Origin of the sequence: Priestia megaterium, assembly GCF_041941685.1 — a bacterium.
GTDB classification, from domain to species: domain Bacteria; phylum Bacillota; class Bacilli; order Bacillales; family Bacillaceae_H; genus Priestia; species Priestia megaterium_C.
This window is the reverse complement of record NZ_CP130958.1, coordinates 4,544,869-4,602,539: the sequence shown is the minus strand read 5'-3', so window position 1 is coordinate 4,602,539 and position 57,671 is coordinate 4,544,869. Positions and strand designations below refer to the sequence as shown.

The window sequence follows — 57,671 nt, the reverse complement described above, 5'->3', positions numbered from 1 at the left end:
TTGATGAATTAAAAGATTTAATTAAGAAGGAACGACTGTAAAAGAGCTATTGAAGTATTCTTTAGGCTCTTTTTTTGTCATTTCTATTACTTTAAAAGTAGGTAGGGAACGACATGAAAGAACAACATTGGAAAGAAATGATACCGGTCGATCGTTATGTTGTTCGTTCGAACGGCATACTGCAGGAATATGACCGAAAGATTTTAACCATGCTCTATCAGCCGTTGGTGGGTACAACGTGCTTTGGTCTGTATATGACGCTATGGAGCGAGCTGGAACAAGATCGTTTATGGGGGAAAGAATCTACGCATCATCATCTAATGTCAATGATGCAAATTAATTTGAAAGTTATTTACCATGAGCGGTTAAAATTAGAAGGCATTGGTTTGTTAAAAACATATATTAAGGAAGAAGATGATGTTCGTGTGTTCATTTATGAGCTCATTCCTCCTCTTACGCCCCATCAGTTTTTTAACGATGGCGTGTTAAATGTATATTTATATAACCGACTTGGAAAATCCATCTTTCAAAAAGTGAAAAATTATTTTTCTGATTCACTCGTCGATGACCAATCGTTCAAGGATGTGACGCATTCATTTAACGATGTATTTAAATCAGTTAAAGCAACAGAGCTGGCTCCAAGTTTTCAGTCTGAAAGCAAGGATGTATTTTCTCCTGATGCTCAAACCGACTTTGTGGATTCCTCCAAACGTGCTTCTATTGAGATGAGCCCGGATTCCTTTGATTTTGATTTATTTTTAGCAGGTCTAACAGATTCAATGATTTCGAAAAGGTCCATTACATCTAAAGTAAAACAAGCGATTGAAAAGCTAGCCTTTTTATACGGTATCGATCCTCTTCAAATGAAAAATGTGGTGCTCGATTCGTTAAATGAGAACGATCAAGTTGATATTGAATTGCTTAGAAAAGCAGCACAGTCCTTTTACCAATTTGAAAATGGAGAAGCACTTCCAAATCTAAGCGAACAAATTCAGCCGCCTATGCTTCGTACCATGCAGGAAAAGCAGCCGCAGACAAAAGAAGAGCAGCTCATTCAACAGCTTGAAGTGACTTCTCCTCGACAGCTTTTGATCGAGTTTTCCGGGGGAGCAGAGCCCTCAAAAGCAGATTTGCAAATGATTGAAGAAGTGATGTTTAACCAAAAGCTTTCACCAGGGGTAGTAAATGTTCTGATTTACTATGTTATGCTAAGATCCGATATGAAATTATCTAAGAGCTATGTAGAGAAAATTGCTGGACACTGGGCGCGCAAAAAGGTACAAACTGTTCAAGATGCCATGAATTTAGCTAAAAATGAACAGAAAGAATATCAGAACTGGACCGAAGCAAAGCAAAATAAAAAAACAGCTGGACGAAAGATTGTGCGTAAAGAAATGGTGCCAGAGTGGCTGAGCGATGAAGAAAAAGAAGAGAAAAAGCAGCCTTCAAAAGAAGTGGACGGATTTGAAGAAGAAAAACGAAAGCTACAAGAAGAGCTCAAGCAGTTAGATCAAGAGCTAAAACAAAAGCATAAAGAATAAAAAGCAGGTATGATAGAGATGAGGTGAAAAAGATGAAGCCTATCAATGATTCACTAAATCAGTTAGTGAATAAAAAAGATTTTAAAGCACGCTTAGAAGCATTAAGAAACAGTATCCTGTCTAATCCTGAAGTTAAAACATTTTTGCAAGAGCATCGCCGTGAGTTAGATGAGCAAATGGTCGACCGAGGTCTGATGAAGATGCATGAATTTATCGACCAAAGCAAATGCTGTGACAAGTGTCCTTCTCTGCAAAGCTGTGTCAACATGGTGAAAGGATACCACCCTCAGCTGGTTGTAAAAGGCCGTAACATTGATTTACAGTATGAACGCTGTCCTAGAAAAGTACAAGAAGATGAGCGAAAAGAACAAGAATCTTTTATTCAGTGTATGTACGTGCCGAAAGAAATTTTACAGGCAACAATGTCTGATATCGAAATTGAGCAGGGAAGATTTGAAGCCATTAAACTAGTAAGAGATTTTGTGCGAGAATATGAGCCAAATAAGAAAATGAAAGCTTTATATTTACACGGTTCGTTTGGTGTGGGGAAAACGTATTTTCTTGGAGCAATTGCCAATGCGTTAGCCGAAAAGAAAGTGAAATCTACCATCCTGTATGTTCCGGAGTTTTTGCGTGAGTTAAAAGGTTCGTTTCAAGATCAAAGTTTCAATGAGAAAATAGAGTATGTCAAAAAAGTACCGGTTCTTATGCTTGATGATCTCGGAGCAGAATCCGTAACAAGCTGGATGCGAGACGATGTGCTCGGAACCATTTTACAATTCCGTATGCTCGAAAATTTGCCGACATTTTTCAGCTCGAATTTAAATTTTAAAGAGCTTCAACATCATTTGACTTATACCCAAAGAGGCGAGAAGGAAGAGCTCAAAGCCGCTCGTGTCATGGAACGAATTAAGTCTCTAGCCATTCCTGTTGAAATGAATGGAGAGAATAAACGAAATAGATGAGCAGGTCGTTTTACATTTCTTGTAACGACTTGCTCATTTTTTTGCATGTTGCCCCATATACATTAATAAAGCGTGTCCAAAGGGGGGCTATGAGGAATGAAAATATTCTTTAAATATGTAGAAGACGCAGTCGTTGTATATGAGTCTTTATGCGCGAAGCGAAGCGCTTTATCATATGGTTCACAGTGCTTGAAGCTGGTGAATAATCAGCTTTTAGTCATTGATGAGACATACAATAGAGAGGCCATTTTACAAGACATGGTGATACCGGTATTAACCCACGTAATTTTAAAAAAGAAAGAAAAAAAGATGATGGTAAACATATTAAAAGAACAATTTTTCTATTCAGAAGAGGAAGAGCAAGATTTGCTGCTTCAAATTATGGGGGGATTATGGAAGGAGAGAGAGGCGAAATTCCGCAAAAAACATTTTTTCTTCCAAGAGAATTACTTATCCGCCAGGCTCTTCAAGACTTCTTCATTCATAATGTAACATTCACCTTTGAGTCTTTTCTCCAATTCCGTTTAAAAGAATATCAAGAGCGGCTGCGCTATTATGCCGAGCTGGCGATTGATGAATATAAGCTTGAACAAGACTATCAAATTCTTATTCATCAGCTGCGTCAAGCAGCTAATGAAAGACAGTCATCTACAGGCGATGTTTATGTAATGCACTTGAATAAAAACAAATTTGTATTGTACGACCACAGCAGTAGATATGTTCCTGAACGTGAATGTGCAGCTCTAGCAGAGGCCTTTTTATCTGAACAAGAATCATTATACATAGACTCAACTATTATCGCGCCTTTGCTAAGTTTATCTCCAGCTGCTATTCATCTGTATAGCGACCAGCATGATCATGATTTTGTTTATACCATTCAAAATATCTTCCAAGAAAAAGTTATGTTATACGAAAAAAATGAATTTCCGTTTGATCAAAAGCAAAATATAACGTGAAAGGTTGATTTCTATTTTGAAAATGAATATAATAAATGCATATTGAAAAACAGCTATATGTTACAAGTTATGATGAGGACATGAGTGTATATTTACGGTTTGTAGAGAGGGAGATCTAGGCTGAAAATCTCCTAACACGGAATATATTCTTACCACCTCTAAACTTCAGTAGTAAACGAGCAGAGCCTCTAGTAATTACTGACGGAATTTCCGTTATAAAACCTCGAGCCGCTTCGGGTTCTTTGGGTTATCCAAGATACGAAGAGGAAACAAGGGTGGTACCGCGTGTATACACAACTCGTCCCTTTTGATAAGGGACGAGTTTTTTGTTTTTACAAAAAGTTTATTCAGTTATGTTAAAGGAGTGGAAAGTTGTGTCAGAAGTAATCAAAATGACATTTCCTGATGGAGCTGTTAAAGAGTATCCAAAAGGATCATCAACAGAAGATATTGCGGCTTCTATTAGCCCGGGATTAAAGAAGAAAGCATTAGCAGGCAAAGTAAACGGCGAGCTGCAGGATTTACGTACGCCAATCGAACAAGATGGCAGTCTTGAAATCATTACGCAAGATGCTCCTGAAGCGCTTGAAATTACGCGTCACAGTACAGCGCATTTAATGGCTCAAGCAATCAAACGTTTATACAAAGATACAAAAGTACAGCTAGGTGTAGGGCCGGTTATCGAAAACGGTTTTTACTATGACATCGATATGGAAGAATCAATTACTCCTGAAGATTTAGGTAAAATTGAAAAAGAAATGAAAAAAATCGTTAATTCAAATATTGAAATTGAACGAAAAGAAGTTTCTCGTGAAGAAGCCACTCAACTTTTTAAAGAAGTTGGCGATGAACTAAAGCTTGAATTGATCGATGCGATTCCAGCAGGTGAAAAGGTTACGATTTACCAACAAGGCGAATTCTTTGACCTTTGCCGAGGCGTGCACGTGCCGTCAACAGGCAAAATTAAAGAATTTAAACTATTAAGCGTGGCGGGTGCTTATTGGCGCGGAGACAGCGATAATCAAATGCTGCAGCGTATTTACGGTACAGCATTCTTTACAAAAGCAGATTTAGACGAGCATCTTCGTCTTCTTGAAGAAGCAAAAGAACGTGATCACCGTAAACTTGGTAAAGAGCTAAACTTATTTACAAATTCTCAAAAAGTAGGACAAGGTCTGCCTTTATGGCTTCCAAAAGGTGCGACGATCCGCCGTATTATCGAGCGTTATATCGTAGATAAAGAAGTAAGCCTTGGTTATCAGCACGTTTACACTCCAGTGCTCGGAAGTGTAGAACTTTACAAAACGTCTGGTCACTGGGAGCACTACCAAGATGACATGTTCCCTGCAATGGAAATGGATAACGAAGACCTGGTTCTTCGTCCGATGAACTGTCCTCATCACATGATGGTTTACAAACAAGGTATTCACAGCTATCGTGAGCTTCCAATCCGTATTGCTGAGCTTGGAACGATGCACCGCTACGAAATGTCAGGAGCATTATCAGGACTTCAGCGTGTTCGAGGCATGACGCTAAATGATGCGCATATCTTTGTACGTCCCGACCAAATCAAAGCAGAATTTATTCGTGTAGTTCGCTTAGTTGAAGCGGTTTATAAAGATTTTGGATTTGAAAATTATTCATTCCGTCTATCTTACCGTGACCCTGCAGATACAGAAAAATACTTTGATGATGATGCAATGTGGGAAAAAGCACAAAGCATGTTAAAAGACGCAATGGATGAGCTTGACCTTGATTATTATGAAGCTGAAGGCGAAGCGGCATTCTACGGTCCAAAACTAGACGTTCAAGTTAAAACAGCTCTTGGTAAAGAAGAGACGCTATCTACGGTTCAATTGGATTTCTTACTTCCTGAACGATTTGATTTAACGTATGTAGGAGAAGACGGAAAACAACATCGACCGGTTGTTATTCACCGCGGCGTGGTGTCAACAATGGAACGTTTTGTAGCTTTCTTAATCGAAGAATACAAAGGAGCTTTCCCAACGTGGTTAGCACCTGTACAAGTTCAAGTGATTCCGGTATCACCTACGGTTCACCTTGAGTATGCAAAAGAAGTGCAAGAACAGCTTCAGCTGGCGGGTATTCGAGTGGAACTTGATTCTCGCGATGAGAAAATCGGCTATAAAATCCGTGAGGCTCAAATGCAAAAAATTCCTTATATGCTTGTTGTAGGGGATAAAGAAGTAGAGGATAAAGCAGTAAACGTACGTAAATACGGTGAGCAGAATTCAGAAACAGTGGACTTCCAAGCCTTTTTACAAAATGTAAAAGCAGAAGCATCTCGCTAATGAAAAAAGCAGAGAATTGAAATTCTCTGCTTTTTTATGCAACATTTATAAAAAACTGTTGCATAAATGTTTTTCCTTTGATACAATAATTTTTGTTGTGAAAAAAGAACGAAATCATTGACTTTTGTCTTTGTTGATATTATAATAGCTTAAGTAATTGAATACTTGTTTATACAGAAGAAGAAGCACCCGCTTCTCACCTGAGTGACGCATAGAGCAGTTAGCAGGTACATCGTATCTTAATTAAAACGATAGAAGTGTGGGTGCAGTATGTACTCACACTTTTTTGTGTGAGTTAATAATCGGTCTAAGCAAGCGTATTCGCTCATTAAACCTTGGAGGTGGCTACTTATTAGCAAGGACATGATGGTAAACGAGGGCATTCGAGCTCGCGAAGTTCGTCTAATTGATCAAAACGGTGAACAATTAGGAATTAAATCAAAAAATGAAGCATTAGAAATTGCTTCACGAGTAAATCTTGACTTAGTAATGGTTGCTGCAAATGCGAAACCGCCGGTATGTCGTATTATGGACTACGGTAAATTCCGCTATGAGCAACAACGTAAAGAAAGAGAAGCTCGTAAAAACCAAAAAGTTGTAAACTTAAAAGAAGTTCGTTTAAGTCCAACAATTGATGAACATGATTTTAACACTAAACTTCGTAACGCACGCAAGTTCCTTGAAAAAGGTGACAAAGTGAAAGCGTCTATTCGCTTTAAAGGTCGTGCCATTACTCATAAAGGGATTGGCCAAAAAGTACTTGAACGTTTTTCACAAGCTTGCGAAGATGTAAGTTCAGTTGAATCGGCTCCTAAAATGGAAGGCCGCAGCATGTTCTTAGTCTTGGCACCTAAAAACGAAAAGTAATAGAACGAGGAGGAACACCCCATGCCAAAAATGAAAACACATCGTGGCGCTGCAAAGCGTTTCAAAAAGACTGGAAGCGGTAAATTAAAACGTGCTCGTGCTTACACAAGCCATTTATTCGCTAACAAATCTACAAAACAAAAGCGTAAATTACGTAAAGGTTCTTTAGTAAGCAAAGGTGACTTCAAACGTATCCGTCACTTATTAGATAACATTAAGTAATTTGGGTTGAGATAGAAACAATACAGGAGGTAAACAATTATGCCACGCGTAAAAGGCGGTACAGTAACACGCAAACGTCGTAAAAAAGTTTTAAAATTAGCTAAAGGTTTCTTCGGTTCGAAGCATAGATTATATAAAGTTGCTAATCAGCAAGTTATGAAATCTCATATGTATGCTTATCGTGACCGTCGTCAGAAAAAACGTGACTTCCGTAAATTATGGATCACACGTATTAATGCAGCTGCTCGTATGAACGGTCTTTCTTACAGCCGTTTAATGCACGGTTTAAAATTAGCAGGTATTGAAGTTAACCGCAAAATGCTTGCTGACTTAGCTGTAGCTGATGAAAAAGCATTTGCTGAATTAGCAACTGCTGCTAAAAAAGGCTTAGATAAGTAATGAATATAAAGTCTCGTCATCTTTAGATGATGAGGCTTTTTTTGCTATCGGAGGACATATCATGAATGAACTGCTGCTTACCTATTTTATTGTTATTAATATAGTAGGGGTAGGAATGATGTATAGAGATAAACAAAAAGCGAAAAGACATGAGTGGAGAATTGCCGAAAGCACATTGTGGACGGTAGCTGCTATCGGAGGAGCTCTTGGAGGACTGATTGGTATGTATTGCTATCGTCATAAAACGAAGCACACATCGTTTACAGTAGGTTTTCCTATTCTTGCTGCTCTTGATTTACTTTTCTTTTTTGTTATCAGCTGAGCACAAATGATTTTGTGCTCAGTGTAAAAATTCTCGAACGGGGCTTTTCCAGCGAATAGGAGCATTTGGATACATGTCGTGTACGTGGCTTTCCATCAGCTTGAAATCTTGTTTTTGCAGTTCATGTAATCGAGATGGATCTGTTAACACCATTGTAATTGACAAAGATTCTGGTTCATTGGGATTGCTGTATTTTTCTCCTTCAAATAAAATACCTTTATACGTTAGTAGAAAATTTTTGCGGATATTCGTTTTTTCGTCAACGACAAAAAATTGCTGATGTTCCTGAGCTGCTACAAGCTTCCGCTTTGGACTGCGAAAATGCTGAACCAGCTTTAATAGTGTGTAAGCAACAAGCGCGAAAATGAACACGCGAACGATAACAATAACAAACATAACGCTCCCTCCTTTACAAGGCACAGTTTTCTTACTTTACGTTCGAGTTTCTAAAAAGTTTCATGATTTTTGATATAATTTCTTTATTGGTTTAAAAAGAAGAAGATATACATAATTACAGGAGTGATTACATTGAATTTACAACAGCTATTTACCATGCAGCGCCAGCTGGATCAGCATATAGAGGATAAGCATGAGCTTCATAAGGAAGATTTGATTCCGAGAAAGCTTTTAGCACTGCTTGTCGAAATGGGAGAACTGGCAAACGAAACGCGATGCTTCAAATTTTGGAGCGTCAAACCTCCGGCTGAAGACGCTGTTATTTTAGAAGAATTTGTGGACGGCGTACATTTTATCCTTTCTTTAGGGATTGAAAAAGGATACGATGATTTAACTGAGTTACCAAATGCAAAAGCAAGTGATTCAAAAACAGCACAATTTTTACAGGTATTTGCACAAGTTGCTGCTTTCGAGCAGGATCAGTCGAAAGAAAACTATGTGGACATGTTTGTATCTTACATGACGCTTGGCGATATGTTTGGTTTTTCCGCTGAACATATTGAAAAGGCGTACATCTCAAAAAATGAAGTGAATTTTAAACGCCAAGAACAAGGATACTAGAAATAAAGGGATGGGAAATTTTACTTCAACCTCTTTTTAGCTATAATAGAGGTATACATATGAAAGGGGTAATCCATATGACAAAGTTAGATGAAACATTGATGATGCTTAAAGCACTAACAGATGCAAAAGGAATTCCTGGCAATGAGCGTGAACCGCGTGAGGTTATGAAGAAATATATTGCACCTTATGCAGATGAAGTAACGACCGATGGGCTAGGCAGTTTGATTGCAAAAAAAGTGGGCAACGAACAAGGGCCTAAAATTATGGTAGCCGGTCACTTAGATGAAGTAGGCTTTATGGTGACTCAAATTGATGAACGCGGCTTTATTCGTTTTCAAACGGTAGGCGGATGGTGGTCTCAAGTTATGCTTGCTCAACGCGTAACCATCGTTACATCTAAAGGAGAGGTAACGGGGATTATTGGCTCAAAGCCTCCTCATATCCTGCCTCCAGAAGTTCGTAAAAAGCCAGTTGACATTAAAGATATGTTCATCGATATTGGTGCCTCTAGCAGAGAAGAAGTAGCGGAGTGGGGAGTGAAACCTGGTGATCAGGTTGTGCCTTATTTCGAATTTACGGTTATGAACAACGAAAAGATGCTGCTAGCGAAAGCATGGGATAACCGTATTGGCTGTGCAATCGCTATCGATGTATTAAAAGCTTTAAAAAATGAAACACATGAAAATGTTGTGTATGGTGTAGGAACGGTGCAAGAAGAAGTTGGACTTAGAGGTGCAAAAACATCCGCTAACTTTATTGAACCGGATATTGCATTTGCTGTTGATGTCGGTATCGCTGGAGATACACCTGGTGTTTCTGATAAAGAAGCATCTTCTAAAATGGGAGATGGTCCGCAAATCATTTTATATGATGCTTCCATGGTTTCTCATAAAGGACTTCGAGATACAGTGGTAGATGTGGCAGATGAATTAAATATTCCATATCAATTTGATGCAATCGCTGGAGGCGGTACGGACTCAGGTTCTATCCATATTTCAGCTAACGGGGTGCCAGCACTTTCGATTACGATCGCAACTCGTTATATCCATTCTCATGCAGCGATGCTTCATCGTGATGATTATGAAAATGCAGTTAAATTAATTGCCGAAGTAATTAAACGCTTAGACCGAAATACGGTGAACGCAATTACGTATAGTTAAAAAAAGCTCATTCTCCTAGGAGAATGAGCTTTTTGTTGTACATAGGAAAAGGCTATTTATTTTAAACCGTTTTCAAGTGTTGTCAGAATTTCTTCTTTTTCTGATTCTGGAGACTTTTCCCAAAGCACTTCAAATAAAACACCAAGTCCAGGGAGCATTTTTTCTTCACCGCTTTGAATAGCGTCAGAAATTGTAGCTTCAAGTTCTTCTTTTGAGTTTCCTGAAACGTTTGCAATAACAGCATTTCGTAAATTAAGATCCATCATTTTCACCTCAGCTATCGTAAAGTTACCAATAGTTTTTGTTTTCTTTGCGATTTCTATGTACAATAAAGTGAAACTTATCTAATGATTATTGAGCAAAATGTAATCGAACTATTTATTTTTGTATAGATAAAGGAGTTATGTTTGTGAAACAAATTGATTCAGTTAAAAATCCGCAGGTAAAAGCGTGGAAAAAGCTGCATAATAAAAAAGACCGTGATAAGCAGGGCCTTTTTATGGTAGAAGGCTTTCATTTAGTCGAAGAAGCTATCAAAAATAAGGATTGCGTAAAGGAACTAATTATACGCGAATCGATCGAAGTGCCAGCACAGTGGAACATAGATGGTATCGAAATAACCGTTGTAAACGAAGCAATAATCAAATTATTATCTGACACAGAAACACCTCAAGGAATTATCGCTGTGTGTTTTCAAACGAAGCATGCAGAAATCATTCATACAGCACAGAAAGTATTGCTTTTAGATGCGGTGCAAGATCCAGGTAACCTAGGTACGATTATTCGAACCGCTGATGCTGCCGGAGTGGAGGCTATTATCGTTGGAGAGGGCAGCGTGGATGTGTACAACCCAAAAGTCGTGCGTTCAACGCAAGGAGCTATTTTTCACCTTCCAATTGTAAAAGGTGATTTACTCGAAATGATTTCACTGTTAAAAGAAAGAGGAATAGCAGTTTACGGCACGTCGCTACAAAATGGAAAGGTCTACACATGCGTAAAACCTTCAAACGAATTTGCGCTGATTGTAGGGAATGAAGGAAACGGCATAAGCGAGAAAGTGCTGGAACAAACGGATCAGAATCTGTACATTCCCATCTATGGAAAGAGCGAGTCGCTAAATGTTGCCATCGCTTCTGGAATCTTACTTTATTATTTACGCGGAATGTAGTTGCATCGAGAACGTGTTTTCACTATAATAATACAATAGTTACATATGTAAAAAACGATGAAAGAGAGCAGTAGCTTATGTCCGTTTATGCAGGGAGAAAATGCCTCGACTGAAAGCATTTTTATAAATGTAATAAGTGAATTCACCTCTTGAGTTGACACTTAGACCATCTTATATAGATGTAAAGGTGTTCCGGAGATTCCGTTAACTTGAATGAAGTGAACTGTATACGTCTGTGTATATAGTTAACAAGGGTGGTAACGCGACTAATCCTCGTCCCTTTTTTGGGAGGAGGTTTTTTTATTTGTCATTTTTTATGTTAAAAGGAGGAATAAGTGATGAAAGAACGTTTACAAGAACTTCAACAAGAAGCAATTGCAAAAGTCGAAGCAGCAAGTGCTTTGAAAGAATTAAACGACGTGCGCGTAGCTTATTTAGGAAAGAAAGGCCCTATCACAGAAGTACTTCGCGGTATGGGAAAACTTTCAGCTGAAGAGCGTCCTGTAATGGGAGCACTTGCAAATGAAGTGCGTGAAGCTATTGCATCCAAAATTGAAGAAAAACAAACGGCGTTAGAAGCAGCTGAGGTAGAGCGTAAACTTGCTTCAGAAACAATCGACGTAACGCTGCCAGGACGCCCTGTTAAAGCAGGTACGCATCACCCGCTAACAAGCGTGGTTGAAGAAGTAGAAGATTTATTCTTAGGAATGGGCTATGAAGTAGCAGAAGGACCGGAAGTAGAGCAGGACTACTATAATTTCGAAGCGCTGAACTTGCCAAAAGGTCACCCCGCGCGTGATATGCAAGATACGTTCTATATTACGGAAGAAACGCTTCTTCGTACGCATACATCAACTGTTCAAGCTCGTGTTATGAACAAGAATGAAGGCAAAGGACCTGTTAAAATTATTTGCCCAGGTAAAGTGTACCGCCGCGATGACGATGATGCTACGCATTCTCATCAATTCATGCAAATTGAAGGTCTTGTAGTAGACGAAAACATTCGTATGAGCGATTTAAAAGGCACGCTTGAAGTATTTGTGAAAAAGATGTTCGGTGCAGACCGTGAAATTCGTCTTCGTCCAAGTTTCTTCCCATTCACTGAGCCGTCTGTAGAAGTAGACGTATCATGTGCAAAATGTGGAGGTAAAGGCTGTAATGTATGTAAACAAACAGGCTGGATTGAAATTTTAGGAGCAGGCATGGTTCATCCAAATGTCCTTGAAATGGCTGGATACGATTCAACTAAATATCGTGGGTTTGCTTTTGGAATCGGTGTAGAGCGTATTGCTATGTTAAAACACGGCGTGGATGATATTCGTCATTTCTATACAAATGATGTTCGTTTCTTAGATCAATTTAAACAAGTATAAAGGAGGGACTACGATGTTTGTATCTTATCGTTGGTTACAAGAGTATGTTGACTTATCAGGCGTAACGGCAGAAGAGTTAGCAGATAAAATCACAAAAAGTGGAATTGAAGTTGAAGGTGTAGAAAGCTTAAATAAAGGCATCAGCGGAGTGGTAATTGGTCACGTTGTAGAACGTGAACAGCATCCAAATGCTGATAAATTAAGCCGCTGTCAAGTAGATCTTGGCGGAGGAGAAATCGTTCAAATCGTGTGCGGAGCACTGAACGTGGCACAAGGTCAAAAAGTAGCGGTTGCAAAAGTGGGAGCTGTACTTCCAGGTAACTTTAAAATCAAGCGTGCTAAGCTTCGCGGTGAAGAATCGAACGGTATGATTTGTTCTCTTCAAGAGCTTGGCATTGAAAGCAAGCTTGTGGCAAAAGATTATCAAGAAGGCATCTTCGTGTTCCCAAGCGATGCTGAAGTAGGAGCGGATGCACTAGATGCATTAAACTTAAACGATGAAGTATTAGAACTAGGGCTAACACCAAACCGTTCAGACTGCTTAAGTATGTTAGGTGTAGCACATGAAGTGGCTGCTATTTTACGTCGTGAAGTGAAGTATCCGTCAGTAAACGTGCAAACGTCTGATGAGCAAGCAGCTGATTATATTTCCGTTAAAGTAGAGGCAAAAGAAGACAATCCGCTTTACGTAGCGCGCGTTGTGAAAAACGTAAAAATTGCTCCGTCACCATTATGGATGCAAACGCGTTTAATGGCAGCTGGTATTCGACCTCATAACAACGTTGTTGATATTACCAACTATATTTTGCTTGAATACGGCCAGCCGCTGCATGCTTTTGACTATGATCGTCTTGGTTCAAAAGAAATTGTTGTACGTCACGCGTCAGAAGGCGAGAAGTTTGTAACACTTGATGACCAAGAGCGCGTATTAAAAGGCAATCAGCTTGTCATTACAAACGGAAGTGAGCCGGTAGCTCTTGCAGGTGTAATGGGCGGAGCGAACTCCGAAGTAAAAGACGATACGGTAAATGTTCTCATTGAATCAGCTTACTTCAAAGGTTTAACGGTTCGCCAAGCTTCAAAAGACCACGGTCTTCGCAGTGAGGCAAGCGCTCGTTTTGAAAAAGGAATTGATCCTAACCGTACGCGTGTAGCTGCTGACCGCGCAGCAGAATTAATGGCTGAATACGCTTCAGGTGAAGTGGTAAGCGGTACTGTAGAAGTAGATACACTAACTGTGGAACCTGCTGTTGTAGCTGTGTCACTTGGACGTATTAACGACGTGCTTGGTACAGAGCTATCAATGGAAGAAGTACAAGACATTATGAACCGTCTTCAATTTGAAAACAAAGTGGAAGACGAAACCATTGTTGTAACAGTGCCAACTCGTAGAGGCGATATTACAATTGAAGAAGATATCGTCGAGGAAATAGCGCGTATGTATGGCTATGACAACCTTCCTACAACGCTTCCTGTAACAGTGGCAACTCCAGGAAAACTAACAGAGTATCAGCTTGGACGCCGTAAAGTTCGCCGTTTCTTAGAAGGTGCGGGACTAGCACAAACAACAACATATTCGTTAACGAGCGCTGAAAAAGCTACTCAGTTTGCACTAAATGCAACAAGTACGATTGGTTTAGCAATGCCGATGAGTGAAGATCGCAGCATCCTTCGTCAAAGCTTAGTGCCTCATTTGCTAGAAGCAGTGAAGCATAATAATGCTCGTCAGTCGGATTCTATTGCGCTATACGAAACAGGCTCAGTGTTCTTATCTAAAGGTGAAGGAGAATTACCGGATGAGCAGGAGCGCGCAGCTGGTGCAATCACGGGTCTATGGCATGCTCACGGCTGGCAAGGTGAAAAGAAAGTCGTTGATTTCTATGTGATTAAAGGTGTACTAGAAGGGTTATTTGCACAGCTTGGTTTAGAGAAACGAATCTCATATGCTCCCGTTAAAAAAGACGGTATGCACCCTGGACGTACAGCGGCTGTATGGTTAGATGAAAAAGAAATTGGATACGTAGGTCAAGTTCATCCTGTTGCTCAGAAACAGTATGGTCTTCGTGAAACATACGTATTTGAATTACACCTTCAAGAGCTATTAGCTGCAGATGTCGAAGAAGTTCGTTATTCAGCCATTCCAAGATTCCCATCTATTACACGTGATATTGCACTTGTTGTAGATAAAAATGTTCTTGCAGGAGAAGTTCAGCGCGTCATCTATGCGGCGGGCGGAGAACTTTTAAAAGACGTGACGATATTTGATCTATATGAAGGAGAGCGTATGGAAGAAGGCAAGAAATCTGTAGCTTTCTCTTTACGTTACTTAGATCCTGAACGTACATTAACTGATGAAGAAGTAGCAAAAGCACATGGTGCAGTGTTAGAGACTGTAGAAAAAGAATTTGGTGCAACGCTTCGTTCATAAGAATAAGAAAAGAGATGTGGATTTCCGCATCTCTTATTTTTTAGCTAATTTTAAAGCTTTTTCTGTATTAGCAAAATGAATTTTAGCTAAAGAGTTCAGCGCATTCACGCCATGTTTCTTAATGATTTTAGCAGCGGCGATATCAACTTGTGCGCCAGCTCCGCGAGGAATAACCATCCCGGTCTTTTCCGTCAGCAAATCCATTTGTTTTAAAAATGCGTATCTGGCAATAATGGAAGCAGCAGCTACAGATAAATGAACGCTTTCTCCTTTTGTGCTGAAAAAGACATTTTCTTTGATAATTTCTTTTTCCTTTACCACGTGTTTATAATAGGTGTTTTTTTCGACAAACTGGTCAATTAAAATGGCATCGGGTTTTTCAGGATCCAATTTTTTTAACACGTTGGATAAAGCTTTGTTGTGTAACAGAGCTTTCATTTTACCTTGTGACATGCCTTTTTCTTGAAATGCATTATACTTTTCATTATGTAAAACAAGCAAACTATAGGGAATAAACGAAACAAGCTGCTTGGCAATTTCAATAATTTTAGCATCCGTTAACTCTTTTGAATCTCGTACTCCTAATTCTTTTAACAAAGGAAGCTGCTCTTTTTGAACATAGGCAGCAACTACGGTCATAGGACCAAAATAATCTCCCGTCCCTACTTCGTCAGAACCGATGACCGATAGTGAGCTGAAGTTTGATGGGAGGTGTGAGACAGGAGACTTTTTCGCAGCATCTAAAGAGCCTCCCCACTTAGCCGCTTCTGTTTCAGCTTCTTTTCCTTGAAAAAGTACTTTTCCAGAGCGGTACGCAGTGATAGAACAGCCGGGAGTTTTAGCCGAAAAAATACTTCCCTGCGGCAGTTTGGGCTGTAGATAGGATGTGTAATGAAGCTTCATTTTAGCTATTTGATTAGCTGATACCTTAATAACAGCATGTGACATAATCCTTCACTCCTTTCGGGGTATTTTAGTTTACTTTATAAGCACTATCCCTTATGATAGCTTAAATATAGATATGTTTCCATTGAAGTCTTCTTCGTGGTATGATAGGGATTAGGATTTTTCGTGGAACGGAGGATTTTCTCGTGTCAAGACAAGATAAAACACGTGCGACAGTTGACATCTTTGGTCAGCAGTACAGCATCGTCGGTAGCGAAAGTACAAGCCATATTCGACTTGTCGCCTCTATAGTGGATGAAAAAATGCGTGAAATCAGTACTAAAAACCCTTCTTTAGATATCAATAAATTAGCAGTATTAACAGCTGTGAATGCTGTACACGAATATATAAAACTGAAAGAAGATTATGAGAGACTTGAACAAAAACTTTATGGAAAAGAGGAATGACTGAGTCAATGCTTAATATCATTTTAATTATATTGCTTCTTTTAGGCTTTGTAACAGGTCTTAAAAGAGGATTTATTTTGCAGCTCATTCATATTGTCAGTTTTGCGGTTTCGTTTATCGTCGCTTATATGTTTAGTGGAGATTTGGCAAGCCGACTTCGCTTGTTGATCCCGTTTCCGGACAATATTCAGCAGCAAAGTGTCGCATCGTTTGTATTTGATTCTGGAACGATAGAAGACGCTTTTTATCGAATGATTGCATTTGCGATTTTATTTTTTGCTACTCACATTGTACTTCGCCTTGCAGGCTCTGTTTTAACGGCTTTAACCGAACTGCCAATTCTGCGCCAGTTAAATAAATGGGGCGGAGGTGCACTTGGATTCGTTGAAGTGTATATCATCGTTTTTATTTTGTTATACATTGGAGCCGTGATTCCTGTAAGTGAAATTCAAACGCCAATTCAACAGTCTTCAATTGCAATCAATATCGTACAAAATACTCCATACTTATCGTCTGCGATTCAAGATTTGTGGACTCAGTATGGTGTAATGTAATGAAATTACAATAGCTTGTTGAGAGGGTGTGTCGAAAGTGTCATAATACTTTTGAGATACCCTCTTTTTTTATCGCAGTCTGACCTGCGGTTTTCACGAGGATAAAAGTATGTCTAGATGAAAATTTGAGAGAGTACATATGTCACTCATCATGTTTTTGAAAGTTTCGTTATTATGATAATAGGCTGGTGAAAAGAGATGAATAAAAAGGATATTATTAAATTGTTAGAAACAATTGCTACATATATGGAATTAAAAGGAGATAACCCTTTTAAAATTTCTGCTTTTCGAAAAGCAGCTGCAGCGCTAGAAACGGACGAAAGAACGCTGACAGAGCTTGAGGATTTTACAAAGCTCCAAGGGATTGGAAAAGGAACGGCTGCAGTCATTACAGAGTATATGGAAACAAATGAGTCAAGCGTATTAGAAGAACTAAAGCAAGAAGTTCCTGAAGGACTTATTCCTTTGCTTAAGCTGCCGGGGCTTGGAGGTAAAAAAATCGCTAAATTATATAAAGAGCTAGATATTCGAGATATGGAATCACTGCATCAGGCCTGTATGGAAAATCGAGTGCAGGGACTAAGCGGTTTTGGTAAAAAGACAGAAGAAAAAATTATCGCTGCTATTGAAGAGTTTGGGAAGCGTCCTGATCGTTTGCCTCTTGCTTTTATGCTTCCAATAGCCGAAGAAATTTTAGAAGCTCTTAAACAGATGCATAGCATTGAGCGTTTTTCTCAAGCAGGGAGCATTCGCCGCATGAGGGAAACCGTAAAAGATCTTGATTTTATTATTTCAACAGCTGAGCCTCATGCTGTCCGTGAACAGCTAGTATCGCTGCCAAATGTGAAGGATATTATTGCAAATGGAGATACAAAAGTATCGGTAACGTTAGCCTATGAGTACGATGTGTCTGTGGATTTTCGTCTTGTAGAAGATAAAGCGTTTGCCACAACGCTGCACCATTTTACAGGATCAAAAGACCATAATGTGCGTATGCGTCAATTAGCAAAAGAACGCGGTGAAAAAATTAGCGAGTATGGCGTTGAAAATGCGGAGACAGGCGAAGTCATGACTTTTGAGTCTGAACAAGCATTCTATGAACATTTTGGGCTGTCTTTTATTCCGCCGGAACTTCGTGAAGATGGAACGGAAGTAGATGTATTTATAAAGCCTCAAACGCTTGTGACCTACGGTGCCGTAAAAGGTGATTTGCATATGCACTCCGCGTGGAGCGACGGGGCGTATTCGATTGAAGAAATGGCGGAAGCATGTCGCGCGCGAGGCTATGAGTACATGGCGATTACAGACCATTCTCAGTATTTAAAAGTAGCTAACGGTCTAACGCCTGAACGCATTCGTAAACAGCGTGAAGAAATTAATCGTTTAAACGCACAGTTCGATGATTTTACAATACTAGCAGGAATTGAAATGGATATTTTGCCTGATGCAACACTTGATTATAATGATGAAATGCTAGCTGAGCTAGATTTTGTTATTGCGTCCATTCACTCTAGTTTTTCGCAATCACGCGAAGAAATTATGAATCGCTTAAAACAAGCGTTAAACAATGTTCATGTGGATTTAATCGCTCATCCGACGGGTCGTTTGATTGGTCGCCGCAACGGATATGATGTAGATATTGATATGCTGATTGAATTAGCTAAAGAAACAAAAACGGCTCTTGAACTAAACGCGAATCCAAACCGTTTAGATTTAGCCGCTGAGCACATAAAAAAAGCCCAAGAGGCAGGAGTTAAAATTGCTATTAATACAGATGCTCACAATCTAGACATGCTAGAGCATATGGAAATTGGAATATCTACGGGAATTAAAGGCTGGCTTAAACCAGAAACGGTATTAAATACGTATAGTCTCAAAGAATTAACCGCCTTTTTAAATCGACATAAATAAGCAACAGGAGGAATCAGTTTTGCAATCACGTATTTTTCATGTACTAGAGTTTAATAAAGTTAAGGAACAGCTTCAGAAAAAAGTAGCTTCTTCTTTAGGCCGAGAAAAAGTAGCGAATTTGATTCCCTCGACTCAGTATGAAGAAGTAGTCAAATGGCAGGAAGCAACAGATGAAGCTACAACCGTGCTGCGATTGCGTGGCAACGTACCGCTAGGGGGCATTTTTGACGTTCGACCTAGCGTGAAGCGCGCTGAAATTGGGGGAACGCTAAGCTCTAATGAACTTCTTGATGTAGCAAGCACTATTTATGCTGCAAGACAAGTCAAGCAATTTATCGAGCAAGTAGTGGAAGACGAAGATTTACAGCTTTCAATTATAACTGAACATATCGAAAAACTAATGCCTCTTCCTGAGGTAGAACAAACAATTAAAATGAGTATTGATGAGAATGGTACAGTGCTAGACGGTGCAAGCGACCAGCTAAGAGGCATTCGTCAAAAACTTCGCTCAACGGAGTCTCGTATTCGCGAAAAGCTAGAAAGCCTTATTCGCTCCTCGTCTGCTCAAAAAATGTTGTCAGATGCAATTGTTACCATTCGAAACGAACGTTTTGTTATTCCTGTTAAGCAAGAATATCGCAGTGCGTATGGAGGCATTGTGCACGATCAGTCTTCATCCGGAGCAACTTTATTTATTGAGCCGCAGGCGATTGTGACGTTAAACAATGAGCTTCAAGAAGCAAAAGTAAAAGAAAAACAAGAAATTGAGCGTATTCTCATTGCTTTAACCGTTCAGGTAGCGGAAGTGGCAAATGAACTCCGTCAAAACGTGTATCTGTTAGGTGAGCTGGACTTCATGTTTGCTAAAGGGCGCTATAGCCATGAGCTAAAAGCTTCAAAACCTAAAATGAACGACCGAGGCTATATTAAGTTAGTGAAGGCAAAACATCCTCTTATCGCACAGGAAGACGTCGTTGCTAATGATATTGAGCTAGGTGATCAATATACGTCTATCGTTATTACAGGGCCAAATACCGGCGGTAAAACCGTAACGTTAAAAACACTTGGATTATTTACGTTAATGGCTCAAGCAGGTTTGCAGATTCCTGCGCTGGATGGATCGGAAATGGCTGTGTTTAAGCACGTATTTGCTGATATTGGAGATGAGCAGTCGATTGAACAAAGTTTGAGTACCTTTTCATCTCATATGGTCAACATTGTAGATATTTTACAAAAAGTAGATCACGAAAGTCTGGTTTTGTTCGATGAATTGGGAGCAGGAACGGATCCTCAAGAAGGTGCAGCGCTTGCGATTTCGATTTTAGATCAAGTATATGAAAAAGGCGCTCGCGTAGTTGCGACTACTCACTATCCTGAATTAAAGGCGTACGGCTATAACCGTGAAGGAGTGGTCAATGCTAGCGTAGAGTTCGATATTGAAACATTGAGCCCTACTTACAAGCTGCTGATTGGTGTACCGGGCCGAAGCAATGCTTTTGAGATTTCAAGACGTTTAGGTTTAAGTGCTGAAGTAATTGAACGTGCCAAAGGCTATATTGGCTCAGAAACAAATAAAGTAGAAAATATGATTGCCTCTCTTGAAGATAGCCGCCGTCAGTCTGAACACGAGCTAGAAGAAGCTGAAGAGCTAAGAAAAGAGGCTCAGAAACTTCATAAAGAATTACAGAGTCAGATTATTGAGTTTAATGAAAAACGAGATAAGCTGTACGAAAAAGCTGAAGAAAAAGCTCAAGCCACAGTTAAAGCAGCATCTGAAGAAGCAGAGAAAATCATTAGCAATTTGCGTAAAATGAGTCAAAAAAATCATGCGCTTGTAAAAGAGCATGAATTGATTGAAGCGCGTAAGCGTCTAGAAGATGCAGTTCCAACTCTTGAAAAAAGTAAAAAGAAACCGGCTGCGCCGAAAAAACAAGAGCGCACTCTTCAAGCTGGAGATGAAGTGAAAGTCTTGAGCTGGGGACAAAAAGGAACGCTTGTAGAACGAGTAAGCAATAATGAATGGCAAGTACAAATGGGAATCATGAAAATGAAGGTGAAAGAAAAAGATCTCGAATATATCAGTTCCCCAAAACCTGTAGAAACGAAGCCGCTTGCTACGGTAAAGGGAAAAGATTATCATGTAAATCTAGAACTGGATTTAAGAGGAGAGCGCTATGAAAATGCGCTGATTCGAGTTGAAAAATATATTGATGATGCTTTGTTAGCCAACTATCCGCGCGTTTCGATTATCCACGGTAAAGGAACTGGAGCTCTTCGTAAAGGCGTACAGGAATATTTGAAAAATCATCGTTCTGTTAAAAATATTCGTTTCGGAGAGGCTTCTGAAGGAGGTTCTGGCGTTACGGTTGTGGAATTTAAATAAAAGAACGCTGAAACAAAGGTGTCAGTCGATGGGCTGAACAAGCATATATGAAGATAGAAAATCCGACATGGCTCATGGACTATGCTGGGTTTTCTATCTCTTTTAAGAACGATACAAGTAAAGGAAAGAGACCTGTCAGTTCATTACGTGAAGTGTAATATAAATTAGGAGTGATGCAAAAATGAGGGATTTTTGGAAAGACCCGTATATTGAATCTGCCGCTTATTACAGCGTGGTTGTCTTGAGCATTGTCGTCTTTCTTGTTGTGTTTGAGCTCGTTACTAAGTATAAGAATTGGGAAGAGATTCAAAAAGGAAATATGGCTGTTGCGATGGCAACAGGTGGGAAAATATTTGGATTAGCTAATATTTTTCGCTATTCGATTGAGCATAACGACAATTTGTTAAGAATGCTCGGATGGGGAATATATGGGTTCGTTCTTTTACTAGTCAGCTATTTTATTTTCGAATTTTTGACGCCAAAATTTCGAATCGATGATGAAATTGAACAAGATAACAGAGCCGTTGGGTTTATTTCACTTGTTATTTCAATCGGTATGTCCTATGTAATAGGAGCAGGGATAGGATAGGAGAGAGTGATGGAGAAGTTAGCGAAAATTTTACTCGTTTTATGCGGAGTGTTTATGCTTATTGGTCTTATCTATTTATCTATATAGCTTTTCCTAACATTATGATGACAGCAAAAAAGCTGACCTTAAAGCAGGTCAGCTTTTTTAATGATTACTTCCATACGTCTTCAGCAATTGAAATCACGTGCTTTACTTTATCCCACTGCTGCTCTTTAGTAAGTAAATTTCCTTCTTCTGTAGAAGCAAATCCGCACTGGGGACTTAAACAAATTTGATCAAGAGAAACAAATTCTGCCGCTTCAGCAATTCGTTTTTTCACTGCTTCAGGATCTTCTAAATCTCCAAATTTTGATGTGATAAGACCAAGGACAATCTGAAGATCATCTCGCTTTACATGTCGAAGAGGTTCGAATCCTCCTGAGCGTTCATCATCAAATTCTAAAAATAGTCCATCTACGTTTAACTGACTGAAAATAGCTTTTGACGCATTTTCATAACCGCCGCTTGCTGTATAAGTAGACTGGAAATTCCCTCTGCAAATATGCATTGTAATGACCATATCGTCTGGCTTATGCGCAATGGATTCATTGATAGCATCCGTAAAAAGTTTCAGTAATTCTTGGGGCGTGAAACCTTTTGAAGCGATTTGTTCTTGTCCTTTTTCTGAGAAAAAGACTGCCCACGCAGTATCATCTAACTGTAAATAGCGGCATCCGGCATCATAAAATGCTTGAATGGCTTTTTGATATGTGTTAACTAAATCAGCAAAAAATACATCGGTATCCGAGTAAGCAGACTCTTCAATATGACCTCTGAAAAACAGCATATTAGGACTTGGAATGGTGAACTTAGCTACGTGTTCCTTTCCAGCAGCTTGATGAAGAAATTTATAATCTTCAATCATAGGGTGGTGATTAAAATCTAGTTTTCCAGTCACTTTTATACCGTGAGCTTTTGTTTGGACCCCGTGAAACTGAATTCCCGCCTCTGCTTCGTAAAGTTCTACGCCAACAAGCTCTGACAGAAAATCAAAGTGCCACCACGCACGGCGAAACTCACCGTCTGTGACGGCTTTTAATCCAATTTGCTTTTGCTTTTCTACGAGCTTACGAATTTCTTCATCTTCAATTGCTCGAAGCTGTTTCTTTGTCATTTCCCCGTTTTCCACTTGTAATCGTGCTTGCTTGATACGCTCGGGACGCAAAAAGCTTCCAACGTGATCTGCTTTGAACGGTCCTTTAGTCAATGTTGTTGTCAATTCATACAGCTCCTTAAAAAAATCTAATTTTTATATATACAAAAAATTCGGATAATGTACAGGAGTAAAATCCAATTTTTATTTATTACGCTGCAGGATGAAAGAGTGATTAGGTAGGAAAGAGAACATTCAATAACGATTGCATCTAAAAAAAGAATGAACTATAATTTTAATTAGAAAATTCTAATTTTTTATTTTTTTGAGGGAGAGGATGCGTGTGGAATCCACCGAAAAGATATGGCTTTCTCAATATCCGGATGAAATACCTGCTAGGCTTCATTATGAACAAAAAAATTTAGCACAGCTTTTTGAAGAAGCAGTTCAAAAGGATCCTAAAAAAAGCGCAATCTATTTTCTAGGGAAAAAAATGACGTTTTCCCAGCTGCATCAAGATTCTCTGAAGCTGTCGTCTTACCTTATTGAACTGGGATTAAAAAGAGGGGATAGAGTAGCCATTATGCTTCCAAATTGCCCTCAAGCTGTCATTTCCTTTTATGCTGTTCTTCTTGCCGGAGGAGTAGTCGTTCAAACAAACCCTTTGTATACGGAAAGAGAGTTAGAGTATCAGCTTAATGATTCAGAAGCGACCATGATTATTGCACTCGATTTGCTATATCCGCGTGTAGTAAAAATGAAAGCGTTAACAAGGATAAGGCACGTAGTCATCACCTCTATTCAAGATTATCTCCCATTTCCCAAAAACATAATCTATCCATTTATTCAGCGCAAGCAGCAGAAGATAAACGTGGATGTGAGTCATACGGAGACTACTCATTTATTTAAACGTATTATAAATGAATCCTCTCCCGCAGTATGTAAAGCTGAGCGAATTTCAGACGAAGATATCGCGATTTTACAATACACCGGGGGAACAACAGGTTTTCCAAAAGGAGTCATGCTTACTCATAAAAACTTGGTAGCCAATGCAACGATGTGTTCACATTGGTTATACCGCTGCAGGCATGGAGAAGAAAAAGTGCTTGGAATTATCCCATTTTTTCATGTGTATGGTTTAACAACGGTTCTTGTTCTATCGGTTTTGCAAAACTATGAGATGGTTCTTTTGCCTAAATTTGATGCAAAAACGACGCTCAAAACCATTCATAAGCAGCAGCCTACTTTATTTCCAGGTGCTCCGACAATTTACATTGCATTATTAAACCATCCTGATTTAGCAAAATACAACCTATCTTCTATTGATTCATGTATGAGCGGTTCGGCTCCACTTCCTGTGGAAGTGCAGGAGCAGTTTGAAAAGCTCACCGGAGGTAAACTAGTGGAAGGATATGGATTAACGGAAACCTCTCCTGTTACTCATGCTAATTTTCTTTGGAAAGAGAGAATACCAGGAAGCATTGGAGTGCCTTGGCCAGACACAGATGCCAAAATTCTCTCGTTTGAAACAGGTAAAGAAGCTGCTGTAAGCGAAGTAGGCGAAATTGCGGTTAAAGGTCCTCAGGTAATGAAAGGATATTGGAAGCAGCCTGAAGAAACGGAGGCTGTTATGCGAGACGGATGGTTGCTAACAGGTGATGTTGGCTATATGGATGATAAAGGTTATTTTTATGTAGTAGATCGGAAGAAAGATATTATTATTGCCGGGGGATATAATATCTACCCTCGAGAAGTTGAAGAAGTATTATATGAGCATGAAAAAATTCAAGAAGCTGTAGTGGTGGGTGTTCCTGACCCCTATAGAGGAGAAACGGTGAAGGCTTACATTGTATTAAAAAATGGTGTAAGATGTACTGAAGAAGAGTTAAATGAGTTTTCTAGAAAGTATTTAGCTGCTTATAAAGTTCCGCGCCTTTATGAATTTCGAAATGAGCTTCCCAAAACAGCGGTCGGTAAGATTCTGCGACGAGCGCTGATTGATGAAGAAAATGAAAAGCATAAAAAGGCGACGTAATCGATCGTCGCCTTTGATTTTTTTACTGAAACATAATTGACAGATACTTGCGGTTTCTTTATTATAAAGATATGAATGAATAATCATTCATATTTTAAAGGAGCGTATAAGATTGAGAAGAAATAAGCCAAAGTATAAACAGATTATCGATGCAGCTGTAGTAGTAATAGCAGAAAACGGATACCACAATGCTCAGGTTTCTAAAATTGCTAAGCAGGCTGGAGTTGCAGACGGTACGATATATTTATATTTTAAAAACAAAGAAGATGTCTTGATTTCCTTGTTTCAAGAGAAGATGGGACAATTTGTAGAAAAAATTTATGAAGAACTGGCGGGAATTGAAACCGCGGCAGAAAAACTTCATGTGTTAATTGACAAACATTTTTCGTTTCTAGCGGAGGATCATCATTTAGCTACAGTGACACAGCTCGAACTGCGTCAATCGAACAAAGATTTAAGATTGAAAATTAACGATGTATTAAAAGATTATCTGACTCTCATTGATTCTATTTTGCAGACAGGAATCGAAACGGGTGAGTTTTCTGAAAATATAGATATTCGTCTTGCGCGACAGATGATTTTTGGAACGATTGATGAAACTGTCACAACATGGGTAATGAACGATCATCGATATGGTCTAATAGAATCGGTAGATAAAGTCCATTCCCTGCTGTTAAACGGCTGCAGCGGCTCATAATCGTAAGTGAGCCTGCTGCTCCCCTGCGAGGGGAAAAGCGCAAGGTAATGAAAATAGAAAGAAAGGGTGGCGTAAACAAATGGAGATTATCCAGGTTGAAACTGTTGATGCAATAAGCTTCATTACGTTGAATAGACAACCTGCTAACGCTTTGTCTCAAGATTTATTAAAAGATCTTTCAAGTGTTTTAAAACATTTAGAAGATAGTAAAGAGACAAGGGTTATCGTCATTAAAGGTGAAGGGAAATTCTTTTGTGCCGGGGCTGATATAAAAGAATTCACATCACTTCAGCAGGAAAAAGAATATGAGAAGCTTGCTGTTAACGGTCAAGGGCTCTTTGAGTATATTGAAAATTACCCAAAACCAGTTATTGCAGCTATTCATGGCGCTGCTTTAGGCGGAGGATTGGAGCTTGCTATGAGCTGCCATATCCGTTTGGTAACGGAAAATGCTAAGCTGGGCTTGCCTGAGCTTCAGCTAGGAATTATACCAGGGTTTGGAGGAACTCAGCGATTGCCTCGTTATGTAGGAGTTCATAAGGCTTGTGAGATGATGCTGACAAGTGATCCAATATCCGGAAGCGAGGCAGTGGAGTTAGGATTGGCAAATGCAGCTTTTGAAGAAAGTCAGCTTATCAATGAAACATTTTTACTTGCTAGAAAAATTGCCAAAAAAAGCCCAATCTCTGTTAAAGCTACCTTGCAGCTGCTTCAGCATGTAAAAACAGATGCTTACTACAGCGGCATTAAAAAAGAAGCGCAGTTTTTTGGAAGCGTATTCAAAAGCCGGGATGCTCAAGAAGGCGTAGCCGCTTTTATTGAAAAGCGCCAGCCTAAATTTTTAGGAAAATAAGCTTAGGAGGGGAATTGAATGAATATTTACGTGTTAGTAAAAAGAACATTCGATACAGAGGAGAAACTTTCCTTAAAAAATGGTCAAATTGTTGAAGATGGGGCTGAATTTATTATTAATCCTTACGATGAGTATGCAGTTGAAGAAGCTATTCAGCTAAAGGAAAAGCATGGCGGGGAGATTACGGTCGTGAGTGTAGGAGGGGAAGAGTCAGAAAAAGAACTCCGAACAGCTTTGGCTATGGGAGCAGATAAAGCGGTTTTAATCAATACGGAAGATGACATAGAAGATGGCGATCAGTACACGACTTCTAGGCTGCTGGCACAGTACTTAAAAGAACAATCTCCTGACTTGATTTTGGCAGGAAACGTAGCGATTGACGGAGGTTCGGGCCAAGTGGGACCGCGCGTAGCAGAACAGTTAGAAATCCCTTATATTACGACGATTACAAAATTGGATATCGAAGGTGAAAAAGTGACTGTTGTACGCGATGTGGAAGGCGATTCTGAGGTTATCGAAACGTCGCTTCCTCTTTTAGTAACAGCTCAGCAGGGACTTAACGAACCTCGCTATCCATCTCTTCCAGGGATTATGAAAGCGAAGAAGAAACCGTTGGTTGAAGTGGAATTGGATGATTTAGATTTAGATGAAGATGATGTAGAAGCAAAAACAAAGACAATTGAAATTTATTTGCCTCCGAAAAAAGACGCAGGACGCGTATTACAAGGAGATATAAAAGATCAAGTGACAGAACTGGTCAATTTACTGCATAAAGAAGCAAAAGTCATTTAATAAGTTAAAAGTCAAAACAATGGGGGTATTGCAATGGGACGCAAAGTGTTAGTTCTAGGAGAAGCACGTGATGGGGGATTACGAAACGTATCGTTTGAAGCGATTTCCGCGGCGTCTACTGTAGCTGACGGTGGGGAAATTGTTGCAGCGTTAGTAGGAAAGGACGTAAAAGCTTTAAGTGAAGAGCTTATTGCGTACGGAGCGAATAAAGTTGTTGTGACGGAGCATGAAGATTTAGCTGCTTACACATCGGATGGTTATGCTCAGGCGTTATTAGCCATCATTGAAAGTGAACAGCCTGAAGCTATCGTATTTGGCCATACGGCTCTTGGCAAAGACCTAGCGCCAAAACTGGCAGCTCGCTTAGACAAAGGACTTATCTCCGATGTGACGAATGTAGAAGTTGGAGGCGATCAAGTAGTCTTCACCCGCCCAATTTATTCTGGTAAAGCATTTGAAAAGAAAATCATGACCGATGCTTTTACGTTTGTCACCATTCGTCCAAATAATATTTCACCGCTTGCAAAAGACGAGGGACGTACAGGCGATGTAGAGGAATTAAATGTTGAAATCAAAAACCTGCGTACAGTTGTAAAAGAAGTTGTACGGAAAGCAACGCAAGGGGTTGATTTATCCGAAGCAAAAGTCGTGATTGCAGGTGGTCGAGGTGTAAAAAGCACGGAAGGCTTTGGACCTCTCCAAGAGCTAGCGGACGTGTTAAATGGAGCTGTTGGAGCATCTCGCGGAGCGTGCGATGCAGATTACTGCGACTATTCTCTTCAGATCGGTCAGACGGGCAAAGTAGTCACACCAGATTTATACATTGCCTGCGGAATCTCAGGAGCCATTCAGCATTTGGCTGGCATGTCAAATTCAAAAATTATTGTTGCCATTAACAAAGATCCTGAGGCGAATATTTTTAAAGTAGCTGATTACGGAATCGTTGGAGATTTATTTGAAGTGGTGCCTCTTCTAACAGAAGAATTTAAAAAGCTGAAAGTACAGTCTGCGTAAGAGGCTGGGACAAAAGTATTTTAGACGAAGTGAAAAACGAACCATTGATCAAGATGTTTGATTAGTGGTTCGTTTTTTTGTTGAGGTAAACGTAGGTTTCATGTGTGTGGGTCGTTCTAGCAGTTGATTGGAGGGCAAGGCGAAGACTCGCGCGGAAAGCGAAGTCTTGCACAGAAATCAACTGCGGTGTCACAAGCGGTTCAGCCCTTGTATACTATTTGTTCTTCTTTAGATGGGATTCATTTCGTTATGTCTCAACCTCACGGAAAACGAAATTTTCTACGTATGTTTTTATGTGAATTGTACAAACTAGAGCGGAGAATAAACAGTATAAATGTAAGCAAAAAGTTAGCAAACCTTATTTGAAGGTGATATACTGTGAGTAGAATTTGGATATTGCATATATTTAGGAGGAATTAAAATGGCTATTGCACATGCTACAGATAAAAACTTTACAGATGAAATTAAATCAGGCCTAGTGCTTGTTGACTTTTGGGCCCCATGGTGTGGCCCTTGTAAAATGATTGCTCCAGTTCTTGAAGAAATCGATGGCGAACTTAACGATAAAGTTAAAATCGTGAAAGTAGACGTTGATGAAAACCAAGAAACGGCTGGAAAATTTGGTGTTATGAGTATCCCAACTTTAGTATTATTTAAAGATGGAGAGAAAGTTGACCAAGTAGTTGGTTTCCAACCAAAAGAAGCATTAACAGAATTAATTAATAAACACGCGTAAGTCAAAACCTAGCTCAGGCTAGGTTTTTTCTTTTTCTCCACTTTTTCTCTTTTGGTAATACTTTTATTTAGCGAATATGCGTTCGTTTGTTTTATACTAGATGTAAGGAACACCGCCATAAATCCGGCTTATGTGCATGTATTGTAAGGCAGGAAAGAATGTAGGTTACGCTTCATAAGCGAATGTATAGATGGACAGAGTAAGAGAAGAGGAAGGAGAAAAATATGAACGATTATTTAAAAGAAAAGCTGGCTATTTTACCGGATCAGCCCGGCTGTTACTTGATGAAAGATAAATATGGAACGGTCATTTACGTAGGAAAAGCAAAAGTATTAAAAAATCGAGTGCGCTCCTACTTTACCGGATCTCATGACGGAAAGACGCTGCGACTTGTAAACGACATTGTCGATTTTGAATATATCGTCACATCTTCTAATTTAGAAGCGCTTATTTTAGAAATGAATTTAATTAAAAAGCATGATCCAAAATACAATATCATGCTTAAAGATGATAAGGGCTATCCCTTTATTAAGATTACAGCTGAAAAACAGCCCCGGCTTGTTATTACAAGAAAAATAAAAAAAGATAAAGGGAAATACTTCGGTCCTTATCCTAACGTTCAAGCTGCAAATGAGACAAAGCGGCTTCTTGACCGCATTTATCCACTAAGAAAGTGCTCTACCATGCCAGACAGGCCTTGTTTGTATTACCATATCGGGCAATGTCTAGCTCCTTGCGTAAAAGAAGTAAAAGAAGAGCAAAACAAACAAATTATTGAAAATATCACGCGGTTTTTAAATGGTGGATATGAGCATGTCAAAACAGAGTTAACTGAAAAAATGTTAAAAGCTTCAGAAGAACTTGACTTTGAACGGGCTAAAGAATATCGAGATCAAATTGCTCATATCGAAGCGACAATGGAAAAGCAAAAAGTAACGTTTAATGATTTTGTTAATCGAGATGTGTTTGGCTATTCTTATGATAAAGGCTGGATGTGTGTTCAAGTTTTCTTTATTCGCCAAGGGAAATTAATTGAGCGAGAAGTTTCTATGTTTCCTTTTTATAAAGAGCCAGAAGAAGATTTCTTAACTTTTATCGGTCAGTTTTATGCCAAAAATATTAAGCCAAAAGAAGTGATGGTTCCAGCAACGATTGATGCAGAGTTGGCTGAGAAATTAGTAGAAGTAGAGGTTCAGCATCCAAAGCGAGGCAAAAAGAAAGAATTAGTAGAACTTGCGTGTAAAAATGCAAAAATTGCGCTCGGTGAAAAATTCTATTTAATTGAACGAGATGAAGAGCGCACGGTTGGCGCAGTTGAACGGTTAGGAGAAGAGCTTGGAATTGCCGCTCCTTATCGGATTGAAGCATTTGATAATTCAAATATTCAAGGAACAGACCCAGTTTCTGCGATGATTGTTTTTGTTGATGGGAAACCGGAAAAGAAAGAATATCGCAAATATAAAATTAAGACCGTAAAGGGACCAGATGATTACAGTTCCATGAGAGAAGTAGTTCGCAGACGGTATTCCAGAGCGTTAAAAGAAGGTCTTCCGCTTCCAGATTTAATTGTTGTAGATGGAGGAAAAGGGCATTTAGCTGCAGTACAGGACGTTCTCGAAAATGAATTGGGACTTTTAGTGCCTACAGCAGGTCTTGTCAAAGATGATAAGCACAGAACCTCCAACCTGATGATTGGTGAGCCTCCTCAAATCATACCGCTTGAACGCAATAGTCAAGAATTTTATTTGCTTCAGCGAATTCAAGATGAAGTTCACCGCTTTGCGATTACCTTCCACCGTCAAGTGCGCTCTAAGTCCGCTTTCCAGTCCGTTCTGGACGACATTCCGGGAGTTGGAGAAAAGCGTAAAAAAGCCTTGTTAAAGTATTTTGGTTCGGTGAAAAAATTGAAAGAAGCAACGGTTGAAGATATTCGAAATTCAGGTCTTCCTCAAAACATTGCTGAAAAAATTTATGAAACATTGCAAAAATAGTCTTGAAATAATAGAAAATATTTGATAAGCTATTAACTAATTTCATACGACACTTCATCAAATGAAGTGAAGATAGAGGTGCAAATTTAATCAGTACGTATCAGGAAGGGTATGAGCTCTTATGAATGATGCGGAAAGGGAAATTTGCCGAAGTGAACATTACCTCATAGTAATGATTGCTGGTTCTGCGTTGAATAAACGTAGGATTGTCAAGATGTAGATTCTTGGAGAGCTATCTCACGGCAGTGGACGGTTATGTTTTATAATTTTCGTTCGTTAAGCAATGAGAGCTCATCTCATTGCTTTTTTTATTGTCTGAGTAAAAAAATTTAGCTTCTCATCATCCTGCATATGCAAATTTATTGAAAAGGAATGAACAAAATTATGGCATTAATCGTTCAAAAATTTGGTGGAACATCTGTTGGTTCTGTTGAACGTATCCAACATGTAGCAAACCGTGTTATCCAAGAAGCAGAGTGCGGTAACCAAGTAGTTGTTGTTGTATCGGCAATGGGCAAAACTACAGATGCACTGGTGAAATTAGCAAGTGATATTACGGACAGTCCAAGCAAACGCGAAATGGATATGCTTCTTACAACTGGAGAACAAGTGACGATTTCCCTGTTAACAATGGCTCTTCAATGCAAAGGGCATGAAGCAACTTCGCTAACAGGTTGGCAAGCTGGTATCCAGACGGAAGCAGTTCACAGCAATGCACGAATCCAGCACATTGACACGACTCGTATTCAAAGCCAATTAGATAGAGGTCAAATCGTGGTAGTAGCTGGATTCCAAGGCTGTTCAGAAGATGGAAGCATTACAACATTAGGTCGAGGCGGCTCTGACACGACGGCAGTAGCTCTTGCCGCAGCATTAAAAGCTGCAAAATGTGATATTTATACAGACGTAACAGGAGTGTTTACGACAGATCCGCGCTATGTAGAAGATGCTCGTAAGCTTCACTCTATTTCATATGACGAAATGTTAGAATTAGCCAATTTGGGAGCAGGGGTGCTGCATCCGCGCGCTGTTGAGTTTGCAAAAAATTATCAGGTACCGCTAGAAGTGCGTTCAAGCTTAGAAAACGAGAATGGAACGATTGTTGAGGAGGAAGTTTCAATGGAACAAAACTTAGTCGTAAGAGGAATTGCGTTTGAAGATAATATTTCACGGGTGACAATTGAAGGGTTAAACAACGAGTTGCAAACTCTTTCTACTATTTTTACAGCATTAGCAAAAGAACAGTTAAATGTGGACATTATTATTCAAAACGTAACGGCTAATAATCGTCTCTCTATCTCATTTTCTATTAAAACCGTAGACGTAGACGCCGCTCTTGCCGTCTTAAAAGAGTATAAATCTACTTTAGGATATACGCGTATTGAACATGAAAGCGGTCTAGCTAAAGTATCAATTGTCGGCTCTGGCATGATTTCTAATCCAGGCGTTGCAGCCGAAATGTTTGAAGTGCTGGCAGGAGAGAAAATTGAAGTGAAGATGGTCAGCACGTCTGAAATTAAAGTATCTACAGTTGTACCGCACGCTGATATGGTAAAAGCTGTTGAGACGCTTCACGTAGCATTTGAATTAGAAGAGCAGCAAGCAGTGCAAGTATAAAGAAGAGAAAAAAGACGTGGTATCTCCACGTCTTTTATATATACGTATTTCCTACTTTTTATAACGCTCCGCGCGTGTTTCAGTAGGTAAAATATCTTTTCGGTCCCACTGCACGGAAATCAGCACTTTTCCGTTCTTTTCTTTATGTGTTAAGTAGGCTTCTGTTAGGCAGTTGTTTTGACGCTGAATCTGTTCAGCCACAAATCCTGACTCAAGATGAAACGAACAAGTTTCCTGCTGAAATCTTTTTCTGACCACATCACCTGATAACTCAAGCTCTAGTGAATATTTATCTTTTTTTGCAAGCGTCAGTGTTCCCCAGGAAGCTGCTTTAAAAAAAGCGACGATTTCATCCATTGTATTTAATGGGTATTTCCGCGCAAGGTGTTTTCCTGCCCAGTATGAAATGGTATTCGTTTCGTCTCCAAGAAGCTCTGGAATTAACACGTCACGCAAAAGGCTGTATCCGAAATATGAAACGTGATCAAGAGTTCTCTCTGTTTCAGCTGTGACATTAGGTTCTGATGTTTCCATCGTCTCTTCAAGTTCTTGCTGTGATTCTGTTTGTAAATTGCTCATGCTTTCCCCTCTTTCTTTACTACTATTATATACAAATCTAAAAAACCTCTCACGCATTTTTTTAATAAAATGTAAGAGGATCTTTATTATGGTAAAAAGAGTTAGATATAAAGATAAAAAATCCATAATATACCTCTTAAAAGGGTACTTTTACCTGTGTAAATGTTTTGTGAACTTGTTTACAATAAAAGTATAAAGTAAACGCTTACTTAGTTGTGGCAAGCAATATTATAATAGAAAGAAAAAATCTGTAACATCAATATAGTAAGCGTTAACAAATATAAAATTTTATAAATTTATATTTTATAGAAGATTTAAATATCTTGCCTTGACGCTCTTAATCGATGGGAGTAAAATTAACCTGTCACATACTTTATTAGGAAATGCAAAGGTTTTCATTTCCTATATTCACGATTAATCTATTTGTCTAGTGGGAGTAAGAAAGTTCTTCACAAACTATGTTCATTTAACTAAGGGGGGTCTACGCAGATGGCGGCAAACAGAGAGTTTCAATATCGGAGAATCCATTCATTACTTGGGGTAATACCAATCGGGATTTTCTTAACACAGCATTTAGTTGTGAATCATTTCGCGACAAAGGGAGAAGAATCATTTAATCAAGCAGCTCACTTCATGGAGAGCTTACCTTTCCGCTATGCTCTAGAAATTTTCATTATTTTCTTACCAATCGTTTTTCACGCAATATACGGTCTTTACATCGCATTCACTGCTAAAACAAACGTTAACAACTATGGGTTTTTCCGTAACTGGATGTTTATACTTCAGCGTGTTTCAGGTGTAATCACACTTATCTTCATCACATGGCACGTATGGGAAACCAGAATACAAGCTGCGCTTGGAAAAGAAGTAGATTTTCAAATGATGGAACGAATTTTAAGCAACCCGGCAATGCTTGCATTCTACATAGTTGGTGTTGTATCTACGATCTTCCACTTTGCAAACGGTCTATGGTCATTTGGAGTTAGCTGGGGGTTAACTGTAACGCCACGTTCTCAAAGAATTTCAACTTATGTGACATTAGCAATCTTCTTAGCACTTACATTTGTAGGTGTTCGTACATTATTCGCATTTGCATAAAATTAAGGTTTTGAAGGAGTGGGGTTCCGATGAGTAACGGAAAAATCATCGTAGTCGGTGGCGGTTTAGCTGGCTTGATGGCAACAATAAAAATTGCTGAGTCTGGCAAGCAAGTAGATTTATTTTCACTAGTTCCGGTAAAAAGATCTCACTCAGTTTGCGCGCAAGGTGGAATCAACGGAGCCGTAAATACGAAAGGTGAAGGGGATTCACCATGGGAACACTTTGATGACACAGTGTACGGCGGAGACTTTTTAGCCAACCAGCCACCTGTAAAAGCAATGTGTGAAGCAGCTCCTGGTATTATTCACTTACTTGACCGCATGGGTGTTATGTTTAACCGTACTCCTGAGGGTTTGTTAGACTTCAGACGATTTGGCGGGACGCAGCATCACCGTACGGCTTTTGCTGGAGCAACAACGGGTCAACAATTATTGTACGCATTAGATGAGCAGGTTCGTCGCTATGAAGTTGCCGGACTTGTGACAAAGTACGAAGGATGGGAATTCTTAGGTGCTGTTCTTGACGATGAGCGCAGCTGTCGCGGAATTTCTGCACAGAATTTAAAATCAATGGAAATTAAAACGTTCCCAGCTGACGCGGTTATTATGGCTACAGGTGGACCTGGAATTGTTTTTGGAAAATCGACGAACTCAGTTATTAATACAGGTTCAGCGGCATCTATCGTGTATCAGCAAGGTGCATACTATTCAAACGGAGAGTTTATTCAAATTCATCCAACTGCTATCCCAGGAGATGATAAGCTTCGTCTTATGAGTGAATCTGCTCGTGGAGAAGGCGGACGCGTTTGGACATATAAAGACGGTAAACCTTGGTATTTCTTAGAGGAAAAATATCCTGCATACGGTAACTTAGTACCTCGTGATATTGCAACTCGTGAAATTTTTGACGTCTGCGTAGCGCAGAAGTTAGGAATTAACGGAGAGAACATGGTTTATCTGGACCTTTCACATAAAGATCCAAAAGAGCTAGACATTAAACTTGGAGGTATCATCGAAATCTATGAAAAATTCATGGGCGATGATCCGCGCAAGGTACCAATGAAAATTTTCCCAGCCGTACACTATTCAATGGGCGGTTTATGGGTGGATTACGATCAAATGACAAATATTCCTGGCTTATTCGCAGCTGGTGAGTGTGATTATTCACAGCACGGAGCGAACCGTTTAGGAGCAAACTCATTATTATCAGCTATTTATGGTGGTATGGTTGCCGGTCCTAAAGCGGTTGAATACATCAATGGTTTAGAAAAGAGCGCAGATGCTATTTCTTCAAGCGTATATGATCGTCATGTGAAAGAAGAAGAAGAGAAATGGAACAATATCATGAATCTTCAAGGTACAGAAAATGCATACGTTCTTCATAAAGAGCTAGGGGAATGGATGACTGACAACGTGACAGTCGTACGATACAATGACAAACTGTTAAAAACAGATGAAAAGATTCAAGAATTAATTGAACGCTATGATCGTATTAACATTAATGATACGGCTAAATGGAGTAATCAAGCGGCAACATTTACTCGTCAGCTGCAAAACATGCTTCAGCTTTCACGTGTTGTAACGCTAGGAGCTTACAACCGTAACGAAAGTCGCGGTGCTCATTATAAGCCAGATTTCCCAGATCGTAACGATGAAGAGTTCTTAAAAACAACAATGGCATCTTTTGTGGATAAGAAAACGGCTCCTTCTTTCCATTATGAAGAGGTAGACGTATCGTTAATCAAACCGCGTAAGCGCGACTACACAAAGAAAAAAGATGAAAAACCAAAAAAACAACAAGAGGGGGTTCGTTAATCAATGAGTGAACAACAAACAGTCCAAAAGACAGTGCGCTTCATTATTACACGTCAAGATTCAGCTGAATCTGCTCCTTACAATCAGGAGTTTGAAATTCCGTATCGTCCGAATATGAACGTTATTTCAGCACTGATGGAAATCAGACGTAACCCTGTTGATGCTTCAGGTAAAGAGGTTGCTCCGATAAACTGGGAAATGAACTGTTTAGAGGAAGTATGCGGAGCCTGTTCAATGGTCATCAACGGTAAACCTCGTCAGTCATGTACGGCTCTTGTTGACAAACTAGAACAGCCAATTCGCTTACAGCCAATGAAAACATTTCCTGTGGTTCGTGACTTGCAAGTAGACCGCAGTCGTATGTTTGATTCACTAAAAAAAGTAAAAGCCTGGGTTCCAATCGATGGCACATACGATTTAGGTCCAGGACCGCGTATGCCTGAAAAGAAACGTCAGTGGGCGTATGAGTTATCCAAGTGTATGACATGTGGCGTTTGCTTAGAAGCTTGTCCAAACGTAAACGACAAGTCAAACTTCATCGGTCCAGCACCGCTTTCTCAAGTTCGCTTGTTTAATGCCCATCCAACCGGTGCGTTAAATAAAGGAGAACGTTTAGAGACGATTATGGGTGATGGAGGACTAGCGAACTGCGGGAACTCTCAAAACTGCGTTCAATCATGTCCAAAAGGAATTCCATTGACTACTTCAATCGCAGCTTTGAACCGCGATACAACAATTCAAGCATTCAGAAGTTTCTTTGGTAGCGATCAAGTATAATCACTCAAAACCTCTCCGCGCGGAGAGGTTTTATTTTGTCTATGACGAACGGAGGAAATACAGATGAATAATATTTCATATATTGAAGACATGGATCATTGGAAAGAGTCATTTTCGTTTAAGCAGGAGATCAAGGTAAGATTTTCGGAAACAGATATGTTTGGGCATTTAAATAATACGGTTCCTTTTGTTTATTTTGAACAAATACGTACGGAATTCTTTCACCATATTGGCTTTATGCAAAAGTGGACGAGTGAGCATGAGGGAACGATACCGGTGGTGGCTGATTTGCAGTGCGATTATGTCAAACAAGTGTATTTTGGCAACGTGCTATCTGTTTTTGTAAAAGCTCATAGAATTGGACGTTCGTCGGTTGATTTACACTATATGATTCAAAATAAGCAAAGAGAGGTTGTACTCACCGGGAGAGGAACAATGGTGCAAATTTCTAAAGAAACAGGAAAAAGCGTCCCTTGGAATGAAGAGATGAAAAGGTGTTTATCAAATATATGAAAATGGCTTGAAGGCTCTTTCTTCAGGCTTTTTTTCTTTTTTAAAGGTAAAAAAGAGTTTTTTGCATATTTTTTCTAAAACTAGTAACCGCGTAGGCATACCGCACATAAGATATGTTGACTAAATTTACACCCATCCGATAGTTCAACTCAGGATCAGGCAAGGAGGGTTACATTGAAAGAAAAAGAGTTTCAACCTAAACCGCTACTTACAAAGCGTGAACGAGAAGTATTCGAGCTTTTAGTACAGGACAAAACAACAAAAGAAATCGCGAGTGAACTATTCATTAGCGAAAAAACAGTTCGAAATCATATTTCTAATGCGATGCAAAAGCTTGGAGTCAAGGGGCGTTCTCAAGCAGTCGTAGAACTCCTTCGAATGGGAGAACTTGAACTATAACATGAGCTGGCTTTCTTCTTAGAAAGCCAGCTTTTTGTATATTTTTTAAGTGTCGCATACATATCTAAAAAGAATAACGTTAAGAAAATATTATAAAAAAGGTAAATCTTTATAAAAAAAACTTATTGCTTGAAATTGAATTTCAGAGTACGTATACTTTTAAGTAAGGAGATACTAGTCCAGAAGAAAGAGAGGTGAGATGATGAAAAATGTATGGATGAGCTTATTGTTGTGCATGATATTCTGTTTGCCTTTTGCGAGTTTGCCAGATAAATTTATTGATAACGATTTTGAAAAAGTGAAGGTCACAAAAAGTGCGGTTCAGCATTACACGGATATCGTGCACATGTCTCCAGGAGCTAAGCACAGCGTCAAACAAATAGGATCTCTCATACAAAGTGTGATAGTAACTTTTGCTTTAATATGGATGAGTGCCAAACTCATCATTCCGACGCATCAAATTGCGTATTTTATCCTCAAGAAAACACTTTTTTATCCAAAAATCTTTCAATCAAGTTACCTCAATTAAATAAAAAAGGTTGAAATTTCCACAGCCTTTTCTTCAAACCTAAAATTACCAACTATTCTTAGGCTTATTTGCTATGCGGATTTTCTATGCAAATAACGCGGCAAAATTAAAAAATTCTTTTTAAAAACTTTATAGGAGTGGTCATTCAATGATGATTAAAGAAACGGAGTTACCAGGAATCGGCCGTAAATTTGAAATTGAGACAAGCGGAGGAAACCGCGTAGTCGTTATCATTCATGATGATGGACGACGTGAAATCTACCACTTTGATCAAAAAGATTTAGAAGAAAGCATTTTTGACATTACGTTAACAGATACGGAATCAAGACAGCTAGCTGCAATTTTAGGCGGCATGATTTACAAGCCAAAAGCAATGGAAACCATTGAAGTGGCATTCAATGACTTAGTTATTGAATGGTACAAAGTTGAAAAACAGGCGAAAGCTCACAGCAAAACAATTGGTGAAATTGACGTTCGCAGCAACTATGATGTCACTATCATCGCCGTCATTAAAAACACGCAAAAAAAATTATCCACCCCAGGACCAGATACGTTAATTGAAGAAGGAGATACGCTTGTCATCTCTGGTGAAAGAGGAAATTTAAAAACGCTCATTAAAGAATTGCTTTCACAAGGAGGTAGTTCATAATTGGATCATTTAGTATTTGAAGTTGGGACAGCTTTGTTACTAGTCGCTTTAGCGGCTATACTAGCACATAAATTTAAATTTACGATTATTCCATTCCTCATTCTGCTGGGCATGGCGGTCGGTCCCCATGCTCCTGAGTTTGGCTCATTCAGTTTAAAGTTTATTGAAAGCCAAGAGATTATTGAATTCATGGGGAGAATTGGAGTTCTCTTTTTACTCTTTTATTTAGGATTAGAATTTTCAGTTGGAAAGCTAATTAAATCAGGTAGGTCCATCGCGGTGGGAGGATCTATTTATATTTTAATTAACTTCACTTTAGGATTATTGTATGGATATCTGACAGGAAAGCCTCTTCTTGAAGTGCTGATTATCGCTGGAATTATTACGATTTCGTCCAGCGCAATTGTCGCAAAAGTATTGGTTGATTTAAAACGAACAGCGAATCCAGAAACGGAACTGATATTAGGGATCATCATGTTTGAAGATATTTTCTTAGCCGTGTATCTTTCTGTCGTTTCAGGGTTGGTACTTGGAGACCACGGATCGCTTGCTGGATCTTTAACATCTATTTTAATTGCGTTTGGCTATATGATGCTGTTCTTTATCATTGCTCGAAAAGCCACGCCGCTACTAAATAAACTTTTAAATATTTCATCAAACGAAATCTTTATAATCGTCGTTTTTGCGGTATTGTTTTTTGTGGCAGGCTTCTCAGAAACAATTCACGTGGCAGAAGCAATTGGTGCGTTATTGCTTGGACTTGTATTTTCTGAAACGGAACATCGCGATCGTATTGAACATCTTGTCGTACCGTTTCGTGATTTCTTTGGAGCTATCTTTTTCTTCAGCTTCGGGTTAAGTATTGATCCTCTCACGCTGTGGGATGCAGGATGGCTTGCGCTTGGCGCAGTTGCGCTTACGATCATTGGTAACTTTACAGCCGGTATGATTTCAGGAAGAAAAAGCGGGCTGTCACACAAGGCCTCTACCAACATTGGGTTAACGATTATGTCACGAGGCGAGTTTTCGATCATTATGGCTAACATTGGAATTGAAGGAGGATTATCCGCAATTCTTCAGCCATTCGCCGCGCTTTATGTATTGATTTTAGCTATTATTGGCCCTTTGTTAACGAAGGAGTCTAAGCATATATACGGATTTTTAAACTCAGTATTTAAATGGAAAAAGCCAAATCCTCAAGAATCAAAAGGATAAAATATATAAAACACAGTTGACAAATCGGATTAATATGATAAAATTCAAAATAATCCAATAACAAATCAGTTAAATATAGCAACGGGCTGATCGGTCAACCGAAAGCTCCTACCTTTTTCAGGTAGGAGCTTTTGTGTTTTTAGATGAACGAGTTTTTGATTTAAAAATTCAAGGAGGAGGAATTGCTGTGAGTGTTGTCATTCAATCTGTTAACCGCTCATTTCAAAAAGGAGAACAGGTAACTCAAGCATTGCGAAATGTAAATCTTACGATTAATAAAGGTGAATTTATCACCGTTATTGGTCCGAGCGGGTGCGGAAAAAGTACACTGCTTAAAATGATTGCAGGACTTGATATGGATTATGAAGGGCGTATTGAAATCAACGGGAAGTACATAGTCGGACCTAGCATTAAACAAGGAATGATCTTTCAAGAACACCGCTTGTTCCCTTGGCTTAATGTGGAGCAAAATATAGCGGCTGACTTATCGCTGAAAGATTCGAACGTTCGGCGCCGCGTAGATGAGTTAATTGATATTGTCAGGCTGAAAGGATTTGAAAAAGCTTATCCTCGAGAACTATCCGGTGGGATGTCTCAACGAGTTGCTATTGCGCGTGCTCTTTTAAGAAATCCAGAAGTTTTATTGTTAGATGAACCGTTTGGTGCGTTAGATGCTTTCACTCGCACTCATTTGCAAGATGTGCTGCTAGACATATGGAAAAAAGAAAAAACAACCATGATTTTTGTTACCCATGATTTAGATGAATCCATTTACTTGGGGACTAAAATTGTGATTATGAGTGCCAGACCAGGAGAAATTAGCCGGGTCGTTCCAGTAGAAATTAGTTATCCCCGAAAAAAGACAGAACTACCATTTCAGCAGCTAAGGCAGCAAGTACTGAAAGAATTTGAAGAAGCAGGAGAACATTAAAGATTCAATAAGACAGAGAAGGAGACAGAACAGATGAAAAAGCTACTTTTAACTGCAGCTATTGTACTTGTTCTCGCATTGGCTGGGTGCGGGACGAAAGAAAAAGCGAGCGGAGAAGATTCAAAAAACGTTACGATTAATATTGGTATCCAACAAAGCTTAGGTCCTTTAATGCTAGCACAAAACCAAAAATGGTTTGAAAAAGAATTTAAAAAAATAGGTGTAAATGTTAAATGGACAGAGTTTCAAAGCGGACCCCCGCAATTTGAAGGTTTAGCATCTGGACATTTGGATTTCGGCCAAGTTGGAAATTCACCGGTTATTTCTGGTCAAGGCGCAGACATTCCGTTTTTAGAAATTGCTAATTCCAGCGACGGGTTGAAAGGAAATGCCATTTTAGTAGGGAAAACCAGCAAGATTAAAAGCGTAAAAGGTTTAAAAGGTAAAAAGATCGCGGTTGCGAAAGGAAGCAGCGGTTTTAATTTATTGTACAGAGCTCTTGATCAAAATGGGTTGAAACCAAGTGATGTAAAGATTATTCAACTTCAGCCAGACGAAGCTCAGCCAGCATTTGAAAATGGGTCAGTGGATGCATGGTCAATCTGGGAACCGTTTATCTCACTGCAAAACTTAAAAAATGAAGCTTGTATTTTAGCAGACGGCGATTCATTAAAGGTTGCTTCACCAGGTTTTACTATTGTAAGAGAAGGCTTTGCAAAAGATCATCCAGAGTTAGTCGTTAAGTTTTTACAAGTTTATCAAAAAGCGCTTGAATGGCAAAACGAACATTTTGAAGAATCTGTGGATATTTTAGCAAAACAAAAAAATCTAGATAAAGACGTAGTAAGGCAAGTGTTAAAAAATAATCCTGCCTATAATCGCCCAACCTCTAAGGAAATTATTGCAGAACAACAGCGAACAGCTGATTTTCAACAATCTTTAGGCGTTATTAAAAAGAAAATTGATACTGGAGATGTCGTTGATAATTCATTTATTGAAAAAGCATTAAAAGAAAAATGAGGTGATGAAAATGAGTAAAACATCTGTGGTTTCAGGACATGTCCAGTCTTCAGCAGCTCACTTGCAAAAAGTGAAAAAAAGAAAGGAAGAAGCGAAAAATAAGCAGGGAATTTTCCTTCGTTCTCTTGTCGTGCCCCTTCTGCTTATCGTCGTGTGGCAAATCATTGGTTCTGCGGGCTATGTATCCAAAACTGTTCTTCCTACACCTGTTGATATTGTACTTTCTTTTAAACAGCTCATCGTATCTGGGGAACTCGGAGCTAATCTTCAAATCAGTATTTTGCGTGCTGCCATAGGTTTTGCCGTTGGAGCTGGACTAGGATTACTATTTGGTGTAATTGCCGGTTTCTCAAAGAAAACGGAGCACTATATGGATCCATCTATTCAAATGCTTAGAACGGTTCCACACCTTGCATTAGCGCCTTTATTTATCTTATGGTTTGGCTTTGGTGAAATTTCAAAGATATTGCTAATTGCAAACGGTGCATTTTTCCCAATCTATGTTAATACGTATCTAGGCATTCGCGGCGTTGATTCGAAATTATTTGATGTTGCTCGTGTTCTTCAATTTAGTAAATGGAAACAAATCACAAAACTCATTTTACCAGCTGCTCTTCCTAATATTTTACTTGGTGTCCGATTGTCCTTAGGTATTGCATGGCTCGGACTGGTAGTTGCTGAATTAATGGGAGCAAGTGAAGGTGTAGGATACATGATTATGGATGCTAGACAGTTTTCTCAAACGGACGTAGTTTTTGTCGGAATTATTATTTTTGCTGTTGTAGGTAAATTAACCGATTCATTTGTCCGAGTATTAGAAAAGCGTCTTCTTAAATGGAGAGACAGCTACGCAGGTGAAAAATAAAAGAAGGATTTATATACGTATTATTCCTTGTAAATCTATCAGTTTTATAAGTTAAAAGGAGAGATGATAATGAGCCAGGTTACAATTATTACAGGAAGCCCTTCAAAGCAATCAAGGTCAGCTGCTTTAAGCGAGTATATTGCAGCATATCTACAAGATGAAAAATATGAAGTGAAAACCGTGCATGTTCGTGACTTGCCCGCTGAAGACTTAGTATATGCTAACTTTTCTAGCCCTGCTATTCAAGAAGCTCAAAAGAAAGTGGCAAATGCTGATGCCGTTATTATTGTCAGCCCAATCTATAAAGCTAGCTACACAGGAATTTTAAAAACATTTTTAGATTTAATACCTGAAAAAGGTTTGCACAATAAAACCGTGCTGCCGATAGCTACAGGGGGAACCATTGCTCACCTACTGGCTCTTGATTATGTATTTAAGCCGACTTTATCCGTTTTAGGAGCTACTGCTCTTATTCATGGAGTTTATATTGTTGATTCTGAGGTGGCCTATACGAAAGAAAATGAAATTGAGTTTATTGCGGAAGAAGCAGAAGCGAGAATTAAACGTTCATTAAAAGAGCTGGGATATCATCTAGAACAAACGAAAAGGAGTGTTGAATCATGAAAATGTTATGGTTTATTCCTTCCCATGGAGATGGAAGATATTTAGGGACAGATCGAGGAGGTCGTTCAGCAGACTATTCATATTTTCGGCAAGTTGCTCAAGCAGCTGACCGGTTAGGGTTTGAAGGAGTTTTGATTCCAACGGGGAAATCATGCGAAGACCCGTGGCTATTGGCTGCTTCACTTATACCTGAAACAGAGCGTTTGAAATTTTTAGTAGCTGTACGTCCCGGCATTATGGCGCCTTCTGTGGCAGCGCGCATGACCTCGACTCTTGATCGAATTTCAAACGGTCGTTTACTAGTTAATGTAGTAGCAGGAGGAGATCCGGCAGAATTAGCGGGAGATGGCCTTTTCTTATCACATGATGAACGTTATGAAGCTGCGGATGAATTTTTAGATGTGTGGAAAGGGTTATTGGCTGGAGATACGGTTAATTATGAAGGAAAACATATTCATGTAGAGAACAGTGAGCTGTTGTATCCACCTGTTCAAAAACCTTCTCCACCTATTTATTTTGGCGGATCTTCACCCGCAGGACAAAAAGTTGCAGCAAAACATTCTGACGTGTATTTAACGTGGGGCGAACCTCCTGAACAAGTAAGAGAAAAAATAACGGCTGTGAGAAAGCAAGCAGAAGCAGAAGGCAGAACCGTTAAGTTTGGGATTCGTTTGCATATTATTGTACGGGAAACGGAAGAAGAAGCTTGGCAAGCAGCCGATCGATTAATTCAGTATTTGGACGACGACACGATTCAAGCAGCACAGCGTACTTTTGCTAGGTATGACTCAGTCGGGCAGCAGCGAATGGCGAGCCTTCATAGAGGAACCAGAGAGGAACTTACGATTAGCCCTAACTTATGGGCAGGTGTAGGGCTTGTCCGGGGAGGTGCAGGAACTGCACTAGTGGGCAGTGCTGAAAATGTAGCGAAACGAATAAAAGAATATGAAGCTTTAGGAATTGAATCTTTTATTTTGTCAGGCTATCCGCATTTAGAAGAAGCTTATCACGTAGGAGAGTTATTGTTCCCGCTTTTAAATATTGATGACGGTGAAGGAAAGAGTGAAAGCATCGGTGAGATTATTGCAAACGATAGGTTTCCAAAAGCTTCAACGTCATAAAAGAAGAACCGGTGAATTTTTCACCGGTTCTTCTTTTACATTCATCTCAGCCGAGAGACGAGTTCGTTAAATTGTTGGTTTAGGTTTTTCAGGTGCAGCTTGTTTATCTTTTCGACTTTCTTGAATATATACTTTAAAGAGAAAAATATTTAAACAGCCCAGTGTGAGGAATAACGGTGCAAAATAATATTCTTGAGACATAAGTAGGACGAAAACGCTTCCAAAACAGAACAGAGAACTAAACATAAAGTAAAACTGTAAGAATCTTCTCATTTTAGTCGCCTCCTATTCTTTTTCTTCTTACAATTATTATATCAAATACTTTCCAAAAAAGACACAAAATATTCACAAAATGTTCATTTTTTTTCTTATTTAACTATTGATTTTTTTGTCGGTATGTAAATTCAGCGGGTTGTAATACCAATTAATTCCTGATTGTAACTTTCCGATGGAAAGTTTATGTAAAATTTTATATGATAGAGAAATGGTATTGAAAAAAGGGGGAAAATCATCATGAGACGAATTGGGTGGCTATTTTTTACTATGGCAATTCTCTTATTAATAATTGCCGGTTGCTCAAATGATCAACAGAAAGCACAGGATCGATTTGATAAATATGTAGCCATGTGGAATAAAGAAGATTTTAAAGGCATGTATGGATACTTGTCTAAAGATGCTAAAAAGACGATTTCAGAAAAAGACTTTGTAAATCGATATAAAAATATCTATGATGCAATTGAAGCGGACAAGCTTAAAGTGAAGGCAAGTAAAATAGAAGACTTAGAAATAAAAGACCATAAAGCTGTTTTACCTTTTGAAGTAAACATGAACTCTGTAGCCGGTAAAATCTCATTTAAAGAAAATGCTGCTGTGGTTCAAGAAAAACAAGGGGATGCAGAGAATTGGTATATTAATTGGAAGCCTAATATGATTTTTAAAGGGCTTAAGCAAGGAGAGCAAGTAAGAGTAGCTACTCAGTCAGCCGTGCGTGGAGAAATTATGGATCGTTCAGGGAAATATTTAGCTCAAAACGGAGAAGCGATTCAAGTTGGAGTTGTTCCCCGACAGTTTTCTAAAGGCGGCGAGCAAGCTATACAACAATTAAGCAAGACTCTTGCTCTTTCAGAAAAAAGTATTAATCAAGCAATGAGCGCTTCTTGGGTGAAAGAGAATCAATTTGTTCCTATTAAAACAGTTAGCCAAAAAGATGCCTCTAATTTAGAGAATTCTTTGAAAAAAGTAGAAGGCATTCAACAAAAAAAGGTAAATGCGCGCGTATATCCTTGTGAAGAAGCGTGTGCCCATTTAGTTGGATATGTTGCGCCTGTCACAGCGGAATATTTAAAAGCGCATAAAGATGAAGGCTATAATGCTCAGTCTAAAGCTGGAATGATTGGCTTAGAGGCTTTATATGAAGATAAGCTTCGTGCTCAAGACGGCGTCACGATTTATACTGTAGATAAAGATGGTAATAAAAAGAATGAAATTGCAAAAGTGAATCCAAAAGACGGGGAAAGCATTCAAGTTACGGTAGACACGAATGTTCAAAAATCCCTTTATGAACAGTTAAAAGATGAAAAAGGAGTAGCTACTGCTCTTCAACCTAAAACGGGAGAAATATTAGGTCTTGTAAGCACGCCAGCTTTTGATCCGAATTCTTTTTCTTTTGGAATCGATGCTAATACGTACCAATCCCTTTCAACGAATCCCGATAAGCCGTTAATGAATCGCTTTACCAAAACGTATTCTCCGGGATCTACATTTAAGTTAGTCACGGGAGCTTTAGCAGTTGATGAAGGCGTACTAAATCCAAACGAAAGTATATCAATCAGCGGGAAGAAATGGCAAAAAGATAAAAGCTGGGGGAATTTCTACGTAACACGAGTGGGAAGCAAGCCGAATGTTAATTTACGTGATGCTTATGTTACATCTGATAATATTTATTTTGCGCAGACTGCTTTGAAGCTAGGTTTAGACAAATTTAACAGTGGTTTAAAACAGTTTGGGTTCAATCAAAAAATGTCCGTTAATTATCCTTTTGAAACGTCTAAAATTGCAGGTGATCAAGATATTAAAGATGAAGTCGTATTAGCAAACTCTGGCTATGGCCAGGGGAAACTGCAAGTGAATCCTCTCCACTTGGCATTGATGTATACATCGATTGTAAACGAGGGAAACATAGTAAAGCCTATTCTTATGAACGGTGATGAGAGTGGAATATGGAAAAAACAAGTAATATCTAAAGAAACGGCGCAATTAATTCAAAATGATTTAGTGGATGTCATTGAAGATAAAAACGGTACGGGTCATGCTGCAAAGATAGATGGGTTAACCCTGGCTGGAAAAACTGGAACGGCAGAATTAAAGAAAACCCAAGGTGAAAAAGGGCAGGAAAACGGCTGGTTTGTAGCTGTGGATACAAAACAGAAAAACCTACTCGTTTCAATGATGGTTGAAGGAGTAGAAGATAAAGGCGGAAGTCATTACGTCGTGCCGAAAGTAAAAAATGTATTTCAGCAATATAATAAGTAAATAATAAAAGCCAGTTCTAAAGGAGCTGGCTTTTATTATTTACACAAGGGGAGTAATGTTAAGTTTTTGTAAATCCCAGTTTTATACAAACTCTGAAAACCCTTATTTTAAAAGGAATGAACGTATTATTGTTAATGTATTGTAAAGAGACCTAAAAAAATGTGTTTGAAAAGTTATTGACAATTAACAATAATAGGAGTAATTTTTGACTTGGCATAAAAAAATGAATCGCATAACCTATAAGTAAAAGAACCACCTTTTGGGACTTTTGCTCTGGTAAACGTTTGTTTTTTTAGAATTTTTTGATACACAAGAGAGGTGGTTTCTCTCGTTATAGTAATGAACAGCTAAGTTTTATCCATTACTTTAAATGAAAAAAGAAACTAGAACACATATAAAAAGATAGAGAGAAAAAACGAGTGGTAAAGTTTCGATAAATTGGATGGAGGATTGCAACGTGATCAAAAGAAAAAAAGACAAGTTTTCTGAAATGTTAATGGACATTGCCCAAAATATTAAGGACTCAGCAGAGTTTTTAGGCAGCTTTGAACTTCAAAATGTATCTGACCTAAAGGAATTTGCCAACGTTTTAAAAGCGTATGAATCAAAAGGTGATAAATACGTGCATACAGTGATTACTGAGTTGAACAAAGCATTTATTACTCCAATTGAGCGTGAAGATATTTTACAGCTAGCAATGAGCATGGATGATGTACTTGATGGCATCGACAGCTTTGCTGCTTTAATGGAAATTCATTCAATTACGACATTTGATGAATATGTAGCTGAATTTGTTAAAAATATTCAAGGCTGTGCTGAAGAGATTTTAATTACTATTAATTTGTTGTCTGAGAAAAAGCTTCTTCAAATTAGTGAACATGCAATTAAAATTAAAGAGTATGAGTCACATTGTGATACATTATATCGTCGTGCACTAAAACAATTATTTGCAACATGTAAAGATCCAATTAAAGTTATTCAATATAAAGAAATTTATGAAACGCTAGAAGAAATCGCGGATTATTGTCAAACGGTTGCGAACAACTTAGAATCAGTTATTATGAAGAATGCGTAACGGGGCTATATTATAATGGATTCGATGCTAATGTTAACCATTCTAATTGTAGTTGGTGCACTTGGTTTTGACTTTATCAACGGATTTCACGATACAGCTAATGCCATTGCGACTTCTGTTTCAACCAAAGCTTTAAAACCGCGACATGCAATTCTTTTAGCCGCAACCATGAACTTTGTCGGTGCTATGACGTTTACGGGCGTAGCCAAAACGATTACAAAGGATATCGTTGATCCTTATACGCTTCAAAATGGTTCTGTCGTTATTTTAGCAGCATTAATTTCTGCTATCGCGTGGAACCTAATCACATGGTATTTCGGTATCCCGAGTAGTTCTTCTCATGCAATTATTGGATCGATTGCAGGAGCAGCTATTGCAGCTGCTGGATTTGGTGCTTTAAATTATAAAGGTTTCATCAAAATCATTGAAGCTCTTCTAATTTCACCAGTTCTAGCCTTTGTAGTAGGTTATATTGTCTATACGATTATCAAACTAACGTTTAAAAACCATAACTTGACGAAAACGAATAAGCGTTTTCGACGCGTTCAAATCCTGACTGCAGCCCTACAATCTTACACACACGGTACGAATGATGCGCAAAAAGCAATGGGTATCATTACGCTAGCGCTTATTGCTAACAATATGCAAAGCGGTACTGAGATTCAGTGGTGGGTACAGCTGGCTTGTGCGGTCGCAATGGGGCTTGGAACTTCAATTGGTGGATGGAAAATCATTAAAACCGTCGGCGGTAAAATTATGAAAATTCGTCCTGTTAATGGAGTAGCTGCGGACTTAACAGGTGCTGCCATTATCTTTGGAGCAACGTTTATTCATCTACCTGTCAGTACTACTCATGTTATTTCATCTTCTATCTTAGGTGTAGGTTCTGCTCACCGAGTGAAAGGTGTAAAATGGGGAACTGCACAGCGCATGGTGATTACATGGGTTATCACATTGCCAATTTCAGCTTCATTAGCTGCACTTATCTATATGATTTTAAATTTGTTCTTTTAATAAATGCGGAGCTTCTTTTTAAGAAGCTCCTTTTTTTATTTACATCCCCTCATTTGCACAGTACACTTAAAACATGAAAATAATACAATTGTTTTTAAAAGGGAGATAGGGAAATGTTTGGAAAATCAGCTGCTGATGTATTGGGGCTAAGTGATATTGGTTCTGTTATTAAGCCAGTTGATTATGACAAGGTAGATGCAGACGATTACGTTATGCATGAAGAACAAGAAAAAATTTATTTTCTAATCAAATCAAAGTCAGATGAATATTGCTTTACCAATAAAGCGCTCATTCATCTTGATGGAACAAGTGCTACAAGCAAAAAGCGAATGCTTCGCCGCTATAACTACAGCACAAATCACATTTCAAACGTGATGCTAGAAACGGCTGGAACTGTCGATTTAGATGTGGAAATTAAATTTAAAATTGGCTCGGAGACTTTTTCTATCGATGTACACAAAAAGCATATAGAAGAGGTAAAAGATTTATATAAAGCGCTGTTTAAAATGTCTGAAATAACGCGTGAAAATGAAATTGCGCTCGATTTTGCTAAACAAAGCATTCAGCTAGCTTCTTCTACGCTAAGCAGTATAAGAAATACAAGTGGAAGTGTTGCTGGTGAATTTAAAGAAATTAACGAAGCTGCGTTTTCTTGGTTATTAGATAAAAAAACAGCCTACACAACAAAAGATTTCAGCTCAGTTTTCGAGCTGTATATCAATAATTAATAGAAACAGCTGCTCCTTTTATGGAGCAGCTGTTTTTTGATGCTGAATGAGAGTATGTAGACTTATGATGAACGTTGTAGAATCCTCATGTTAACCTTGAAAAAATACTGAAAAAAGAGCACAATATAAAATAGAAAAGAGAAACAATGGAGACGGGTTTAACTGAAAGAAATAATAGAAAATAAGACTTATAGGTGGAAAGGATTACGGTATGACAGCAAAAAATAATGAGGATACAGTGGCAGAATTAGAGAAGTCACTTCGACATATTGCAGCGATTGTGAAACAAAAAGGAAGAGAAATTTTAGAAGACTATACGATTACGCCACCTCAGTTTATTGCTTTGCAGTGGCTGTTTGAACGTGGAGATATGACGATTGGCGATTTATCAAATCGTATTTTTCTCGCTTGTAGTACAACGACAGATTTAGTAGATCGTATGGAAAAAAATAAGTTGGTGGTTCGGGTGAAAGATCCAAAAGACCGCCGCGTAGTGCGTATTCATTTGCTTCCTGAAGGAGCACGTGTTATCGAAGAAGTAATTGAAAAGCGACAAACGTATTTAAATGGCGTACTGGCAAACTTCTCTCCGAGTGAAACGGAAGTTTTACGAGTAACGTTACGAAAATTGCATGATGAAATGAAAGAAAAATGAGGCGATTGTTTTGAGTAGACCAATTGGTGTTATAGATTCAGGTGTGGGCGGATTAACGGTAGCAAAGGAAATTATGAGACAGCTTCCGAAAGAACAAATTATGTACATTGGAGATACATCCCGCTGCCCATACGGTCCTCGTCCTAGTGAAGAAGTACGAGCTTTCACGTGGGAGATGACTAATTATTTAGTAGATAAAGATATTAAAATGCTTGTTATTGCGTGTAATACGGCTACGGCAGTTGTGCTGGATGAAATTCAAGAACAGCTCGATATTCCGGTTATAGGCGTCATTGAACCAGGATCACGCGCTGCGCTTAAAGTAACTAAAAATCATAAAATAGGCGTAATCGGCACAAACGGAACCGTGAAAAGTCAAGCCTATACACATGCACTCCGCGCTCTTCATACGAGAGTGGAAGTGGAAAATTTAGCATGCCCTTTGTTTGTACCTCTTGTAGAGAGCGGTAATTATGAAGGACCGGAAGCGCAGCGAATTGTAAAAGAAACATTAAAACCTTTTTATCATACAGATATGGATACCCTTATTTTAGGATGTACGCATTATCCGTTATTAAAGCCAGTTATTCAAGAAGCAATTGGGCCTAGAGTTCAGTTAATCAGTTCTGGCGAAGAAACGGCAATAGAGGTAAGTGCCATTCTTTCTTATAGCAATTTACTAGCTCCTAGAAACATGGAGCCTGAACACTACTTCTTTACAACAGGATCAACAGAACTGTTTCAATCTATTGCATCTAAATGGTTTGAGCACCCTGTATATAATGTTGAACATATCAAGCTTTAAAACCGTGCATATCATGCTCGGTTTTTTTGTGGACAAAAACTTTTTTGAGCTGGTCTAAAATGCAAAAAAGCTCGTATACATAGTAGTACAAACAGTCTGAGGAGGGAAAGGAATGTCCAAAAAGACCCAACTTGTTCTCATATCCGCCGTGGTGACCACATCTGTATTGTTATCCGGCTGTGGACTTTTCGGAGGGGATAACGCAGCAAAGGAAATTGATCCGCCAAAGGATGTCACCTATGTGAAAGATGAAAAATCATTAGCGACTGAAGCGAAAGTAACGGAAGCTAATAAAAAACAAAGTAAAGCCGCAGAAACATCTGCACCTACCAAAAGAGAACTCTACTTAATTGATAAAAACGGGTACGTTGTTCCCCAGACGCTTGAAATTCCTAAATCAAAAGGTGTCGCTAAACAGTCTCTTGAATATTTAGTAGAGGGTGGACCAGTCACAAACTTATTGCCAAATAATTTCCGAGCAGTTCTTCCTGCTGATACAAGAGTTTTAGGGACAAAGCTGGAAAGTGACGGCACGATGGTAGCAGATTTTTCACCTGAATTTGCTGAGTATAAAAAAGAAGATGAACTCCGTATTCTGCAGGCCGTCACTTGGACGCTGACGCAGTTTGAAGGCGTAAATAAAGTTAAAATTCGCATTAACGGCTATGATAAAGATGAGATGCCTGTAAATCATACGCCAATCAGTAAAGGGTTGAGCAGAGCAGATGGCATTAACTTTGATAATACTGGAGTAGTTGACGTAACTCAAACGAAGCCAGTTACGATTTATTACTTAGCTCAAGAGGGCAAACAAACTTACTATGTTCCTGTCACAAAACGAATTGCTTCTGATGACAAAGATATGTACACTGCCATTGTGAACGAACTTGTAGAAGGACCTGCGCCTGCATCAGGTTTAGTGACAGATTTTAATCCTGATGCAAAGCTCGTAGCAGCTCCAAAGTATGCGGACGGTGAGTTAACGCTGAACTTTAATAAAAACATCTTTGGGAATTTAAAAGGAACGGAAATTTCTCAGCATGTTCTCGACTCCTTAGTGTTATCTCTGACGGAACAAAAAGCCGTAGACAGCGTTGCCATTAAGGTGAATGGCAAAAAAACGCTAAAAGATGAAAAAGGGAAAAAATTAACGGAACCAGTTTCAAGACCTAAAAATGTGAACACAGGTAGTTTTTAAAAACAAATTTTTGTTATACTAGTAAAGGACTAAGTAGAAAGAGGTCTGCTGAAATAGCGACCTCTTTCCGCTGTTTTATAGTTAAAATGGAAGAGGCTATTACATATAAATGAATGAATAGGAGGACATGCTTAATGCGTTTGGACGGTAGGGAATTTAATGAATTGAGACCTGTATCTCTTCATACTTCATACTTAAAGCATCCAGAAGGATCTGTATTAATCTCGGTGGGAGACACAAAGGTTATTTGTACAGCAAGCATAGACGACAGAGTGCCTCCTTTTATGCGTGGACAAGGAAAAGGATGGATTACAGCTGAATATTCTATGCTGCCTCGAGCTACGGCACAAAGAAATATACGTGAATCATCAAAAGGTAAAGTCACAGGACGAACAATGGAAATTCAGCGTCTAATCGGACGAGCTCTTCGTTCTGTAGTCGATCTGGAAAAGGTCGGAGAAAAGACAATTTGGATTGATTGTGATGTTATTCAAGCAGATGGAGGCACAAGAACAGCATCGATTACAGGTGCTTTTGTGGCTATGGTTTTAGCGTTTGGAAAGCTGGTTGAAGAGAACAAACTAACAGAAATTCCTATTCGTGACTACTTAGCTGCGACTTCAGTAGGTATTCATGGAGAAAATTCGATTTTAGATTTAAATTATGAAGAAGATTCGACAGCGGAAGTTGACATGAATATTGTGATGACAGGAAGCGGACAGTTTGTAGAATTACAGGGAACGGGAGAGGAATCGACGTTTTCGAGAGAACAGTTAAACCATCTTCTAGATTTAGGGGAAAAGGGTGTTTATCAATTGATTGAACAGCAAAAGGAAGTTCTAGATCACCTGGCTGCCTACATTCCGGTTAAAGAAAGGTAAGGGATTAACGTGCGTGAAATCATTATTGCAACTAAAAACGCAGGCAAAGTAAAAGATTTTGAAACACTTTTCTCACCGAAGGGATTTAAAGTAAAATCGCTTCTTGATTTTCCTGAGATTGAAGACGTGGAAGAAACGGGCGTTACATTTGCAGAGAATGCCACGCTAAAAGCAGAGGCCATTTCATCCGCATTAAATAAGCCGGTCATTGCCGATGATTCCGGGCTTGCTATTGATGCCTTAAACGGGGAGCCAGGCGTTTATTCCGCGCGTTATGCTGGTGAAAATAAAGATGATAATGCTAATATAGAGAAGGTACTTCAAAAATTAAATGACGTGCCGTTTGAAAAGCGCACGGCACGCTTTCATTGTGCTCTTGCTATTGCAGTGCCCAGAAAGAGAACCGAAATTGTAGAAGGCACGTGTGAAGGGCACATCTTGGAGGAAAAAAGAGGGGAAAACGGTTTTGGGTATGACCCCATTTTCTTTGTAGAAAAATGGAGATGCTCCATGGCAGAATTGACCAAAGAGCAAAAAAATCAGATTAGTCACCGAGCAAATGCGTTAAAAAAACTAGCACCGCTAATTGATGCGCAATTTTAGAAGGAGTGATGACGTGTGAAACTATTAATTGTAAGCGATAGCCACGGGTTACAAGAAGAGCTGCTCACTATCAGAGAGAGACATGCTGATGTAGATAAGATGATCCATTGTGGGGACTCTGAGTTGCCGCAAGACAGCAAAGAAATGTCTGCGTTTTTAGGCGTTCGAGGAAATTGTGACTACGATGCATCTTACGTTAATGATCGAGTAGAGTCGCTTGGAGAAGCTACGTGTCTGGTTACACACGGTCACTTATATAATGTTAAAATGTCTATGATGAATCTGCATTACAAAGCGAGAGAAGTCGGGGCAAACGTTGTTTGTTTTGGGCATTCTCATATAGCGGGAGCTGAACTCATGGACGGAGTTTTATTTATCAATCCAGGAAGTATGTTACTTCCTCGTATGAGAAAAGAACGTACGTATGCTATACTAGTAATGGATGGTACAGAAGCTACCGTGCAGTTTTACGATATAAGCGGTAAACATATTCCTAGCATGCAGTTAACCTGTACAATTTCAGCATAATATAGCCAAATATAGGGAGAAGAGAAGGTTTTTTACCTCTCTTCTCATAAAATTTCAAAAAAACGTTGACTTTTAAATTATATTTGAATATAATAAGTATTGTCTTTGATACACTTTAACATTATGTCCCAGTAGCTCAGCAGGATAGAGCAACGGCCTTCTAAGCCGTCGGTCGGGAGTTCGAATCTCTCCTGGGACGTCCAAAAAAAACCGGTTTTTACTTTTTAGTAAAAACCGGTTTTTTTATTTATCTTAAAAGTGAATGTTTGTTCATTCAGTGTGTACAAATGAACGTTTCAGAAAAACTTTTTGAACTGCTGTAAACCCTTATTACATCAATAATGAAAACGCATTCAAATATTCTGTTTAGTCTAAATTATCTAAAAAAATCTTGAAAAGTGGTTGACTATGCATAGAAATGGGCGTAAGATAGTCCTCAAATATAAGTTTTCTAAAAATTTTAATTAATTGTAATTAATTTAAAATATGATGTGTAAAGCATTGTTCAAAAAGCATATAGCGTTTTAAAACGTTGAAGAGGATAAGTAGTTTTGATGTTTAGGTATCAACAGAGAGTCGGGTTGCTGGAAGCCGGCGTTACCAACTCAAAATGAACTCACCTCAGAGTGTCACCCTGAAATTCAGTAAGGGCGACCGAGTGTACTTCCAAAGCACTCGTTATCAAAAAGAATGTACAGTATACATTCATAAGGTAATCATTACGATTACAAACGAGGGTGGTACCGCGTAAAGTACAAAAGACTTTTCGCCCCTTGACCTATATCATTTGATAGGGTCTATTTAGGGGTGAGAAGTCTTTTTTCTTTTATCTAGAAAACGAAAGGATGAGAAAAGTGGGAGCCAATATGCAAACGAAAGAACCTGTAAGCACTGGGGCACAAATGAATGGAGCTGACATGTTGATTGAATCTCTAAGAAGAGAAAATGTTGACGTCATCTTCGGTTACCCAGGGGGAGCCGTTTTACCGATTTACGATAAGCTATATGGTTCAGGAATGTTTCACGTACTTGCTCGTCACGAACAAGGTGGAATTCACGCAGCAGAAGGGTACGCAAGAATTTCAGGCAAACCCGGTGTAGTTATCGCAACAAGTGGTCCTGGTGCAACAAATATCGTAACAGGTTTGGCAGATGCGATGATTGACTCACTTCCTTTAGTTGTTTTTACTGGTCAAGTAGCTTCAAGTGTAATTGGTTCTGACGCGTTCCAAGAAGCAGATGTATTAGGGATCACAATGCCAATTACAAAACATAGCTATCAAGTACGCAATATCAGCGATATGCCGCGAATCATCAAAGAGGCATTTCATATTGCGACAACAGGAAGACCTGGTCCAGTCTTAATCGACATTCCAAAAGATATGGCACAGGGTGATGGAACATTTAATTACGAAGGAGAAATTGATTTACCTGGCTATCAGCCAACTTATTTTCCAAATCAGCTGCAGGTTAAAAAATTAACAGACGCAGTAGCAGCTGCAAAACAACCTGTTATCCTAGCAGGTGCGGGAGTGTTATTGAGTAAAGGTTCAGAAGAATTAAAAAATTATGCCGAGCGTCAAAATATTCCGGTTATTAATACGCTTTTAGGGTTGGGCTGTTTTCCTGCAGATCATCCGCTTCATTTGGGAATGGCTGGCATGCACGGAACGTACACAGCAAACATGGCAATTTATGAGAGTGATCTTCTCATTAGTATCGGTGCACGCTTTGATGACCGAGTAACAGGTAACTTAAAGCATTTTGCACCAAATGCAAAAATTGCTCACATTGACATCGATCCAGCGGAAATTGGCAAGAATGTTCCAACCAAGATTCCAATTGTTGGAGATGCAAAAGAAGTATTGAAGCAATTGCTTCTGCAAGAAGGAGAAGTTGGAGATTATACGAAATGGCATGAGAAATTAGCGGCGTGGAAGCAAGAATATCCATTATGGTATCAGAACTCAGCGGACGTGTTAAAACCACAAAAAGTAGTTGAGTTGCTTCACAAGTATACAAATGGAGATGCCGTTGTTACAACGGACGTTGGGCAACATCAAATGTGGGTAGCTCAATACTACACATTTAATAATCCAGATCGATGGGTAACTTCAGGTGGTCTTGGCACCATGGGCTTTGGATTACCTTCTGCAATCGGCGCTCAGCTGGCAAATAAAGATAAAACAGTTGTAGCAGTCGTTGGTGACGGTGGATTTCAAATGACGCTTCAAGAATTAGGGGTTATTAGAGAATTAAATTTACCTGTAAAAGTGGTTGTACTCAACAATCAGTCGCTTGGTATGGTTCGTCAGTGGCAGGAAATCTTCTATGAAGAACGCTACTCACACTCTTTAATTCCGAATCAGCCTAATTTAATGAAGCTTGCAGAGGCTTATGATATCAAAGGTTTACAAGCTTCTACTGAAGAAGAAGCGCATGCAGCTCTGAAAGAAGCAATGGAAACAGATGGACCTGTTCTACTAAACTTCTTTGTCGCACCTAAAGAAAACGTATATCCAATGGTTGCACCTGGAAAAGGATTACATGAAATGGTAGGGGTGAAACCATGAAGCGAATTATTACAGCAACTGTATTAAACCGTGCGGGGGTTTTAAATCGCGTAACGGGATTATTTACGAAAAGAAATTTCAATATTGAGAGTATTTCCGTAGGGCACACTGAATCTGAGGATGTATCACGCATGACGTTTGTTGTGAACGTAGAGCATGATAACGCTGCTGAACAAGTGATCAAGCAGTTAAATAAACAGATCGACGTGTTGAAAGTTCAAGATATTACGGATCAAGCTGTGGTGTCAAGAGAGCTTGCTTTAATGAAAGTAGCATCTACACCAGCGAGCCGTAACGAACTTTATGCAGTAATTGAACCTTTCCGTGCAACCATCATTGATGTAAGTCGCGACAGCCTAATTATTCAAGTAACAGGTGAATCCAGCAAGATTGAAGCGATGATTGATCTACTTCAGCCTTATGGATTAAAAGAAGTAACGCGCACGGGAACAGTAGCTGTTCCGCGCGGTACGCAAAAAGCAGCAGCCAAACTTTCATCAATCATTTAATTCTAGCTAGTTACTAAAAAGTAAACTATATAAACTAAGAGGAG

The 57,671-nt window shown here is 39.0% G+C and carries 60 protein-coding genes, 1 tRNA gene, 1 riboswitch and 4 other annotated features (1 of these 66 running past the window's edge); of the genes, 55 read left to right on the top strand and 6 right to left on the bottom strand.

Going from position 1 to position 57,671, the window contains the following annotated elements:
* The 10 genes from nrdR to Q5794_RS24345 all read left to right on the top strand — a co-directional run.
* Positions 1 to 41 carry the 3' end of a transcriptional regulator NrdR gene (nrdR, locus tag Q5794_RS24390; RefSeq protein ID WP_013059432.1) on the top strand. The gene continues 421 nt to the left of window position 1, outside the view, so 41 of the gene's 462 nt are visible here — the last part of the coding sequence; its start codon lies off the left edge, out of view; the stop codon is at positions 39 to 41.
* Between the two features lie 72 nt (positions 42 to 113).
* Positions 114 to 1,541, top strand: a complete 1,428-nt coding sequence (locus tag Q5794_RS24385; RefSeq protein WP_214984209.1) for a replication initiation and membrane attachment family protein — start codon at positions 114 to 116, stop codon at positions 1,539 to 1,541.
* Between the two features lie 32 nt (positions 1,542 to 1,573).
* Complete coding sequence (gene dnaI, locus Q5794_RS24380; RefSeq protein WP_192995630.1) at positions 1,574 to 2,506, top strand: primosomal protein DnaI; 933 nt, start codon at positions 1,574 to 1,576, stop codon at positions 2,504 to 2,506.
* Between the two features lie 96 nt (positions 2,507 to 2,602).
* Positions 2,603 to 2,998, top strand: a complete 396-nt coding sequence (locus tag Q5794_RS24375; RefSeq protein ID WP_374988496.1) for a hypothetical protein — start codon at positions 2,603 to 2,605, stop codon at positions 2,996 to 2,998.
* On the top strand, positions 2,899 to 3,462 hold the full coding sequence (gene ytxC / locus Q5794_RS24370; RefSeq protein ID WP_374988495.1) for a sporulation protein YtxC: 564 nt from the start codon (positions 2,899 to 2,901) through the stop codon (positions 3,460 to 3,462). Before Q5794_RS24375 ends, ytxC begins: the two co-directional genes overlap by 100 nt.
* Before the next feature lie 60 nt (positions 3,463 to 3,522).
* Positions 3,523 to 3,771, top strand: a binding site (T-box leader).
* A 44-nt stretch (positions 3,772 to 3,815) separates the two neighbouring features.
* Positions 3,816 to 5,774: a threonine--tRNA ligase gene (gene thrS / locus Q5794_RS24365; protein ID WP_374989249.1), complete on the top strand. Its 1,959-nt coding sequence runs from the start codon at positions 3,816 to 3,818 to the stop codon at positions 5,772 to 5,774.
* A gap of 171 nt (positions 5,775 to 5,945) precedes the next feature.
* Positions 5,946 to 6,068 (top strand) — a sequence feature (ribosomal protein L20 leader region).
* Positions 6,069 to 6,137: 69 nt separating this feature from the next.
* On the top strand, positions 6,138 to 6,641 hold the full coding sequence (gene infC, locus Q5794_RS24360) for a translation initiation factor IF-3 (protein WP_013059427.1): 504 nt from the start codon (positions 6,138 to 6,140) through the stop codon (positions 6,639 to 6,641).
* A 21-nt stretch (positions 6,642 to 6,662) separates the two neighbouring features.
* Positions 6,663 to 6,863: a 50S ribosomal protein L35 gene (gene rpmI / locus Q5794_RS24355; RefSeq protein ID WP_013059426.1), complete on the top strand. Its 201-nt coding sequence runs from the start codon at positions 6,663 to 6,665 to the stop codon at positions 6,861 to 6,863.
* Between the two features lie 39 nt (positions 6,864 to 6,902).
* Positions 6,903 to 7,262 carry a 50S ribosomal protein L20 gene (gene rplT / locus Q5794_RS24350; protein WP_013059425.1) on the top strand — a complete coding sequence of 120 codons (360 nt, stop codon included), beginning with the start codon at positions 6,903 to 6,905 and terminating at the stop codon, positions 7,260 to 7,262.
* A gap of 61 nt (positions 7,263 to 7,323) precedes the next feature.
* Positions 7,324 to 7,584 carry a DUF1294 domain-containing protein gene (locus Q5794_RS24345; RefSeq protein ID WP_013059424.1) on the top strand — a complete coding sequence of 87 codons (261 nt, stop codon included), beginning with the start codon at positions 7,324 to 7,326 and terminating at the stop codon, positions 7,582 to 7,584.
* 18 nt (positions 7,585 to 7,602) lie between these two features.
* Here Q5794_RS24345 and Q5794_RS24340 read toward each other — a convergent pair whose 3' ends face one another.
* Positions 7,603 to 7,980: a hypothetical protein gene (locus Q5794_RS24340; RefSeq protein WP_214984211.1), complete on the bottom strand. Its 378-nt coding sequence runs from the start codon at positions 7,978 to 7,980 to the stop codon at positions 7,603 to 7,605.
* 132 nt (positions 7,981 to 8,112) lie between these two features.
* Between Q5794_RS24340 and Q5794_RS24335 the strand changes: the two genes are divergently transcribed.
* Together Q5794_RS24335 and Q5794_RS24330 are read left to right on the top strand one after the other, a co-directional pair.
* Positions 8,113 to 8,601, top strand: coding sequence for a dUTP diphosphatase (locus tag Q5794_RS24335; protein WP_025750644.1), 489 nt, complete (start codon positions 8,113 to 8,115; stop codon positions 8,599 to 8,601).
* A 77-nt stretch (positions 8,602 to 8,678) separates the two neighbouring features.
* A complete protein-coding gene (locus Q5794_RS24330; protein ID WP_214984212.1) occupies positions 8,679 to 9,764 on the top strand; it encodes a M42 family metallopeptidase in 1,086 nt (361 codons plus the stop codon).
* 56 nt (positions 9,765 to 9,820) lie between these two features.
* Here Q5794_RS24330 and sspI read toward each other — a convergent pair whose 3' ends face one another.
* On the bottom strand, positions 9,821 to 10,027 hold the full coding sequence (gene sspI, locus Q5794_RS24325; protein WP_013059420.1) for a small acid-soluble spore protein SspI: 207 nt from the start codon (positions 10,025 to 10,027) through the stop codon (positions 9,821 to 9,823).
* Between the two features lie 140 nt (positions 10,028 to 10,167).
* On the opposite strand from sspI, the gene Q5794_RS24320 reads away from it, so the two are divergent.
* The 3 genes from Q5794_RS24320 to pheT all read left to right on the top strand — a co-directional run bounded on the left by Q5794_RS24320 (position 10,168) and on the right by pheT (position 14,733).
* Entirely contained in the window at positions 10,168 to 10,932 is a 765-nt protein-coding gene (locus tag Q5794_RS24320) for a TrmH family RNA methyltransferase (protein ID WP_374988494.1), read from the top strand.
* A gap of 48 nt (positions 10,933 to 10,980) precedes the next feature.
* Positions 10,981 to 11,216: a binding site (T-box leader), on the top strand.
* A 54-nt stretch (positions 11,217 to 11,270) separates the two neighbouring features.
* Positions 11,271 to 12,305, top strand: coding sequence for a phenylalanine--tRNA ligase subunit alpha (gene pheS / locus Q5794_RS24315; protein WP_014458064.1), 1,035 nt, complete (start codon positions 11,271 to 11,273; stop codon positions 12,303 to 12,305).
* 13 nt (positions 12,306 to 12,318) lie between these two features.
* Positions 12,319 to 14,733: a phenylalanine--tRNA ligase subunit beta gene (gene pheT / locus Q5794_RS24310; RefSeq protein ID WP_374988493.1), complete on the top strand. Its 2,415-nt coding sequence runs from the start codon at positions 12,319 to 12,321 to the stop codon at positions 14,731 to 14,733.
* A 33-nt stretch (positions 14,734 to 14,766) separates the two neighbouring features.
* On the opposite strand, the gene rnhC is transcribed toward pheT, so the two are convergent.
* On the bottom strand, positions 14,767 to 15,681 hold the full coding sequence (rnhC, locus tag Q5794_RS24305) for a ribonuclease HIII (RefSeq protein WP_268575308.1): 915 nt from the start codon (positions 15,679 to 15,681) through the stop codon (positions 14,767 to 14,769).
* 143 nt (positions 15,682 to 15,824) lie between these two features.
* Here rnhC and zapA point away from each other — a divergent pair, with 143 nt between their 5' ends.
* From zapA to Q5794_RS24280, 5 genes are all read left to right on the top strand, one after another.
* Positions 15,825 to 16,085: a cell division protein ZapA gene (zapA, locus tag Q5794_RS24300; protein WP_013059415.1), complete on the top strand. Its 261-nt coding sequence runs from the start codon at positions 15,825 to 15,827 to the stop codon at positions 16,083 to 16,085.
* Between the two features lie 8 nt (positions 16,086 to 16,093).
* Complete coding sequence (locus Q5794_RS24295) at positions 16,094 to 16,639, top strand: CvpA family protein (protein ID WP_013059414.1); 546 nt, start codon at positions 16,094 to 16,096, stop codon at positions 16,637 to 16,639.
* Positions 16,640 to 16,837: 198 nt separating this feature from the next.
* Positions 16,838 to 18,550: a DNA polymerase/3'-5' exonuclease PolX gene (gene polX / locus Q5794_RS24290; RefSeq protein WP_374988492.1), complete on the top strand. Its 1,713-nt coding sequence runs from the start codon at positions 16,838 to 16,840 to the stop codon at positions 18,548 to 18,550.
* A 19-nt stretch (positions 18,551 to 18,569) separates the two neighbouring features.
* Positions 18,570 to 20,933: an endonuclease MutS2 gene (locus tag Q5794_RS24285; RefSeq protein WP_214984217.1), complete on the top strand. Its 2,364-nt coding sequence runs from the start codon at positions 18,570 to 18,572 to the stop codon at positions 20,931 to 20,933.
* Positions 20,934 to 21,114: 181 nt separating this feature from the next.
* Entirely contained in the window at positions 21,115 to 21,522 is a 408-nt protein-coding gene (locus Q5794_RS24280; protein WP_013059411.1) for a DUF350 domain-containing protein, read from the top strand.
* Between the two features lie 151 nt (positions 21,523 to 21,673).
* On the opposite strand, the gene Q5794_RS24275 is transcribed toward Q5794_RS24280, so the two are convergent.
* Positions 21,674 to 22,780: a 5-methyltetrahydropteroyltriglutamate--homocysteine S-methyltransferase gene (locus Q5794_RS24275; protein ID WP_374988491.1), complete on the bottom strand. Its 1,107-nt coding sequence runs from the start codon at positions 22,778 to 22,780 to the stop codon at positions 21,674 to 21,676.
* 211 nt (positions 22,781 to 22,991) lie between these two features.
* Between Q5794_RS24275 and Q5794_RS24270 the strand changes: the two genes are divergently transcribed.
* From Q5794_RS24270 to Q5794_RS24230, 9 genes are all read left to right on the top strand, one after another.
* Complete coding sequence (locus tag Q5794_RS24270; RefSeq protein WP_192995651.1) at positions 22,992 to 24,689, top strand: AMP-binding protein; 1,698 nt, start codon at positions 22,992 to 22,994, stop codon at positions 24,687 to 24,689.
* Positions 24,690 to 24,801: 112 nt separating this feature from the next.
* Complete coding sequence (locus Q5794_RS24265; RefSeq protein ID WP_013059408.1) at positions 24,802 to 25,386, top strand: TetR/AcrR family transcriptional regulator; 585 nt, start codon at positions 24,802 to 24,804, stop codon at positions 25,384 to 25,386.
* A gap of 79 nt (positions 25,387 to 25,465) precedes the next feature.
* Complete coding sequence (locus Q5794_RS24260) at positions 25,466 to 26,239, top strand: enoyl-CoA hydratase (RefSeq protein WP_192995653.1); 774 nt, start codon at positions 25,466 to 25,468, stop codon at positions 26,237 to 26,239.
* Positions 26,240 to 26,257: 18 nt separating this feature from the next.
* Entirely contained in the window at positions 26,258 to 27,031 is a 774-nt protein-coding gene (locus Q5794_RS24255; protein ID WP_016765685.1) for an electron transfer flavoprotein subunit beta/FixA family protein, read from the top strand.
* A gap of 33 nt (positions 27,032 to 27,064) precedes the next feature.
* Positions 27,065 to 28,045 carry an electron transfer flavoprotein subunit alpha/FixB family protein gene (locus Q5794_RS24250; protein WP_374988490.1) on the top strand — a complete coding sequence of 327 codons (981 nt, stop codon included), beginning with the start codon at positions 27,065 to 27,067 and terminating at the stop codon, positions 28,043 to 28,045.
* 123 nt (positions 28,046 to 28,168) lie between these two features.
* On the top strand, positions 28,169 to 28,411 hold the full coding sequence (locus Q5794_RS24245; protein WP_192995655.1) for a hypothetical protein: 243 nt from the start codon (positions 28,169 to 28,171) through the stop codon (positions 28,409 to 28,411).
* Between the two features lie 55 nt (positions 28,412 to 28,466).
* A complete protein-coding gene (trxA, locus tag Q5794_RS24240; RefSeq protein ID WP_013059404.1) occupies positions 28,467 to 28,781 on the top strand; it encodes a thioredoxin in 315 nt (104 codons plus the stop codon).
* A gap of 224 nt (positions 28,782 to 29,005) precedes the next feature.
* Positions 29,006 to 30,772 carry an excinuclease ABC subunit UvrC gene (gene uvrC, locus Q5794_RS24235; protein WP_214984220.1) on the top strand — a complete coding sequence of 589 codons (1,767 nt, stop codon included), beginning with the start codon at positions 29,006 to 29,008 and terminating at the stop codon, positions 30,770 to 30,772.
* A 65-nt stretch (positions 30,773 to 30,837) separates the two neighbouring features.
* Positions 30,838 to 31,015: riboswitch (Lysine riboswitch) on the top strand.
* Between the two features lie 141 nt (positions 31,016 to 31,156).
* The gene (locus tag Q5794_RS24230; RefSeq protein WP_214984221.1) at positions 31,157 to 32,389 is read left to right on the top strand and encodes an aspartate kinase; all 1,233 of its coding nucleotides are present in this window, start codon (positions 31,157 to 31,159) and stop codon (positions 32,387 to 32,389) included.
* Positions 32,390 to 32,440: 51 nt separating this feature from the next.
* Here the strand turns inward: Q5794_RS24230 and Q5794_RS24225 are convergent, their stop codons facing one another.
* Positions 32,441 to 32,968, bottom strand: coding sequence for a YslB family protein (locus Q5794_RS24225; RefSeq protein WP_192995661.1), 528 nt, complete (start codon positions 32,966 to 32,968; stop codon positions 32,441 to 32,443).
* A 489-nt stretch (positions 32,969 to 33,457) separates the two neighbouring features.
* On the opposite strand from Q5794_RS24225, the gene Q5794_RS24220 reads away from it, so the two are divergent.
* The 13 genes from Q5794_RS24220 (at position 33,458) to ssuD (ending at position 44,526) form a co-directional block, all read left to right on the top strand.
* Positions 33,458 to 34,066 carry a succinate dehydrogenase cytochrome b558 subunit gene (locus tag Q5794_RS24220; protein WP_013059400.1) on the top strand — a complete coding sequence of 203 codons (609 nt, stop codon included), beginning with the start codon at positions 33,458 to 33,460 and terminating at the stop codon, positions 34,064 to 34,066.
* Positions 34,067 to 34,095: 29 nt separating this feature from the next.
* Entirely contained in the window at positions 34,096 to 35,883 is a 1,788-nt protein-coding gene (sdhA, locus tag Q5794_RS24215; protein ID WP_013059399.1) for a succinate dehydrogenase flavoprotein subunit, read from the top strand.
* A 3-nt stretch (positions 35,884 to 35,886) separates the two neighbouring features.
* Positions 35,887 to 36,660 carry a succinate dehydrogenase iron-sulfur subunit gene (sdhB, locus tag Q5794_RS24210; RefSeq protein WP_013059398.1) on the top strand — a complete coding sequence of 258 codons (774 nt, stop codon included), beginning with the start codon at positions 35,887 to 35,889 and terminating at the stop codon, positions 36,658 to 36,660.
* 63 nt (positions 36,661 to 36,723) lie between these two features.
* A complete protein-coding gene (locus Q5794_RS24205) occupies positions 36,724 to 37,173 on the top strand; it encodes a thioesterase family protein (protein WP_192995663.1) in 450 nt (149 codons plus the stop codon).
* Positions 37,174 to 37,347: 174 nt separating this feature from the next.
* Positions 37,348 to 37,572: a spore germination transcription factor GerE gene (gene gerE, locus Q5794_RS24200; protein WP_013059396.1), complete on the top strand. Its 225-nt coding sequence runs from the start codon at positions 37,348 to 37,350 to the stop codon at positions 37,570 to 37,572.
* Between the two features lie 199 nt (positions 37,573 to 37,771).
* Positions 37,772 to 38,101, top strand: a complete 330-nt coding sequence (locus Q5794_RS24195; RefSeq protein WP_251033865.1) for a hypothetical protein — start codon at positions 37,772 to 37,774, stop codon at positions 38,099 to 38,101.
* 148 nt (positions 38,102 to 38,249) lie between these two features.
* The gene (locus tag Q5794_RS24190; RefSeq protein ID WP_013085158.1) at positions 38,250 to 38,750 is read left to right on the top strand and encodes a cation:proton antiporter regulatory subunit; all 501 of its coding nucleotides are present in this window, start codon (positions 38,250 to 38,252) and stop codon (positions 38,748 to 38,750) included.
* Entirely contained in the window at positions 38,751 to 39,965 is a 1,215-nt protein-coding gene (locus Q5794_RS24185) for a cation:proton antiporter (RefSeq protein ID WP_214984222.1), read from the top strand. It begins immediately after the preceding gene.
* A gap of 187 nt (positions 39,966 to 40,152) precedes the next feature.
* Positions 40,153 to 40,896, top strand: coding sequence for an ABC transporter ATP-binding protein (locus Q5794_RS24180; protein WP_214984625.1), 744 nt, complete (start codon positions 40,153 to 40,155; stop codon positions 40,894 to 40,896).
* A gap of 33 nt (positions 40,897 to 40,929) precedes the next feature.
* Complete coding sequence (locus tag Q5794_RS24175) at positions 40,930 to 41,916, top strand: aliphatic sulfonate ABC transporter substrate-binding protein (RefSeq protein WP_214984223.1); 987 nt, start codon at positions 40,930 to 40,932, stop codon at positions 41,914 to 41,916.
* A 10-nt stretch (positions 41,917 to 41,926) separates the two neighbouring features.
* Positions 41,927 to 42,781, top strand: coding sequence for an ABC transporter permease (locus Q5794_RS24170; RefSeq protein WP_214984224.1), 855 nt, complete (start codon positions 41,927 to 41,929; stop codon positions 42,779 to 42,781).
* Positions 42,782 to 42,850: 69 nt separating this feature from the next.
* Positions 42,851 to 43,405 (top strand): NADPH-dependent FMN reductase, encoded by a 555-nt coding sequence (ssuE, locus tag Q5794_RS24165; RefSeq protein ID WP_164796571.1) that lies wholly within the window; start codon positions 42,851 to 42,853, stop codon positions 43,403 to 43,405.
* Entirely contained in the window at positions 43,402 to 44,526 is a 1,125-nt protein-coding gene (ssuD, locus tag Q5794_RS24160; protein WP_214984225.1) for an FMNH2-dependent alkanesulfonate monooxygenase, read from the top strand. Before ssuE ends, ssuD begins: the two co-directional genes overlap by 4 nt.
* 66 nt (positions 44,527 to 44,592) lie before the next feature.
* Here ssuD and Q5794_RS24155 read toward each other — a convergent pair whose 3' ends face one another.
* Entirely contained in the window at positions 44,593 to 44,799 is a 207-nt protein-coding gene (locus Q5794_RS24155; RefSeq protein WP_013059387.1) for a hypothetical protein, read from the bottom strand.
* Between the two features lie 240 nt (positions 44,800 to 45,039).
* Here Q5794_RS24155 and Q5794_RS24150 point away from each other — a divergent pair, with 240 nt between their 5' ends.
* The 13 genes from Q5794_RS24150 (at position 45,040) to ilvN (ending at position 57,627) form a co-directional block, all read left to right on the top strand.
* Complete coding sequence (locus tag Q5794_RS24150; RefSeq protein ID WP_374988489.1) at positions 45,040 to 47,058, top strand: penicillin-binding transpeptidase domain-containing protein; 2,019 nt, start codon at positions 45,040 to 45,042, stop codon at positions 47,056 to 47,058.
* Positions 47,059 to 47,500: 442 nt separating this feature from the next.
* Entirely contained in the window at positions 47,501 to 48,133 is a 633-nt protein-coding gene (locus Q5794_RS24145; protein WP_029711160.1) for a DUF47 domain-containing protein, read from the top strand.
* A 15-nt stretch (positions 48,134 to 48,148) separates the two neighbouring features.
* Positions 48,149 to 49,147: an inorganic phosphate transporter gene (locus Q5794_RS24140; protein ID WP_057233289.1), complete on the top strand. Its 999-nt coding sequence runs from the start codon at positions 48,149 to 48,151 to the stop codon at positions 49,145 to 49,147.
* Positions 49,148 to 49,260: 113 nt separating this feature from the next.
* Positions 49,261 to 49,875, top strand: a complete 615-nt coding sequence (locus Q5794_RS24135; RefSeq protein WP_374988488.1) for a PH domain-containing protein — start codon at positions 49,261 to 49,263, stop codon at positions 49,873 to 49,875.
* Positions 49,876 to 50,086: 211 nt separating this feature from the next.
* Positions 50,087 to 50,530 (top strand): MarR family winged helix-turn-helix transcriptional regulator, encoded by a 444-nt coding sequence (locus Q5794_RS24130; RefSeq protein ID WP_013059382.1) that lies wholly within the window; start codon positions 50,087 to 50,089, stop codon positions 50,528 to 50,530.
* A gap of 10 nt (positions 50,531 to 50,540) precedes the next feature.
* Positions 50,541 to 51,335: a glutamate racemase gene (racE, locus tag Q5794_RS24125; RefSeq protein ID WP_251033867.1), complete on the top strand. Its 795-nt coding sequence runs from the start codon at positions 50,541 to 50,543 to the stop codon at positions 51,333 to 51,335.
* Between the two features lie 112 nt (positions 51,336 to 51,447).
* Positions 51,448 to 52,533, top strand: coding sequence for a GerMN domain-containing protein (locus Q5794_RS24120; protein WP_025601439.1), 1,086 nt, complete (start codon positions 51,448 to 51,450; stop codon positions 52,531 to 52,533).
* A gap of 134 nt (positions 52,534 to 52,667) precedes the next feature.
* Complete coding sequence (gene rph, locus Q5794_RS24115; protein ID WP_013059379.1) at positions 52,668 to 53,414, top strand: ribonuclease PH; 747 nt, start codon at positions 52,668 to 52,670, stop codon at positions 53,412 to 53,414.
* 9 nt (positions 53,415 to 53,423) lie between these two features.
* On the top strand, positions 53,424 to 54,017 hold the full coding sequence (locus Q5794_RS24110; RefSeq protein WP_214984228.1) for an XTP/dITP diphosphatase: 594 nt from the start codon (positions 53,424 to 53,426) through the stop codon (positions 54,015 to 54,017).
* Between the two features lie 15 nt (positions 54,018 to 54,032).
* Positions 54,033 to 54,545, top strand: a complete 513-nt coding sequence (locus tag Q5794_RS24105; protein ID WP_214984229.1) for a metallophosphoesterase family protein — start codon at positions 54,033 to 54,035, stop codon at positions 54,543 to 54,545.
* 125 nt (positions 54,546 to 54,670) lie between these two features.
* A tRNA-Arg gene (locus tag Q5794_RS24100) sits at positions 54,671 to 54,744 on the top strand.
* Positions 54,745 to 55,068: 324 nt separating this feature from the next.
* Positions 55,069 to 55,322: a binding site (T-box leader), on the top strand.
* Between the two features lie 68 nt (positions 55,323 to 55,390).
* Positions 55,391 to 57,118, top strand: coding sequence for an acetolactate synthase large subunit (gene ilvB, locus Q5794_RS24095; protein WP_155660677.1), 1,728 nt, complete (start codon positions 55,391 to 55,393; stop codon positions 57,116 to 57,118).
* The gene (gene ilvN / locus Q5794_RS24090; RefSeq protein ID WP_013059375.1) at positions 57,115 to 57,627 is read left to right on the top strand and encodes an acetolactate synthase small subunit; all 513 of its coding nucleotides are present in this window, start codon (positions 57,115 to 57,117) and stop codon (positions 57,625 to 57,627) included. Before ilvB ends, ilvN begins: the two co-directional genes overlap by 4 nt.
* Positions 57,628 to 57,671 lie beyond the last annotated feature (44 nt).

Excerpts from the sequence above, each read along its gene's own strand:
- Q5794_RS24385 (WP_214984209.1), top strand. The coding sequence starts at position 114 with ATGAAAGAACAACATTGGAAAGAAATGATACCGGTCGATCGTTATGTT.
- dnaI (WP_192995630.1), top strand. The coding sequence starts at position 1,574 with ATGAAGCCTATCAATGATTCACTAAATCAGTTAGTGAATAAAAAAGAT.
- Q5794_RS24375 (WP_374988496.1), top strand. The coding sequence starts at position 2,603 with ATGAAAATATTCTTTAAATATGTAGAAGACGCAGTCGTTGTATATGAG.
- ytxC (WP_374988495.1), top strand. The coding sequence starts at position 2,899 with ATGGAAGGAGAGAGAGGCGAAATTCCGCAAAAAACATTTTTTCTTCCA.
- thrS (WP_374989249.1), top strand. The coding sequence starts at position 3,816 with ATGTTAAAGGAGTGGAAAGTTGTGTCAGAAGTAATCAAAATGACATTT.
- infC (WP_013059427.1), top strand. The coding sequence starts at position 6,138 with ATGATGGTAAACGAGGGCATTCGAGCTCGCGAAGTTCGTCTAATTGAT.
- rpmI (WP_013059426.1), top strand. The coding sequence starts at position 6,663 with ATGCCAAAAATGAAAACACATCGTGGCGCTGCAAAGCGTTTCAAAAAG.
- rplT (WP_013059425.1), top strand. The coding sequence starts at position 6,903 with ATGCCACGCGTAAAAGGCGGTACAGTAACACGCAAACGTCGTAAAAAA.
- Q5794_RS24345 (WP_013059424.1), top strand. The coding sequence starts at position 7,324 with ATGAATGAACTGCTGCTTACCTATTTTATTGTTATTAATATAGTAGGG.
- Q5794_RS24340 (WP_214984211.1), bottom strand. The coding sequence starts at position 7,980 with ATGTTTGTTATTGTTATCGTTCGCGTGTTCATTTTCGCGCTTGTTGCT.
- Q5794_RS24330 (WP_214984212.1), top strand. The coding sequence starts at position 8,679 with ATGACAAAGTTAGATGAAACATTGATGATGCTTAAAGCACTAACAGAT.
- sspI (WP_013059420.1), bottom strand. The coding sequence starts at position 10,027 with ATGGATCTTAATTTACGAAATGCTGTTATTGCAAACGTTTCAGGAAAC.
- Q5794_RS24320 (WP_374988494.1), top strand. The coding sequence starts at position 10,168 with ATGTTTGTGAAACAAATTGATTCAGTTAAAAATCCGCAGGTAAAAGCG.
- pheS (WP_014458064.1), top strand. The coding sequence starts at position 11,271 with ATGAAAGAACGTTTACAAGAACTTCAACAAGAAGCAATTGCAAAAGTC.
- pheT (WP_374988493.1), top strand. The coding sequence starts at position 12,319 with ATGTTTGTATCTTATCGTTGGTTACAAGAGTATGTTGACTTATCAGGC.
- rnhC (WP_268575308.1), bottom strand. The coding sequence starts at position 15,681 with ATGTCACATGCTGTTATTAAGGTATCAGCTAATCAAATAGCTAAAATG.
- Q5794_RS24295 (WP_013059414.1), top strand. The coding sequence starts at position 16,094 with ATGCTTAATATCATTTTAATTATATTGCTTCTTTTAGGCTTTGTAACA.
- polX (WP_374988492.1), top strand. The coding sequence starts at position 16,838 with ATGAATAAAAAGGATATTATTAAATTGTTAGAAACAATTGCTACATAT.
- Q5794_RS24280 (WP_013059411.1), top strand. The coding sequence starts at position 21,115 with ATGAGGGATTTTTGGAAAGACCCGTATATTGAATCTGCCGCTTATTAC.
- Q5794_RS24270 (WP_192995651.1), top strand. The coding sequence starts at position 22,992 with ATGCGTGTGGAATCCACCGAAAAGATATGGCTTTCTCAATATCCGGAT.
- Q5794_RS24260 (WP_192995653.1), top strand. The coding sequence starts at position 25,466 with ATGGAGATTATCCAGGTTGAAACTGTTGATGCAATAAGCTTCATTACG.
- Q5794_RS24255 (WP_016765685.1), top strand. The coding sequence starts at position 26,258 with ATGAATATTTACGTGTTAGTAAAAAGAACATTCGATACAGAGGAGAAA.
- Q5794_RS24250 (WP_374988490.1), top strand. The coding sequence starts at position 27,065 with ATGGGACGCAAAGTGTTAGTTCTAGGAGAAGCACGTGATGGGGGATTA.
- trxA (WP_013059404.1), top strand. The coding sequence starts at position 28,467 with ATGGCTATTGCACATGCTACAGATAAAAACTTTACAGATGAAATTAAA.
- uvrC (WP_214984220.1), top strand. The coding sequence starts at position 29,006 with ATGAACGATTATTTAAAAGAAAAGCTGGCTATTTTACCGGATCAGCCC.
- Q5794_RS24230 (WP_214984221.1), top strand. The coding sequence starts at position 31,157 with ATGGCATTAATCGTTCAAAAATTTGGTGGAACATCTGTTGGTTCTGTT.
- Q5794_RS24225 (WP_192995661.1), bottom strand. The coding sequence starts at position 32,968 with ATGAGCAATTTACAAACAGAATCACAGCAAGAACTTGAAGAGACGATG.
- Q5794_RS24220 (WP_013059400.1), top strand. The coding sequence starts at position 33,458 with ATGGCGGCAAACAGAGAGTTTCAATATCGGAGAATCCATTCATTACTT.
- sdhA (WP_013059399.1), top strand. The coding sequence starts at position 34,096 with ATGAGTAACGGAAAAATCATCGTAGTCGGTGGCGGTTTAGCTGGCTTG.
- sdhB (WP_013059398.1), top strand. The coding sequence starts at position 35,887 with ATGAGTGAACAACAAACAGTCCAAAAGACAGTGCGCTTCATTATTACA.
- Q5794_RS24205 (WP_192995663.1), top strand. The coding sequence starts at position 36,724 with ATGAATAATATTTCATATATTGAAGACATGGATCATTGGAAAGAGTCA.
- Q5794_RS24195 (WP_251033865.1), top strand. The coding sequence starts at position 37,772 with ATGATGAAAAATGTATGGATGAGCTTATTGTTGTGCATGATATTCTGT.
- Q5794_RS24190 (WP_013085158.1), top strand. The coding sequence starts at position 38,250 with ATGATGATTAAAGAAACGGAGTTACCAGGAATCGGCCGTAAATTTGAA.
- Q5794_RS24175 (WP_214984223.1), top strand. The coding sequence starts at position 40,930 with ATGAAAAAGCTACTTTTAACTGCAGCTATTGTACTTGTTCTCGCATTG.
- Q5794_RS24170 (WP_214984224.1), top strand. The coding sequence starts at position 41,927 with ATGAGTAAAACATCTGTGGTTTCAGGACATGTCCAGTCTTCAGCAGCT.
- ssuE (WP_164796571.1), top strand. The coding sequence starts at position 42,851 with ATGAGCCAGGTTACAATTATTACAGGAAGCCCTTCAAAGCAATCAAGG.
- ssuD (WP_214984225.1), top strand. The coding sequence starts at position 43,402 with ATGAAAATGTTATGGTTTATTCCTTCCCATGGAGATGGAAGATATTTA.
- Q5794_RS24155 (WP_013059387.1), bottom strand. The coding sequence starts at position 44,799 with ATGAGAAGATTCTTACAGTTTTACTTTATGTTTAGTTCTCTGTTCTGT.
- Q5794_RS24150 (WP_374988489.1), top strand. The coding sequence starts at position 45,040 with ATGAGACGAATTGGGTGGCTATTTTTTACTATGGCAATTCTCTTATTA.
- Q5794_RS24145 (WP_029711160.1), top strand. The coding sequence starts at position 47,501 with ATGGAGGATTGCAACGTGATCAAAAGAAAAAAAGACAAGTTTTCTGAA.
- Q5794_RS24140 (WP_057233289.1), top strand. The coding sequence starts at position 48,149 with ATGGATTCGATGCTAATGTTAACCATTCTAATTGTAGTTGGTGCACTT.
- Q5794_RS24135 (WP_374988488.1), top strand. The coding sequence starts at position 49,261 with ATGTTTGGAAAATCAGCTGCTGATGTATTGGGGCTAAGTGATATTGGT.
- Q5794_RS24130 (WP_013059382.1), top strand. The coding sequence starts at position 50,087 with ATGACAGCAAAAAATAATGAGGATACAGTGGCAGAATTAGAGAAGTCA.
- Q5794_RS24120 (WP_025601439.1), top strand. The coding sequence starts at position 51,448 with ATGTCCAAAAAGACCCAACTTGTTCTCATATCCGCCGTGGTGACCACA.
- rph (WP_013059379.1), top strand. The coding sequence starts at position 52,668 with ATGCGTTTGGACGGTAGGGAATTTAATGAATTGAGACCTGTATCTCTT.
- ilvB (WP_155660677.1), top strand. The coding sequence starts at position 55,391 with ATGAGAAAAGTGGGAGCCAATATGCAAACGAAAGAACCTGTAAGCACT.
- ilvN (WP_013059375.1), top strand. The coding sequence starts at position 57,115 with ATGAAGCGAATTATTACAGCAACTGTATTAAACCGTGCGGGGGTTTTA.